48 protein-coding genes, 1 tRNA gene and 1 pseudogene (1 of these 50 running past the window's edge) are annotated in these 57,671 nt (G+C 38.4%); 23 read left to right on the forward strand and 27 right to left on the reverse strand.

What is annotated here, in order from left to right; genetic code table 11:
- Positions 1–154: 154 nt before the first annotated feature.
- Positions 155–2,194 (reverse strand): M13 family metallopeptidase, encoded by a 2,040-nt coding sequence (locus tag HS960_RS00010; RefSeq protein WP_120336360.1) that lies wholly within the window; start codon positions 2,192–2,194, stop codon positions 155–157.
- Between the two features lie 457 nt (positions 2,195–2,651).
- Between HS960_RS00010 and HS960_RS00015 the strand changes: the two genes are divergently transcribed.
- Together HS960_RS00015 and HS960_RS00020 are read left to right on the forward strand one after the other, a co-directional pair.
- Positions 2,652–5,819 carry a SusC/RagA family TonB-linked outer membrane protein gene (locus HS960_RS00015; protein WP_182330918.1) on the forward strand — a complete coding sequence of 1,056 codons (3,168 nt, stop codon included), beginning with the start codon at positions 2,652–2,654 and terminating at the stop codon, positions 5,817–5,819.
- Positions 5,820–5,842: 23 nt separating this feature from the next.
- Positions 5,843–7,330 (forward strand): SusD/RagB family nutrient-binding outer membrane lipoprotein, encoded by a 1,488-nt coding sequence (locus HS960_RS00020; protein WP_153846503.1) that lies wholly within the window; start codon positions 5,843–5,845, stop codon positions 7,328–7,330.
- Between the two features lie 91 nt (positions 7,331–7,421).
- Here HS960_RS00020 and HS960_RS00025 read toward each other — a convergent pair whose 3' ends face one another.
- Both HS960_RS00025 and folE read right to left on the reverse strand, forming a co-directional pair.
- Positions 7,422–8,432 (reverse strand): CobW family GTP-binding protein, encoded by a 1,011-nt coding sequence (locus HS960_RS00025; protein WP_153846502.1) that lies wholly within the window; start codon positions 8,430–8,432, stop codon positions 7,422–7,424.
- Between the two features lie 66 nt (positions 8,433–8,498).
- Entirely contained in the window at positions 8,499–9,170 is a 672-nt protein-coding gene (folE, locus tag HS960_RS00030) for a GTP cyclohydrolase I FolE (RefSeq protein WP_153846501.1), read from the reverse strand.
- 168 nt (positions 9,171–9,338) lie between these two features.
- On the opposite strand from folE, the gene HS960_RS00035 reads away from it, so the two are divergent.
- The gene (locus HS960_RS00035; RefSeq protein ID WP_153846500.1) at positions 9,339–9,830 is read left to right on the forward strand and encodes a hypothetical protein; all 492 of its coding nucleotides are present in this window, start codon (positions 9,339–9,341) and stop codon (positions 9,828–9,830) included.
- A 241-nt stretch (positions 9,831–10,071) separates the two neighbouring features.
- On the opposite strand, the gene HS960_RS26835 is transcribed toward HS960_RS00035, so the two are convergent.
- From HS960_RS26835 to HS960_RS26965, 3 genes and pseudogenes are all read right to left on the reverse strand, one after another.
- Positions 10,072–10,764, reverse strand: a complete 693-nt coding sequence (locus HS960_RS26835; RefSeq protein ID WP_228280358.1) for a hypothetical protein — start codon at positions 10,762–10,764, stop codon at positions 10,072–10,074.
- 63 nt (positions 10,765–10,827) lie between these two features.
- Positions 10,828–10,878, reverse strand: a pseudogene (locus HS960_RS27075) (hypothetical protein); the annotation flags it as partial.
- A complete protein-coding gene (locus tag HS960_RS26965) occupies positions 10,878–11,366 on the reverse strand; it encodes a DUF389 domain-containing protein (protein WP_262889712.1) in 489 nt (162 codons plus the stop codon). The pseudogene HS960_RS27075 and the gene HS960_RS26965, both read right to left, overlap by 1 nt.
- A gap of 257 nt (positions 11,367–11,623) precedes the next feature.
- Here HS960_RS26965 and HS960_RS00045 point away from each other — a divergent pair, with 257 nt between their 5' ends.
- Together HS960_RS00045 and HS960_RS00050 are read left to right on the forward strand one after the other, a co-directional pair.
- Positions 11,624–12,592 (forward strand): ROK family protein, encoded by a 969-nt coding sequence (locus tag HS960_RS00045; RefSeq protein ID WP_182330919.1) that lies wholly within the window; start codon positions 11,624–11,626, stop codon positions 12,590–12,592.
- 241 nt (positions 12,593–12,833) lie between these two features.
- Positions 12,834–13,217 carry a hypothetical protein gene (locus HS960_RS00050; RefSeq protein ID WP_145330466.1) on the forward strand — a complete coding sequence of 128 codons (384 nt, stop codon included), beginning with the start codon at positions 12,834–12,836 and terminating at the stop codon, positions 13,215–13,217.
- A gap of 66 nt (positions 13,218–13,283) precedes the next feature.
- Here HS960_RS00050 and HS960_RS00055 read toward each other — a convergent pair.
- The 4 genes from HS960_RS00055 to HS960_RS00070 all read right to left on the reverse strand — a co-directional run bounded on the left by HS960_RS00055 (position 13,284) and on the right by HS960_RS00070 (position 16,366).
- Positions 13,284–13,365: transfer RNA gene (locus HS960_RS00055), tRNA-Leu, on the reverse strand.
- Positions 13,366–13,559: 194 nt separating this feature from the next.
- Positions 13,560–14,618 carry a hypothetical protein gene (locus tag HS960_RS00060; protein ID WP_182330920.1) on the reverse strand — a complete coding sequence of 353 codons (1,059 nt, stop codon included), beginning with the start codon at positions 14,616–14,618 and terminating at the stop codon, positions 13,560–13,562.
- A gap of 152 nt (positions 14,619–14,770) precedes the next feature.
- Positions 14,771–15,214 (reverse strand): hypothetical protein, encoded by a 444-nt coding sequence (locus tag HS960_RS00065; RefSeq protein WP_182330921.1) that lies wholly within the window; start codon positions 15,212–15,214, stop codon positions 14,771–14,773.
- Positions 15,215–15,376: 162 nt separating this feature from the next.
- Entirely contained in the window at positions 15,377–16,366 is a 990-nt protein-coding gene (locus HS960_RS00070) for a preprotein translocase subunit SecD (RefSeq protein WP_182330922.1), read from the reverse strand.
- A 439-nt stretch (positions 16,367–16,805) separates the two neighbouring features.
- Here HS960_RS00070 and HS960_RS00075 point away from each other — a divergent pair, with 439 nt between their 5' ends.
- From HS960_RS00075 to HS960_RS00085, 3 genes are all read left to right on the forward strand, one after another.
- A complete protein-coding gene (locus HS960_RS00075; RefSeq protein ID WP_182330923.1) occupies positions 16,806–17,126 on the forward strand; it encodes a hypothetical protein in 321 nt (106 codons plus the stop codon).
- 297 nt (positions 17,127–17,423) lie between these two features.
- A complete protein-coding gene (locus HS960_RS00080; RefSeq protein ID WP_075993773.1) occupies positions 17,424–17,990 on the forward strand; it encodes an RNA polymerase sigma factor in 567 nt (188 codons plus the stop codon).
- Positions 17,991–17,992: 2 nt separating this feature from the next.
- Complete coding sequence (locus HS960_RS00085; protein ID WP_182330924.1) at positions 17,993–18,829, forward strand: anti-sigma factor; 837 nt, start codon at positions 17,993–17,995, stop codon at positions 18,827–18,829.
- 64 nt (positions 18,830–18,893) lie between these two features.
- Here HS960_RS00085 and HS960_RS00090 read toward each other — a convergent pair whose 3' ends face one another.
- The gene (locus tag HS960_RS00090) at positions 18,894–19,727 is read right to left on the reverse strand and encodes a ferritin-like domain-containing protein (protein ID WP_075993771.1); all 834 of its coding nucleotides are present in this window, start codon (positions 19,725–19,727) and stop codon (positions 18,894–18,896) included.
- Positions 19,728–19,748: 21 nt separating this feature from the next.
- Positions 19,749–20,471 (reverse strand): ferritin-like domain-containing protein, encoded by a 723-nt coding sequence (locus HS960_RS00095; protein ID WP_075993770.1) that lies wholly within the window; start codon positions 20,469–20,471, stop codon positions 19,749–19,751.
- Between the two features lie 599 nt (positions 20,472–21,070).
- Between HS960_RS00095 and HS960_RS00100 the strand changes: the two genes are divergently transcribed.
- Complete coding sequence (locus HS960_RS00100; RefSeq protein ID WP_182330925.1) at positions 21,071–23,884, forward strand: PAS domain S-box protein; 2,814 nt, start codon at positions 21,071–21,073, stop codon at positions 23,882–23,884.
- A gap of 206 nt (positions 23,885–24,090) precedes the next feature.
- On the opposite strand, the gene HS960_RS00105 is transcribed toward HS960_RS00100, so the two are convergent.
- On the reverse strand, positions 24,091–24,978 hold the full coding sequence (locus tag HS960_RS00105) for an NmrA family NAD(P)-binding protein (RefSeq protein ID WP_182330926.1): 888 nt from the start codon (positions 24,976–24,978) through the stop codon (positions 24,091–24,093).
- 103 nt (positions 24,979–25,081) lie between these two features.
- On the opposite strand from HS960_RS00105, the gene HS960_RS00110 reads away from it, so the two are divergent.
- The gene (locus HS960_RS00110; protein WP_075993765.1) at positions 25,082–25,429 is read left to right on the forward strand and encodes a winged helix-turn-helix transcriptional regulator; all 348 of its coding nucleotides are present in this window, start codon (positions 25,082–25,084) and stop codon (positions 25,427–25,429) included.
- 344 nt (positions 25,430–25,773) lie between these two features.
- On the opposite strand, the gene HS960_RS00115 is transcribed toward HS960_RS00110, so the two are convergent.
- The 9 genes from HS960_RS00115 to HS960_RS00155 form a co-directional block, all read right to left on the reverse strand.
- Positions 25,774–28,131 carry a TonB-dependent receptor domain-containing protein gene (locus tag HS960_RS00115; RefSeq protein ID WP_182330927.1) on the reverse strand — a complete coding sequence of 786 codons (2,358 nt, stop codon included), beginning with the start codon at positions 28,129–28,131 and terminating at the stop codon, positions 25,774–25,776.
- A gap of 72 nt (positions 28,132–28,203) precedes the next feature.
- The gene (locus tag HS960_RS00120; protein ID WP_182330928.1) at positions 28,204–29,559 is read right to left on the reverse strand and encodes a PepSY-associated TM helix domain-containing protein; all 1,356 of its coding nucleotides are present in this window, start codon (positions 29,557–29,559) and stop codon (positions 28,204–28,206) included.
- Between the two features lie 7 nt (positions 29,560–29,566).
- The gene (locus tag HS960_RS00125) at positions 29,567–30,265 is read right to left on the reverse strand and encodes a DUF4198 domain-containing protein (protein ID WP_182330929.1); all 699 of its coding nucleotides are present in this window, start codon (positions 30,263–30,265) and stop codon (positions 29,567–29,569) included.
- A 120-nt stretch (positions 30,266–30,385) separates the two neighbouring features.
- A complete protein-coding gene (locus HS960_RS00130; RefSeq protein WP_182330930.1) occupies positions 30,386–31,609 on the reverse strand; it encodes a DUF4374 domain-containing protein in 1,224 nt (407 codons plus the stop codon).
- Positions 31,610–31,632: 23 nt separating this feature from the next.
- Positions 31,633–34,056 (reverse strand): TonB-dependent receptor, encoded by a 2,424-nt coding sequence (locus HS960_RS00135; protein WP_182330931.1) that lies wholly within the window; start codon positions 34,054–34,056, stop codon positions 31,633–31,635.
- Between the two features lie 132 nt (positions 34,057–34,188).
- Positions 34,189–35,391: a hypothetical protein gene (locus tag HS960_RS00140; RefSeq protein ID WP_182330932.1), complete on the reverse strand. Its 1,203-nt coding sequence runs from the start codon at positions 35,389–35,391 to the stop codon at positions 34,189–34,191.
- A 9-nt stretch (positions 35,392–35,400) separates the two neighbouring features.
- Positions 35,401–36,000, reverse strand: a complete 600-nt coding sequence (locus HS960_RS00145; RefSeq protein ID WP_182330933.1) for a hypothetical protein — start codon at positions 35,998–36,000, stop codon at positions 35,401–35,403.
- A 21-nt stretch (positions 36,001–36,021) separates the two neighbouring features.
- Complete coding sequence (locus tag HS960_RS00150) at positions 36,022–36,585, reverse strand: RNA polymerase sigma-70 factor (RefSeq protein WP_228280135.1); 564 nt, start codon at positions 36,583–36,585, stop codon at positions 36,022–36,024.
- 138 nt (positions 36,586–36,723) lie between these two features.
- On the reverse strand, positions 36,724–37,803 hold the full coding sequence (locus HS960_RS00155; RefSeq protein WP_228280136.1) for a fatty acid desaturase: 1,080 nt from the start codon (positions 37,801–37,803) through the stop codon (positions 36,724–36,726).
- Positions 37,804–38,138: 335 nt separating this feature from the next.
- Between HS960_RS00155 and HS960_RS00160 the strand changes: the two genes are divergently transcribed.
- Together HS960_RS00160 and HS960_RS00165 are read left to right on the forward strand one after the other, a co-directional pair.
- A complete protein-coding gene (locus HS960_RS00160) occupies positions 38,139–38,567 on the forward strand; it encodes a PepSY-like domain-containing protein (protein WP_228280137.1) in 429 nt (142 codons plus the stop codon).
- 3 nt (positions 38,568–38,570) lie between these two features.
- Positions 38,571–40,982, forward strand: coding sequence for an outer membrane beta-barrel family protein (locus HS960_RS00165; RefSeq protein WP_182330935.1), 2,412 nt, complete (start codon positions 38,571–38,573; stop codon positions 40,980–40,982).
- 149 nt (positions 40,983–41,131) lie between these two features.
- Here HS960_RS00165 and HS960_RS00170 read toward each other — a convergent pair whose 3' ends face one another.
- Positions 41,132–42,538: a hypothetical protein gene (locus tag HS960_RS00170; RefSeq protein ID WP_182330936.1), complete on the reverse strand. Its 1,407-nt coding sequence runs from the start codon at positions 42,536–42,538 to the stop codon at positions 41,132–41,134.
- Positions 42,539–42,663: 125 nt separating this feature from the next.
- On the opposite strand from HS960_RS00170, the gene HS960_RS00175 reads away from it, so the two are divergent.
- The 5 genes from HS960_RS00175 to HS960_RS00195 all read left to right on the forward strand — a co-directional run bounded on the left by HS960_RS00175 (position 42,664) and on the right by HS960_RS00195 (position 47,299).
- Positions 42,664–43,962 carry a hypothetical protein gene (locus HS960_RS00175; protein ID WP_159728246.1) on the forward strand — a complete coding sequence of 433 codons (1,299 nt, stop codon included), beginning with the start codon at positions 42,664–42,666 and terminating at the stop codon, positions 43,960–43,962.
- A 19-nt stretch (positions 43,963–43,981) separates the two neighbouring features.
- Positions 43,982–45,079 (forward strand): TlpA family protein disulfide reductase, encoded by a 1,098-nt coding sequence (locus tag HS960_RS00180; protein ID WP_159728244.1) that lies wholly within the window; start codon positions 43,982–43,984, stop codon positions 45,077–45,079.
- Positions 45,080–45,264: 185 nt separating this feature from the next.
- The gene (locus HS960_RS00185) at positions 45,265–45,960 is read left to right on the forward strand and encodes a VIT1/CCC1 transporter family protein (protein WP_159728242.1); all 696 of its coding nucleotides are present in this window, start codon (positions 45,265–45,267) and stop codon (positions 45,958–45,960) included.
- Between the two features lie 35 nt (positions 45,961–45,995).
- Complete coding sequence (locus HS960_RS00190; protein ID WP_159728240.1) at positions 45,996–46,652, forward strand: CPBP family intramembrane glutamic endopeptidase; 657 nt, start codon at positions 45,996–45,998, stop codon at positions 46,650–46,652.
- A 215-nt stretch (positions 46,653–46,867) separates the two neighbouring features.
- The gene (locus HS960_RS00195; protein WP_159728238.1) at positions 46,868–47,299 is read left to right on the forward strand and encodes a hypothetical protein; all 432 of its coding nucleotides are present in this window, start codon (positions 46,868–46,870) and stop codon (positions 47,297–47,299) included.
- Positions 47,300–47,328: 29 nt separating this feature from the next.
- Here HS960_RS00195 and HS960_RS00200 read toward each other — a convergent pair whose 3' ends face one another.
- The gene (locus tag HS960_RS00200; RefSeq protein WP_182330937.1) at positions 47,329–48,177 is read right to left on the reverse strand and encodes an NAD-dependent epimerase/dehydratase family protein; all 849 of its coding nucleotides are present in this window, start codon (positions 48,175–48,177) and stop codon (positions 47,329–47,331) included.
- A 336-nt stretch (positions 48,178–48,513) separates the two neighbouring features.
- On the opposite strand from HS960_RS00200, the gene HS960_RS00205 reads away from it, so the two are divergent.
- Together HS960_RS00205 and HS960_RS00210 are read left to right on the forward strand one after the other, a co-directional pair.
- The gene (locus HS960_RS00205) at positions 48,514–49,725 is read left to right on the forward strand and encodes an enolase C-terminal domain-like protein (RefSeq protein WP_159728234.1); all 1,212 of its coding nucleotides are present in this window, start codon (positions 48,514–48,516) and stop codon (positions 49,723–49,725) included.
- Positions 49,726–49,934: 209 nt separating this feature from the next.
- Positions 49,935–50,315: a YidH family protein gene (locus tag HS960_RS00210; protein ID WP_153846473.1), complete on the forward strand. Its 381-nt coding sequence runs from the start codon at positions 49,935–49,937 to the stop codon at positions 50,313–50,315.
- A 98-nt stretch (positions 50,316–50,413) separates the two neighbouring features.
- Here the strand turns inward: HS960_RS00210 and HS960_RS00215 are convergent, their stop codons facing one another.
- On the reverse strand, positions 50,414–51,595 hold the full coding sequence (locus HS960_RS00215; RefSeq protein WP_182330938.1) for an MFS transporter: 1,182 nt from the start codon (positions 51,593–51,595) through the stop codon (positions 50,414–50,416).
- A 248-nt stretch (positions 51,596–51,843) separates the two neighbouring features.
- Between HS960_RS00215 and HS960_RS00220 the strand changes: the two genes are divergently transcribed.
- Complete coding sequence (locus tag HS960_RS00220; protein WP_182330939.1) at positions 51,844–52,773, forward strand: ketopantoate reductase family protein; 930 nt, start codon at positions 51,844–51,846, stop codon at positions 52,771–52,773.
- Positions 52,774–52,877: 104 nt separating this feature from the next.
- On the opposite strand, the gene HS960_RS00225 is transcribed toward HS960_RS00220, so the two are convergent.
- Both HS960_RS00225 and HS960_RS00230 read right to left on the reverse strand, forming a co-directional pair.
- A complete protein-coding gene (locus HS960_RS00225; protein ID WP_182330940.1) occupies positions 52,878–53,927 on the reverse strand; it encodes a DKNYY domain-containing protein in 1,050 nt (349 codons plus the stop codon).
- A 104-nt stretch (positions 53,928–54,031) separates the two neighbouring features.
- Positions 54,032–54,406: a nuclear transport factor 2 family protein gene (locus HS960_RS00230; protein WP_182330941.1), complete on the reverse strand. Its 375-nt coding sequence runs from the start codon at positions 54,404–54,406 to the stop codon at positions 54,032–54,034.
- An 843-nt stretch (positions 54,407–55,249) separates the two neighbouring features.
- Between HS960_RS00230 and HS960_RS00235 the strand changes: the two genes are divergently transcribed.
- The 3 genes from HS960_RS00235 to HS960_RS00245 form a co-directional block, all read left to right on the forward strand.
- Entirely contained in the window at positions 55,250–56,092 is an 843-nt protein-coding gene (locus HS960_RS00235; RefSeq protein ID WP_159728223.1) for a helix-turn-helix transcriptional regulator, read from the forward strand.
- Positions 56,093–56,425: 333 nt separating this feature from the next.
- Positions 56,426–56,656: a hypothetical protein gene (locus HS960_RS00240; protein ID WP_153846467.1), complete on the forward strand. Its 231-nt coding sequence runs from the start codon at positions 56,426–56,428 to the stop codon at positions 56,654–56,656.
- 32 nt (positions 56,657–56,688) lie between these two features.
- Positions 56,689–57,671, forward strand: the 5' portion of a protein-coding gene (locus HS960_RS00245) for a hypothetical protein (protein WP_159728221.1). The gene runs 682 nt beyond the window's last position; only the first 983 of its 1,665 coding nucleotides appear in the window; its start codon is at positions 56,689–56,691; the stop codon falls past the right edge of the window.

The following is a 57,671-nucleotide window of genomic DNA, read 5'->3' on the forward strand; positions in this document are numbered from 1 at the left end:
TTTGGTTGTTTGGTTGGTTGGTTGGTTGGTTGGTTGGTTGGTTGGTTGGTTGGTTGGTTGGTTGGTTGGTTGGTTGGTGCACAAAAGAAATAGATACTGGATTAAACAAAATTACAGGAGCTGCTTTGTTGAGACAGCTCCTGTAGAATGCCTCTTACCAGATTTTGATTCTCTCTTCTGGTGATTTATACAGTTTATCTCCTTGTTTAACATCAAAAGCTTTATAAAAAGCGTCAACATTGATCAATGGACCAAAACTTCTGAAATATCCTGGAGAGTGTGGATCAGTTTTAACTTGGTTGACCATATATTTTTCACTGGATAGGGTTCTCCACACAGTTGCCCAGCTTAGGAAAAAACGTTGATCTTGCGTGTATCCACTTATTTCACCTGGGTTTCCCTTATCTTTTAAATATAGTTGAAGTGCATCGTAAGCAATGTTTACACCTCCTAAATCCGCGATATTTTCACCGTTTGTAAATGTTCCGTTGACGAAAGTGCCTTTTACAGGTTCATATTTATCGTATTGAGCTGCGAGTGTTTTTGTTGCTTTTTCAAAATTGGCTTTATCTTCTGGTGTCCACCAGTCTACCAAGTTTCCGTCCGCATCAAATTGTGCGCCCGAATCGTCAAATCCGTGGCTCATTTCGTGGCCAATTACGGCACCTATACCACCGAAATTGACAGCAGCGTCGGCTTGTGGGTTGAAAAATGGCGGTTGAAGAATAGCGGCCGGAAACACGATCTCATTGTTTACGGGATTGTAATAGGCATTTACTGTTTGTGGAGTCATTCCCCATTCTGATTTGTCAACAGCCTTACCAATTTTAGCCAGATCCTTTTCATATCGCCATGTGGTGATATTTTGGAGGTTAGCATACAGATTACCGCCTTTATTTTCAGATAGAATATTCAATTTAGAATAATCTTTCCATTTGTCCGGATAGGCAACTTTTACAGTGAATTTGTTTAGTTTTTCAAGCGCTTTTCCTTTTGTAGCCGAAGACATCCAGCTCAAATCGTTGATATGCACTGCAAAACTTTTCTTTAAATAGTCGATCAATTCGACCATTTGTGCTTTAGCCTCAGCTGGAAAATATTTTTCGACATATAATTTTCCGAAAGCTTCACCTAATGTGGAATTGATCAGTTCAAATCCTCTTTTATTTAATGCTCTTTGTTCTTGTTGACCTCTTAAATACTTACCATAAAAAGCAAATCGCATGTCTCCTAATTTTTCGCTTAAATAAGAGGCACTACCGTTGATCATATGGAATTTTAAGTAATCTTTAATAACAGGAAGGTTTTGTGCACTGACCAATTTATCGAAGTTCTTGTAATAACCTAATTCCCCAATGATTACTTTTTCTGTATTGACACCTACTTTTTTAAGGTACTCAGGTAGATTTACATTTTTAACCAAGGCGGTTAACTCTGCCATAGTCTGTGGATTGTACTGTAACGTATTATCACGGCTTTGTTCATTGGTCAAGTAGGTCTTCGCAATGCTTTTTTCGTAGTCAACGATTCCTTTTGCGGCAGCATCAGCATTTTTATAGCCTAATTCGGTTAACATGGAAGCTACATATTTTTGATACTCGGCAATAGCTTCGGTATTTTTTTCATTTTCTTTTTGATAATAATCTCTTCCTAGTCCTAAGGAGGCATCTCCTAAGTAGACCGCGTTCATTTTGGAATCTTTTAAATCAGCGTAGACCCCCCAGCCATAGAAATTATTCTCACCTTCTTTCGTTACGGAAGTTAAATAATTCTGAAGATCTTTTAGGTTTTTAATCGCGTCGATTTTGTTTAAATTTCCCTGAATCGGCTTAATACCGTCTGCATTTCTTTTCTGTAAGTTCATGTAAGAAGCATACAGGTCCTGTATTTTTTTGCCCTCACTTCCTTCAGGAAATTTATCTTTTAAAAGTGAGTTCAGAATTTTCATCGAATTGTTGTCCGTATCTTCTGCCAATTTATTGAAGCTTCCCCAAGTGGGTTTGTCAGAAGGAATTTTAGCCGTTTTCATCCAGGTCCCGCTTACGTAGTTGTAAAAGTCATCCTGTGGACGTACAGATTTGTCCATTAAGCTCAGATCAAGTCCTTTGTCGGATCCTGTACCTGCTGTCTGTGCTTCCGCATGCTGTGTGTAAACTCCAGCCAAGAAAATTAGGGCGAGTGTTAATTTTTTCATTGTTGTTTTAATGTTGTATGATTTTCAATAATTTAATCTGGGAGTACGCACAAATTACGGGCAAAATAGCTTATGTTATTTGCTCCGGGTAATTCGATTTGTAGCAGCCATGTCAATAATTAGCGGTGATTTTTTTTAAGCTAAAAAAATCATTTACACAAATGACGGAAAATTCTAATTCAGCAGCAAGTAAATTTGATCATTATCTGTCATTTTATTAAACTAATCGGGTAGAGTAGCATGTTATTCGTTTGCTAACGAATAACATGGATATGCTTTTTAAAGAACGTCCTTTGATGTGTTGTTGAACGCTCCGCTATCTGACTTAGCTAAGCTATTTTAGGACAAAAAGAAATACTAAACTTAATATGGAAATACTAAACTTAATATGAATTTAGTTTAGTATTAATAAACGATGTTTAATATTGCTTACATTTTCATCTATAAGTAAGCGATTATGTTCAAACTATCCTATTCAATTTCACCTAAAGTTACTGGCCTAACATTGTCATTGGCCATGCTGGCTACACAGGGGTTTAGCCAGACCCGATCGTTCCAGGGGAGACTGGTCGATTCATTGAGTCAAGGCGCTATTCATGGCGCAACAATTCGTAATTCTCATTTAGCTAAGCTTGTTTCATCGGATCATTCCGGTAAGTTTGTGATCGATGCACATATCGGTGATACGCTAAGAATTGGCTACATGGGGTATCTTCCCAAGGTTTTCATTGTTGGTAATCAACCTTCATCCGTTATTTCGCTTATACCGAACCAACAATCCCTCAATGAGGTGGTTGTAACTGCGCTTGGTATCAAAAAAGAAAAGCAAGCTATTGGCTATTCAGTGCAGGAAATAAAAGGCAAAGACATGGTTAAAGCTCGGGAGCCAAATGCTATTTCTGGTTTAGCTGGACGCGTGTCTGGCTTAACAATTACACCGAGTACAAACTTATTTGGAGACCCGGGTATCACGTTACGTGGTCGGAGCAATATCCTTATTGTGGTCGATGGCATGCCGATTAATACCGATTCATGGAATCTTAGTCCGGATGATATCGAATCCTATTCTGTCTTAAAAGGGGCAAATGCTGCGGCATTATATGGGAACAGAGGTCAAAATGGAGCGATTGTGATAACGACAAAACGAGCAAAATCACAGGATAAAGGTTTCCAGGTTGAATTTAACTCAAGTACACAATTGCAGACGGGGTATAATGCGATACCAAAAATTCAAACCGAATATGGCCCGGGTTCAAATTATCAATATGCTTTTAAAGATGGTCGTGGGGGTGGAATCAATGACAACGATTACAATATTTGGGGACCCCGATTTGAAGGACAGCTTATTCCGCAATATAACAGCCCGATAGATCCAAAAACAGGACAGCTTATTCCCTTACCTTGGGAGGCCAGAGGAAAAGATAATTTGAAGAAATTTCTTCAGAATGGTCTTTTGAGTACAAACAATATTGCTATATCGACCAAAAATGATCATGGTGATCTACGCTTATCTGCGTCTCAGATGTTTCAACGGGGAACTACGCCTAACACGAAATTAGGAAGCACCAATATAAATCTTACCGGAGGCATTAACGCTGGTAGTAAGCTCCGTTTCGATGCGAGCATAAATTACAATAAGCAGTATTCACCAAATTATCCAAATATTGCTTATGGACCAAATAGTCCTATCTACATTCTTACATTGTGGGGAGCGGCAGATTATGATATTGATGATCTTCGCAACTATTGGCAGCCTGGGAAAGAAAATGTACAGCAGTACAATCGTGAATACACCATTTATGACAATCCTTGGATGACGGCTTATGAAAATTTGAGGACTTATGATAAGGATGATATCTACGGTTACGTGTCGGCTAATTACAAGCTTAATGATCAATTGTCATTAAATGCACGTACAAGTGCTAGTACCTGGAATAGGAATAGAACGATTAAAATTCCAATTTCGGCCAACTTATATAATTATAATATCGGTGGAAGCCGTGTTGGAGGTTATCAGGAAACCTATGATACTTTTTGGGAAAATAATACAGAGGTCTCCTTAAAATACCAAAACCGTATCGCCGAGGACATAGGCTTCTCAGGCTCAGTATTTGGTAATTTAAGAACCGTCAGTGTCAAATCGCTGTTTGCACGTACAGATCGTGGATTGACTGTGCCCGGTGTTTATGACTTAAGCAATTCGATCATGCCCACGGTGTCTACTAACGATCGTGCCCTGCGTCAGGTCGGAAGTGTTTATGGATTCATGGATGTAAACTATAAAAGTATGTTATTCTTAAATCTAACGGGGCGATTTGATAAATCTTCGACGATGCCGGTAAAGAATAACACCTACTTCTATCCATCGGCTTCACTAAGCGCTGTGATTTCACAGATGGTCACTTTGCCCAAGGTTATTTCCGCATTAAAAATCCGTGGAGCATATGCTAACGTTGCGAGTGATTTCGTCAATGAATCGGCCCAGTACGATATTTATAAACTTTTGCCGGCATACAGTAATTATGGTCGTTGGGCCAATTCAATGACCGGCGTAACATATACTGATGTATTACCTAACCCGGATCTCGTGGCAGAGCGTGTGAAGACGGCGGAAATAGGTTTGGAAACTCGTTTATTTAACAACCGTCTGGGTTTCGATTTTGCATTTTTTAGAAACCTGGAAGGTCCCAGGATTATTGAATTGGCTACGTCGGTTACTTCGGGTGTAAGAGCCAGACAAACCAATGGGTTGACTTTATTGCGTAAAGGTATCGAGCTGAGTATCGATGGGACTTTGATTCAACAGAAAGATTTTAGCTGGAATGTAATGGTCAATGCATCAACAAATCATGCCTGGCTACATGACATCGATGGGCATCAAACGCGTTCTGGGAATGTTCGTGTTGGTGAGCGATGGGACGGATATTACGTGAATGATTTTCAGCGTGATGAAAAAGGAATGCCAATTGTGGGTACAAACGGTTTACCAGCTTACAATCCTTATGTGAGCAGAATAGGTTATAGCGATAATAAATTTACGGCCAGTATCAGCAATAGTTTCCGATACCGTGATTTCAGTTTTAGTTTTCTTGTGGATGGCCGCTTTGGTGGTTTAATAAAAAATGTGCAGGATGCCAAACAATGGGGATCAGGAACACATCCCGAATCAGCGAATGAATATCGTCTAAAGGACTGGGAAAATAGGGATGTCAAAGATTATAAAGGAACTGTCATGACCAATGGGTTAAAAATAGTCAAGGGGCAGCTCAATACAGATCAGGATGGTAAGATAATCTCCGATACAAGAGAATTTGCCCCAAATGATATTTCTGTGTTGTGGCAAAATTGGGCCACTAATTACTATCAGTCGGGACCAATTACGGCCAAAAGCCGAACCTTTGTCAAATTGCGGGAGATCGTTTTCAGTTATAACGTACCTGCCAATTTGCTGAAAAATTCCAGATTCTTCCGCAGTGCAAGTGTTTCAGTGGTCGGTAGGAATTTGCTGTATTTCACTGGAAAAGGTACCCAAAATATGGATTTGGACCAATTCACCAGTGCTAGCTCAGACTACCAGACACCATCAGTAAAGAGCTTTGGTCTAAATCTTAATGCAACCTTCTAAAACCTTAGTCAAAATTTTTAAAAATGAAGTACTTTAAATCCACTCTCATTCTTCTCCTGTTCGGGTGCTCTTTCAGTTCCTGTAAAAAGATAACGGATCTACAAAAAGACCCTGCGGCTGTATATAATCCTGCTCCAAAACTTTTGTTTACGGGAATACTCATGCGTTCTTATGATGCGCCATGGAGTGAAGATCATCGACATAATCAGTACATGACACAAAATGAGGCCTATTATGCGGGGCAGCCTTATGGATGGACTACAGGCTCTTTCGAAACGCCCTATGGTATATTGCGTGATGTGTACCGTATGGAAATCGAAGCTGCAAAAACTCCTGAATTGAGTGCTGCTTATATGACCATGGCCAAATTTTTCAAGGCTTATTTCTTTGCCCGAACGACGGAAATGTTTGGTGATATTCCATTGACAGAGGCTCTGCAAGGTGAATCAGCGGGCAATTTTGCGCCCAAATACAATACCCAGTTGGAGGTATACCAGCAAGTGCTTAGCTGGCTTGAGGAGGCGAATAATGAACTGGCAAATCTCAAAGAAAAAGGCAATACATTAGATGGCGATTTCTTTTACAATGGCAAGCCTGAGCAGTGGCAGAAACTGGTCAACTCATTTAAGCTACGTGTTTTAATTAGCCTCAGCAAACGTGCCGATGATAGTCCCGCATTGCGGGTGAAGGAACGCTTTGCTGAAGTTTTGGCGAATCCAACCAAATACCCACTGATTCTTGAAAATCGGGATAATTTTCAACTCCTTTACAATAATATTAACACCTATCCGCTGTGGCCAACAGACGGTGTGATTATAAAAAAGGATGTGCGAAACACATTGGGAGCAACCTATCTGAATATTTTAAAGACTTTACAGGATCCAAGATTATCGATTCAGGCACTACCGGCTTCGGCGTTGCCTTCTGATCCTGCGCGCCCTTTCGACGCATACAATGGAGGGAAAACAGGCGACCTACAGAGTACCTTGCTAAAACAAGCGGCGGATGGACAGCTGTCTATGATCAATTTCGATTATTGGCTCGCTTCGCCGTCTGGGGTTCCGTCTATTCAACTTGGTGCCTCCGAAGTGCAATTTGCCCTGGCAGAAGGTATCAATCGCGGTTGGGCTAGCGGAGATGCTGCGGTAAGATTTCAGTCGGGGATAAGTCAGTCGATGCTGTTCTACGGAGTTTCTCAAGACAAGATCAATTTATTCTTACAGGCAAATCCTTACAAAGGGAACAATGCGGAAGGGTTAAAGCAGATCTTAACACAAAAGTATGTGGCATTTTTTGAAAACTCAGGAAAACAGGCGTTTTTTGAGCAGCGCCGGACAGGAGTGCCAGTTTTTGATATAGGACCTTCGAATGCCAATAATAACCAGATACCGAAACGGTGGGCATACCCTAAGACCGAATACAGTACCAACGAAACTTACTTGAAAGAAGCTTTGCAACGTCAGTTTAATGGATCAGATACCCAAAATGACATTATTTGGCTTATTAAATAAAACAAAAAACAAGGATAATTAGCCATGGAAAGACCTCTTGGATTTGTGTCCGAGAGGTCTTTTTACGTAGACAATTGTTTCTATAAATCGTTTATTGCTTCGCTTTGATGGTCAACATACGTATCAGGAGATCTTGTATGGAGAGACTATCCAGCTCTTTTCCAATAAATACCAGTGTATTCATTTTTCTTTCATCCTGTTTCCACTTGTTACCGTAGTCCATATCGACACGTGAACCGACTGTCTGTATAATGATTTTATTTTCTTCATCTTTTTTATAACCAATTCCCTTCATTCGGTAAATTTTGTTTGGATACTTGCCGACAAGTTTGCTCAAGCCGAGAAAAAGGTTTACGAAATTAAATTCTTCAGCAAAAGTATAGACGCGCGTTGCAATATCACTCAGATGTTGTTTTGTCAGACTTGATTTGCCAAGTATCATTGAACTGCTTAGATTAACATTCTTCAGAAAAGAAAAAGCTTCTATTTTTTTTGTGTACTTTATTCCTTCAATTATTTCGAAAGGAAATCCCTCCGTTACTGTTGACTGGAGAGTTTTCGCAAGTGGGTTTACATGTGCTAAGTAGTTGCTTAAATAGCTCAAATATGCTGAATGTACCGCTTCCGTTTTGTTGATGATAATGACGTCGGCGGCCGTGATTTGCCGTAACACTTCATCCCTTTCCTTGATCTGATCTTCAATAAGTGCAGCATCAACCAAACAAATAATTTTTTTTAATGGGAAGTAGTTCTTAAACATTGGATGCATTGTAAAGGGTTCTGTTATAGCATCGGGTATAGCAAGACCTGTACATTCAATAACGAGTTCATCAAAGCTGTCCTGTTTTTGATAGAGCGATTCGAGTGCGGTGTAAAGTTCATCGTTCAGCGTACAACAGAGACATCCCTCTTGGAGTGCTACCAGTTGTCCATAGTTTTCATTGAGCAAGGAGCTATCTATATTTAGTTGTCCTATCTCATTTTCAATGATAGCAAAACGTTTTTTCGGATAGGATTTCATTAGGGCATTTAGAAAAGTCGTCTTTCCTGCACCTAAAAAGCCAGTTAAAATGGTTACTGGACGAGCATGAGCTGTATTCATTTGCGATGATTATACATTTAATCTGCTTCTGTTATTATCCCAACGAAAGTTGGGGAAAGGCAGATCTTATTTCAATAAATTGAAAAATTCGTTTCGTTTACTTTCTGATAAGAATATACCGCTGTATTCCAGTGTTGTTGTACTGCTGCTAGTGTCTTTGACACCCCGAGCGGAGACACAGAGATGATCGGCATCAATCACAACAATAATATCATCTGTTGCTAAGGTACATCTGAGCTCATTGTAAATCTGTAAAGTAAGACGTTCCTGCACCTGTGGGCGATGCGCATAATAGTCTACAATGCGGTTTATTTTTGATAGTCCTATTACGCGGTCTTTGGGGATATAGCCTATATGTGCCCGCCCTACGATTGGTAAAAAATGGTGTTCACAGGCTGAATTTACCCGTATGTCTTTTTCTATCAATAGCTTATTGTAGCCATAGCGATTTTCGAAGGTGGACAGCTTGGGCTTGTTAACCGGATTAAGGCCATAAAACAATTCGTTGATATACATTTTTGCTACACGATAGGGCGTTCCGCTCAGACTGTCATCTTGGAGGTCGAGGCCAAGTTCATACATAATGCCCTTAAAAAGTTGAGATATCTTGTTGATTTTTTCTTCGTCTGTTCGATCAAATGCATCGGAGCGTAAGGGAGTATCCATTGAAGTCATCATGTGTTGGTCTCCTAAATCTTCCGGATTGGATGCCGCATCTTTTTTTAATAATGTGTTCATATATTAATTTTTATCAAATCGTGCTGATTATACCTGTTGCCTATTGTCAAATGGAGTTGTCATTTCATAGCGCTATTCGTGTTATAAATATAGTTAAAAAACAGTAAATGCAATATGGTTGCTTTTGTGTTTTTTAACTATATTTGATAGACAAATCTTTAATACGTTATGTTTAAGCAATTTATTCTAGTTTTTTTGTTTGTTATTGCAGGAAGTAAAACTAATCCAGTCTTTTCTCAAGGGGTAACGGAATCACAACATTTGGTCGATCATAAGCCTTTGATGAATGAGGTTTGGAAAACCTTTGACACTATGCTCTATAAAGTTAACAAGGTTAATGGCAAGACGGTTTACACCCCCTATTTTCCGAGTAAGCTGGTGAAACTGGATGGAACAAGTGTAGAGTTACAAGGCTATATGGTACCGTTAAAGGCCGGTCTTCGCCATAATAGGTTCCTTTTGTCGGTTTTGCCAGTGCAGCAATGTATGTTTTGCGGACAAAATGGTATTCCACCAATGGTGGAGGTTACGCTGAGCGACAACAATAAAGTGTGGTTAAAAGAGAATCCTGTTATTGTAAAAGGTTATGTTAAATTAAATGAGAAAGATCGGAGCAGGGTTGAAATCTTTATAAGAGATGCAGCTCTTCTAAAACAGTAGGGATTATCAAAAGCTAACGACTCCGCCAGGTCCACCAAAGAATGATTCCATAAATAAGCACGGCGACCGCAAGTAGTAAAAATAGTTCAAAACTTGTCTCCGGAAAACTAGTCGATTGTGAAAGAAAGGCGGATATAAGTGTTGTACGGCTAATTGTCTTAAAAGGTAGTGGATTTCAGGAAGTGAAGAAAGAGCTTGTTTAAACCGACGGATCGTCGGCATAGAACGAGCTGACTCAAGTCTATTTACGTATAATTTCCACACTATCTTTAGGAAAATGATTTTGTAGCCATTGTTGTAGCTTTTCCTGTTGTGTTTGAGGTAGCGGAGTTTTGGTAGAATAAATAAATGCGACAAGGTTGGCTAAGCTATCCTTTTTGCTGTAATGCTGTTGTATACCAATGCTATAGGAGCTTAGTTCGGGGAACAATACCAAGATATCCCGATCGAGCTGTGGATTGGCCAATTGGTATTTGGTAAGTTCATTATTGAGAGCTCTTATGGTAAGGTCTTTTTCACTTACAGCAGCGGTACGCCTATCGATTTCGCTAAGAATACTCGATTTTAGGTCTAAACTGTCCTGATGAATAACCAGCGAGGTATTGGTAATCCCAAATGTTTCCATGCTGTGTTGTAGAGACTCAACTTCTTTTTTGCTGAATTTTTTTGATAAGAAAGCCAGTTCTAATTTCTTTGGATTACCATTCATCTCCAGTTTTTCATAAATAACCGTATAACCTTTATTGCTCAATTCCTGTTGAACGAACTGATTTACTTTGTTTGTGTATTTTTTTTCTTGCAGTAGATTGTAGGCAAAATATACGCTCGGCAATACAAGTATAATTGTGATGATGGTAATACTTTGCGTAATTCTTTTTTCCCGTTGCTGATCGACATAATGTGTTTTGGGGTACCGTAAATATTTGACAATCACAAAGGTCGAAATGCAGATAAAAACACAGTTTATTATATATAGGAATAATGCGCCGGCGAAATAGCTGAAATTGCCTATTGCGAGCCCATAGCCCGCGGTACAGAGCGGAGGCATCAGGGCTGTTGCAAAATTGCTACTCCGGGAATTGGATTGCCCTTATCCACTCTTGTAATAGCAATGACACCGACCAGACCACCGAAGATTGCAATCATGACATCGTAAATATTGGGTGATGTGCGTGCTAGTAATTCAGATTGTGCCTCTTTGAAGGGACTTAAAAGAAAATAGATAAACGACACGACTAAACTGATCAATGTGGCGATCAGTAGATTTTTTAACGATTTTTTTAATAACGGAAAGTCAAAAGTCCCTAAGGCAAATCCAGCTCCTACTATTGGCCCCATTAACGGAGATATCAGCATGGCTCCTATAATGACGGCAGTAGAATTTACGTTCAATCCAACAGACGTCACTACAATCGCGCAGGCTAGAATCCAGGCATTAGCTCCGCGAAAAGAAATATTGCTGACAACATTTTCCAGAACAGCTTCCTTTTTTTCTTCACCTTGGTGTAGATCAAAAAATCGTAATATTTTATTCATAAATTTATTGTTGTACTAAAAAATATAAATATAGGGCCTAAACTATTCTTAACGTGCTAAAACTATGCCGCCTTTGGTAATTTGTTGTGCGTAGGCGGTAAAATAAAGTAGCGATGCCGGACACATCCAACTTTGATCGGATTGCTCGTGATCATAAATAGCGTTCCCTACAGATATAAAATGGCAAGAAGATTTTGTCGACTGCTCATAAAATATTATCTTTTAGTAATTTTAGAACTAAGAAACAAGAAATAGAAATGTCGTTAATAGATTTATCAAGACGCGTAGCGGTGGGAATAGATATCGGAGGGACCAATACGAAATTTGGCGTGGTCAATCATCGCGGTGAAGTACTTGAAAAGGGAAGCATAAAAACAGATGATTATGAGACAGTAGAGGATTTTATCGATGCGTTGTATGAAAAAGCATCTCCTTTAATTGAAAATTTTGGAGGTAAAGATAGCTTTGATGGAATTGGCGTTGGTGCTCCGGATGCGAATTATTATACTGGAACCATAGACCATGCGCCAAATCTTCCTTGGAAGGGTGTCATTCGATTCAGTGATTTAATGACCGCTAAGTTTAACATTCCCTGTACCATAACCAACGATGCCAATGCTGCAGCCTATGGTGAAATGCTTTTTGGTGCAGCGCGGGGAATGAAAGATTTTATTATGATTACCCTAGGGACAGGTGTCGGCAGCGGTATCGTCGCCGGCGGAAAGCTTATCTATGGTCATGACGGATTTGCTGGAGAATTAGGCCATACCATTGTTAAACCTGGAGGAAGGAAGCATTGGAGCACAGGTTCTGAAGGAAGTTTAGAAGCTTATGCATCCGCGACAGGAATAACGATCACGGCAAAGAAAATGAGAGCTGAATTTCCTGAGTCGATGTTAAATCAGTATCCAGAAGATGCTATAAATTCGAAGACTGTTCATGAATGTGCTTTGAAAGGGGATGCGATTGCCATCGAAGTATTTAGATATACGGGACAGAAGCTGGGTGAGGCCCTGGCCAATTTTGTGATGTTTTCATCTCCTGAAGCAATTCTCCTATTTGGTGGGGTAATTAAAGCCGGTGATTTTATCTTAAAACCTGCGAAGCTGCACATGGAAAGAAATCTTTTTCCTTTGTTTAGGAATAAAGTGAAACTTGTCTTTAGTGAATTGGAAGAAGCTGATGCTGCTATTCTTGGCGCAAGTGCATTGGTTTGGGAAAAATAAAATATTAATTTGTTCTCAAGATACTAACGCCATCTATTAGGGACACCGTTTGTATCTTGAGAACAGGTTTTTTAAGTTGTTAATTTATAAGGCCTTTCTGTTAGGGTAAATCCAATACGCTGCCCAGAATTAGCGAAGAAATAACCGACTATTTCATTCCTAAGGAAAGCTGCTGTTATTTTTCGTGCATCTACAGGCATAGTCTTTGCTGATGAATTCTTTTAAACTTAAAACTATTTGTATGAAAAAGACCGTTTTTCTTCTTTTGTTGTTATGCACAGCCTTATTCTCAAAAGCAGACCAACTCCAGGCCCTAACACAAAAACAAGCGGAAACCGCAGTTGCATATCTTAAGAAAGAACCCATTGTTATTTTATGGTGTAGCTGCTGCGACAATCAAGCACCGAAAAAGATTACTGTAAACGAAGTATTTTTCAAGCAATATCCTGATGGGAAATATTATTCTGTTATCGTAAAAGGTAGAGACGAAAGCGGAGTGGAAGTGGAAGAATATGTAGATTTAGCGTATGTATTTGTGAAAAAAGGGAAAAAAGCCAAAAGTCTAGGCAAGGTTTTAAAATTTGAATGTGATCCTTGTACAAAACCATTTGACTGGTCGGTTTAAATCGTGTAGCTAAGAACTAATTTCTAAAAAAAAACTCCCGAACTTATGAGCTCGGGAGTTTTTTTGTGCGGAAGAAGGGACTCGAACCCCCACGCCTCGCGGCGCCAGATCCTAAGTCTGGTGCGGCTACCAATTACGCCACTTCCGCATTAGGATTTCTTATGATGTCGCAAATATATAAACCAAAGTGATATCTTGCAAGTCGATAAGCTAGATTCCTTCTTTTAAATACGGATCATCCTGTTTATGAATGGAATATTTTTCATTAGGATGCTTGTCTCTTTGATCACATGATCTACAGACGGCCTGTTTACCCGATTTTTCGATGAAATGCTTGCTGTCCTAATCAAGTTTTGTTAAGGCCTTTGAATTTCGCAACAAAAATACATATTGAAAAAAATCAGTTGTATGAGTCTTCTCAGCGGGTATGATATTCTCGCCAAAAAGCCGTGATTTTACAGTTATTAAATTTTGAGAAGTAGCATAGGGTGAATGTGCTGCATTGAGTTTAAACAATGATATACTATTTGGTCGACTTAATTCTTTTAGATCCTGAATGCCTTTCACGAGCATAAGTGGGCCATCTGCATTTACCCAATCTACTTTTTCATCTGCAGGGGTTGGAAATTGAGGATGCTTTGGGAGATACATTTCACTAGCAATGGTATAACTAACAAAGCTAGAGACCTTATATCCTTTATTTTTCAGGCGTGTAGCAAAAGGATCGTTGGTTGCATCCTTTCCTTTTTGTAAAACATGAAAGAAACCAAATAATCCATATAGTTTTTGACCATCAATATGACGATTTTTAATATAATTTTCCAAATTTAATAGCATAGCTGAATCCCTGGACACGTCAGATTTATCCGCTGTAAAGCTTTTGTCTATGCCAATAACAGTGATTTTTGCCGAATCGGCAAGGGTGCGGTTATAATCATAAATTTCACCCCATTTTTGATATAGCTCTAAACTAGACTGTTGCGGAATACGTTTGCGAATGGAGCTAACCACATCTTTCAGTAGGGCGTTATCTTTTAGGGGCTTGGATAAAAAGCTGTTTAGTTTATTGGCATTTGTACTATCCATCTCAGCAATGTAATATTTAACACCGAGTTTTTTGTTCAAATAGAATAGCAGCTCTTTGTCCAACTTTTGATTGTCTGCGTAGCCATGAATTTCCCCAAGTAAAAAAATATCCGAATTATAGAAGCTATTGTCGAATAGAGAATCTACAATACGATCCTTAATCTCCGTTTTATGGAGCTTGAGATACGCTATATTTTCCGCATTGGTATTTCCTATAAATATCCGATTGGAAATGAAAAAATAGAGGAATAATAGCCCAATAATGGCCAGTATAGAAAAAAATGTGATCTTAATAAATTTAAAAAACTTTTTCATAAATGAGGTTTTGGCAAAGGTATTATTTTTCAAGGAATGAACCAATAAGTATCCAAGCATATAATTAAAATATATGTATTGGTATTTTAAAAAATTGAGTCATTCTTCAATGACTATTGCCATAGGACGATTGCTAGCAAACTGCTAAGGGCTTATTTTACAGTTTTTTGTACGATAACAGAGATTTTGTAGTTACCCCGTAGCGTTTGTGTCCCTTGTTCCTTGTTCGGATAAGGGGCGATATCTTGTAATGAAATGGTATATCCGTTGGTATTGGCAGTTCTTTGATAGCCTCTATCCTGTAAATCTATTGTAGCGAGCTTTATAATCGTGGGTTCGGTTGCTTTTTCTGCGATCTCAATTTCTGCTACCGCAACTCCAGACCAAATACAGTTGACGCCTTCAGGGCAACGGCTATCTTCTGAAATACCTTTAAATTTGATCTTGATCGGATATTCTCGCAATGATATTCTTTGTCCCTCAGCTAAGGATACACTTTCTGTCTCTTTTCTATTTGCAATACTTTCCTTTTGAGTTGCACAACTTGCCAGTGAGCAAATTCCCAGTCCAATAATAATCGTTATATAATTCATCATCTTTGCCGAAATAAAACTAGTGTATATGTTATCCGGTTATTACTACCAAAATTAAGCCATATTTAAGAGGTCACGCTAGTATTAATTGCCGTTTATGCCACTGTTTGTTACTCTTATTAGTGCTAAAATCCTATTTGAATCATTGCTGTGGCTTTTGAGCGATTATTGCTGTGATCCATTTTCATAATGATATGATTTTTCAGGTTCGTCACAGCTCGTAAAGAATAAGCTGGTCTTAGCTAGTTTTGATTTATCGAATCTTTCATCTTGCAGAAAGGACAGACCCTGCCGGATGTACTTATTTAAATACCGATCGTCTTGCTCAGGATTTCCCGCAAAAAATGCTTCATTGTCTGATGCAAACTTGCTGATATATCTTTTGGTGACAGGATCTAAAATGTACTGTTCGAGGTCAGGGTAAAATATTGTGTAATGTGCATTGCTAAATATTTCTGTGGGGTCGGTATAGTTTGACTGATCATAATCCTTCCTCATGGCCAATATTTCGTTCCAATGCTCTTGATTTGAACCGTCTTGATTTTCTCTTAAAAAACCTCTTTCTCCACCATAATTGGAAAGCCTGATCGCTAATTTATTACCTTCAGCTAAATATAGATAAGCACTAAAATTTTGACGCGCACGTTGGGGTTTGTTATAAGCAGCTATAAAATCATTGAATTTTCCTGCATTGGTATACTGAAAGACTTGATAAGTGCTATCATCTTCCATATACTGACTTTGTACAATAAACTTAAGCGATTGAACCGGTTTGGATTCCTGATGAACAAAAGGGGGGCTGAAACAGTTTGCCTTGTCATTGAAAACCCGATGTGTGCTGTCATTATCAAATTGTACATAAGTTTTCCCGCCTTCAAAACCTGCCAAATTGAAACGAGTACTGTCTTTGAAGTTAGCATTGTGACGCCCATACAGTTGAAATAAAGGGGCTTCATCCGGATAGAAAAGCAGGTAATCTTTTTCAAAAATATAGGACCCGAAAACAGATGTAGCATAACCATATAACAGAAATTTGCCATCTTCAAAAAGACAAATTCCGCTATTATCACCATACTGTCCACTGATTGTCTTTGCCTTATCTTTTCCGCTTGGAAAGTAGTGCGTGATTTGCTGTGCTTTACTATTTGTCACCATAAGGATAAGACTAATTAAGCCTAGAATTTTTTTAATAAATGACCTGCTTTTACTGTCTTTTCGCATATCTTTTGTTGTTTATCAAATTTAAACCATTGCAACATTGGTTCAATGGTGGTATTTACAATCCGTGCAGGCATTTTACGATTCGCCGAAACCTGTAAGGCGGCAAACTAACACATATCCTTTCGCTTGGTAAATTAGTGGTTTTATCCGTCGTATTTTCAACTTACATTAACATTTTTTTCCACCTATTAGAACAAAATATACCCCCACTTAGACCGCTGGTTCGAATATCTTTGATTCTCGTCTGATGAACACTTCGCCTGCTTTGAATGTTCATGGAAATTTATGACGATTTTATTATAGCCAATAAGATAAATAGATGTCAACACTAACCCGTATAAATGCATATATGCATCTCAAAAAACATATTCGAATGAATGTAATTGCAGATCTTGATATAAGCATTTTCTATTTTAAGAAAAGACCTTTCATCGTGATGGATTTGTCAAATGAAAAGATATATTTCAATGATAGTGGATTAGAATGGTTGCGTTCAGAAAAACAAATAGAACAGCCTGTTCAATGGACCCGAAGTAAATATCTTCCCTCAAAAAATTGGGTGGGACTAGCTATTAATAACGAAAGAGATGATTTGATTATCCAGCTAATTGATGAATTTTATCTGGCAACATGTGATATGCTGTTGATAAATCCAATTTCCAAGGGTAATTCTTCTTGTAAATTAAGCTATTAGATGAATTTTAGTAAATCTAACTGTGTATACCAGGTTAGCCGAAAATGAAAACTACAAGCTGATTATCTGGCCTAATTAAGTTAAATTGATCCGTTCTAATTGGACAACTAGTAGAATTAAATAACCCAAAACAGGAATTGAACAATGTAAAAACACGAATAACAAGTGCCATCCGCATATATGCTATGGTATAGTAGGTATTTTAACCTTTTTTATAGGTACTTTAACTTATTTTATTTTAGTTGCTTTTTTTTCTGATTTTTAATATCCATCTTTAGATCATTATAAACGTGAAATTTGAGTCCATTACACAACCTTTCTGAAGAAACATTGATTCTTTTGTTGAAAAAGAAGAATCAGCAGGCTTTTAGTTATCTTTACGATCACTATGCCAATGCGCTCTTTGGTGTGGTTTGTCGTATAGTGGCTTCAACTGAGCATGCGGAAGAAGTCATACAAGACGTATTTGTCAAAATTTGGAGACACATCGATGTTTTCGATGCCGAAAAAGGCCGTCTTTATACCTGGATGATCAACATTGCCCGTAATACAGCCCTCGATCATCGAAAATCAAAAGCGATCGTAAACGAACAGAAAAACCAACCGCTTTCAAATATCGTAAATAGGGAGGAAGAACAAGATCAAAGTCAGGACGAACTACATACGAAAGCAGATTTTATTGGATTCAGAAATATTTTAGATAAATTGAAGCCTGAATGGCGTATCTTGATTGAGATGGCCTACTATGAAGGATATACACAACAAGAAATAGCTGAACAACTTGATGTCCCGCTGGGAACGGTAAAAACTCGTACCAGAGCGGCATTTATACAGTTACAACAATTACTAAAGGAGTATCGTTAATTTTGGATATTAGAGCATACATATCGTCGGGGATTATTGAATCGTACGTTTTGGGGCTGGCTTCTGAAGAGGAAGTGAGCATCTTGAATTGTATTCGAAAAAATAATGTCGAAGTGGAACAAGCCATCATCGAAGCAGAAATTGCACTCGAAGAGTTGGCTGATAGCCAAGCGATGGAGATGCCTATGCAGTTCAAACAAGATATATGGAATAAACTCATAGCGGAAAATCTTGTGCCAAGCGAAGATCAGGAAGTCAACGAAGTACTCGCGCCCGCTTCGACAGGCCATAGCGAAGTAATTGCTATCGGTGCCGACAAGAAAACGCTCGGTGCTCGGTCGTATACGTGGATGGTTGCAGCGAGTCTATTGTTAGCTGTTAGTATTGGTGCTAATATTTTCTTATATCAACGCAAACAGGATACAGCAAATAAGTTAAATCAGACGACGTCCTTACTTGATGCTGAACAAGAAAAAGTAGCGACATTACAGAACAAATGGGCACTCGTTCAAAACCCAGCGATCAAAACAATCCCTCTTAAGGGCGTAGAAAGTAAACCCGATTACCGTGCTTTGGTATTTTGGGATCAGACATCAAAGGCAGTTTATCTGAGTATTGAACATATGCCTGTTGCACCTAAAGGAAAGCAATATCAGTTGTGGGCAATGGTTGACGGTAAACCTGTTAATGCAGGTGTTTTTCCATTGGACTCAAAAGGAGACACGGCAAGTAAGATGCTCGATATTCCCCAAGCTCAGGCTTTTGCCATTACACTGGAAGATGAAGGCGGAAAAGATGCGCCAACGCTCAGTGCATTATGTGTGATGGGGAGTATATAAAAAAAATGCCCTGATGGGATAAACCGATCAGGACATGCTAAAAACAGGTAAACTACGTCTTTTGTTAGGATTTTATAAATAAACCTGCAATATTAAGTACAGCTTCTGCAGTTAGAGGTTCGTCGAATGACTGGGTTGCCGCATTGGTCGAAATTTTCCCCGAGGCGCCTGGCAAAGTCGTAATATCCACTCCCGCTTGTGTCACATTATTTTCGCCTGCATATACCGGATCGACAACTGCTCCTATACCACTGTCATTGCCTCCCGTAATCCAAGGTTTTTGATTGGCGGCTCCACCTCCGCGGGCACGGCGCATTTGACGGATATGGGAGGCATGTCTTGCCTCAACCGAATGGATCTGCAGCGCAGCAGTCAGTACAACGCGATTGCCAAGTAAAATTCCCGCCTGGCCTTTATAAGCTCTTACACCAGTATCTTCAAATGCTTGTGCGACAGCTAAAAATGTGTCATAGTCACTGAAAACATTGCCAAAAGTGCCACCAGCAGTAAAATCAAAGGTTGGTTTTGAAACAGCTTTACTTCCCAGTACCTGTTTAAGAAAATTCACATGTGCAACTTCATGGTCACGAATGGTGGTTATCGCACCAAGTGGTTTACCTGTGGGGATAAGACCTGCTTTGGCAACACCCATTGTATAATATTCTGCTTCGAGATATTCCAATGTCAAGGCATAGTTGAGTACTCCATTTACATCTGTGGGCGCAGTGGCACCGTAGGCTTTTTTAAAGAGTTCACCTATCATAAAGGGCAGGGCAGCCAAGGTTACTTTTTTACTCATGGAAGCCAAACTTTTGATTGCTTCACGGCGAGGGCTGATGCGATCGCTGAATTCAGGATCTACAGCATTTATTTGTTCAAAAACGTTTAAGAGATTCATGATAATCAGATTTTGGGTGAATTAATAGGTTGGTAGATCACTAACATCAATCTTGGACTTAATAAATGGTGCAGCGGCACTAAGCACCACGCTTGGACTCTTTGCGAGATCAAGACCATTTGAATCCACTACTTCTTGATTGGCAAAACTGCCGTTGTCGATCATATCCCTGACCCAAGCAGCATGTCGTGCTTCAACGGAAACAATCTTACCTGCCAATAGTAAATAATTGACATCTTTGATTAGCCAACCAGCACCATTGTAGGCCGAAACACCAAGGTCTTCAAATGTTTTTGCTGTTGCCAGTACTGTTTCACGGCTACTGAAATTGACGCCAGCTAGGTTAAATTCGAGACTTGAAATGGCTTTTGCACCCAAGGCCACTTTGAAAAACTCACGGTGTGCAATTTCATGATCACGGATATCGGTGAAAAAAGATTTTTCCATATCCGTCATACCGCTATAAGGATTATTGACTAACTGGATGTAGAATGCGGCTTCAAGTTGTTCAAGTGCATAGGCATAATTTAGGATAGCAATGTCGCCGCTGCCAAAATACATGCCCTTGCCGCCGTTATCCATACCATCGTCGTGGTCTTTTTTACAGCTCGACATACCGAGTATGGCTAATGTCGCTGCGCTGGCTCCTGCATATTTTAAAAAGTCTCTTCGTCTGAGATCTCTTTTGTCCATGTCACTATTGGAGTTCAATAGTGTTTCGTTGTGGGAGGTTATCTTTTCCATAACAAAAGTCTTTTAGTTTATAATTTTTTCTCTGTACTTATACCCATTTACGACTTTTTGGAAAGCTTGGATTTCACAAGTTCAATTTTTTTTAAAATATTTTTTTCGCATTGAAAAACTGATATAATCTTCTCCTTTATGGGCGCCAAAGACAGAACAGTCCTAAAAGATTTTGATGATTTCTATTTTCAATCGACTCAGGTATATATTATTCGTTACATTTATTGCATGTTCGTTTCATATGGCGTGTTATTAGGAAAGGATAACAGTTGGCTTTGGATAATTTTAAGCGCAAAAGGTAGGCGGGAGTGGAGTACTTATTGTTGGTAGACTTTTAATCTAATAGTTTGTTTTTTTATTTAAAACTATTTTAACGTAGCGGTGTTCATGTTTATATTTATCATGCTATTAGCGCTGGTTTTCGATGTTTTACCATAGAATCAGGAGTGTTAATACAAAATATATTTTAGTTGGGCGTGGGAATGATTAAATCAATCATTGGAAGATTAGTGAAATATTATTTATACGCTAGAGCAAGCTAGATATTAGAACCTATAAAGATTTCGAAGATAAAACTAATAACGAATACAGGCTTTTGTATGAATGCTAAATTGTCGCCTACAAATGAATCGGATCGAATACGCGTGTTGCATGAGTACGAAATTTTAAATACTGCAACAGAGGAAGAATTCGATCGCATTACAAAAATTGCATCGCTTGTATGCGGTACACCTATTTCATTGATCTCGTTGGTGGATAAAGACAGGCAGTGGTTTAAGTCGCGCGTTGGTTTGGAGACTGAAGAAACCAGACGGGATGTATCTTTCTGCCAGTATACCCTAAAAGAAGATCAACTGATGGAAGTTGAAGATGCTGAAAAAGACGAACGTTTCAAATCCAATGAGCTTGTTACCCGAGAACCAAATATCCGTTATTATGCTGGTTTACCTTTAATCGATCCCAATGGCTATGCCTTAGGTGCGCTATGTGTTATCGATCGTGTTCCAAGGCAACTCGACCAGCATCAAAGAGAAATTCTAACCCTTCTCCGGGATGAAGTTGTTACGCTTATTGTCAACAGAAAGGAGAAAGAAAAATACAAGGAAAGTGAACAAAAGCTGAAAGCATTTTTCGATAATTCTCAGGGGCTTATGTGTACCCATGATCTGAAAGGGAATTTCATCAGCGTCAATGATGCTGGAGCCAGGATCTTAGGCTATACGAGAGATGAGATTCAGACTTTATCTCTTTTTGATATTGTTCCATCGGAGGGGCACAAGAATTTACAGGACTACCTGGATGCGATTGTTCGGCATGGAACAATCAAAGGAGAAATGCGTACCATGACTCGTTCGGGTGACATGCGTATCTGGATGTTTAACAATATTCTCCAGGCCAGTGAAAAAAAAATACCTTATGTGATTGGTAATGCAGTAGATATTACAGAACAACATTTTCTAGAAAAGAAGCTTAAGCATGCACAGGCGACATTGATGCGGACTGGAAGGGTAGCTAGAATTGGAGGCTGGGAATATACGCCTGCTGATGGGAAGATTGTTTGGTCCGAAATTACGAGAGAAATTCATGAGGTACCCGAAGACTATGAACCAGAGCTGACAACTGCGTTACGGTTCTATAAAGCGGGAGCAAGTAGAAATAAAATACGGACTGCAATTGAACAGGCACTCGCTACGGGAGAAGCTTGGGACTTGGAACTAGAGATTGTCACCTTCGCTGGTCATGAACTGTGGATACGTGCATTGGGAAATGCTGATTTTGAAAATGGTCATTGTGTACGTTTATACGGTACCTTTCAGGATATTGATAAGCGTAAACGTATCGAAGCAGAGTCTTCAAATTCAAAAAAACTACTTGCAGAAGTGTTGGATGCAACTTCTGCTGTCGGTATTATTGCGACCGACAACGCAGGTGTAATTACATTGTTTAATACAGGGGCTGAAAACCTCTTGGGATATCGTAGTGAAGAAGTGATTGGTAAATTTGGTCTTGCACACTTTCATTTAGAAGAGGAGCTCGTGTTGAGGACGAAAGAACTGGAGGTCGAATTGGGACGTTCGGTAGATAAACTTCGTTTCTTTGTAGATATGGCAGAGCTACACGGTGCTGAGCAGAGAGAGTGGACCTATTGTCGAAAAGATGGATCTCAATTATATGTTTCCTTAGCAGTTACTCATATTAGGGATATTAACGACAATGTCATCGGTTATCTTGCGATTGCGACAGATATTAGTCGGATTATTCATCAACGCGAGGAGCTGGAAAAGGCAAAATTAGTAGCCGAGCAGGCAAATGCAGCGAAATCACAATTTTTGGCAAATATGAGCCACGAACTTCGTACACCGCTGAATGGAATCGTCGGCTTTACCGATTTATTGCTTGGAACAGCATTGGAGGATACGCAACGGGAATACCTTACGATCGTTGATCAATCCGCTAATTTATTGCTTGGCATCGTAAATGACATTTTGGACTTCTCTAAAATTGAAGCCGGAAAGTTAGAACTGGAAATTGAACAGACCGATCTCCACGACCTGGTTATTCAGTTGACGAACTTTCTTAATCTGCAGATCAAAACCAAAAATCTAGCGTTTTATCTGAATATCGCTGCCGATGTACCGCATTATATCTGGGTTGACGCTCTTCGCATCAAGCAAGTATTGATGAATTTATTAAGTAATGCCACAAAATTTACCGAGAAAGGAACCATTGAGCTAAGCATTACAGTAGAATCACATGATACAGACCAGGCTGTTCTGTGCTTTAGTGTCAAAGACACAGGCATAGGTATCAAAGCGGACAAATTGGAGCGGATATTTGATGCATTTACGCAAGAAGATAACTCGATGACTAAACGTTATGGCGGCACTGGTTTAGGACTGACGATATCGAATAAATTGCTTAAAATGATGGACAGTGAATTGAAGTTGGAGAGTACTTTTGGTGTAGGAAGCCGTTTCTTTTTCAACATTCATGTGCGTTCTATTTGGGAAATAAATGAGTGGGAGGGATTGAAAAAAATAAAGGGTGTACTCGTTGTTGCAGAAGAAGAATCTGAACGAAATGCTTTGGCTCGGATGTTATCTTTAAAGAATATTGATAGCGTACAGGCAAAAACTGGATTTGAAGTATTACAGATGTTAAAAGGGGGACGCTGTTTTGACGCTATCTTGATCGACAATCAATTGCCTATTATCAGTGGTATCGAAACAATAAAGAATATTCGCGAAAAAAAATTTAATAACAATTTTGAGCACAACATAATTCCCATTTTTAGTGCTGAAGAGCAAGACATAGAACCGCTTTGTCATTCTCTGGCTATAAATTGCTGGTTAATCAAACCTGTCAAGCCTGAAGACCTGTATTCTGTTTTAATAAAGAGTATTTCCGTTTAACTTTAGGCACATGGATAATTTTAATGGTATGATACGAAGGAAGTTCAAGCTTTTCATAACCTATTCAGAGAGCTGCGCAGGATGTTTAGTTCAATAGATTTAATAGGGATGAGTCCGAGTGAATATCGTGCTCATCTCTATTAAATTTAATAAAAAAGGGCCGATCTTATTAGTTATTACAACTTAAAATACCCTTTTTTATTGATCTATAGTTTTTGGAATCGTTTAGCAAAATCAATGGCAAAATGATTTAATTGGATCTTACCATAGATAGGCTGACCCTGAATTTCAAAATCTTGTTGTAATTTTCCTGCAAGGATTGCCTGCCCCATCTCTACATAGAGTGATGCAATTTCTGTTGGAAGTCCCGCCTTTAACATACCGTCCAAAGCTTGTTCGTCGGTAAATTCAATCCATGGCAGGTTTGGATTACCAATAGCAGCTCCCAATGTGTGGGCAATTTCTGCTCCTGAAACATAATCGCTAACAATATAACGCACGTGATGTCCGACTTCTGAATTTTGGAGCGCATCGGCTGCGGCAGTAGCAATATCTAAGGGATCAACCAATGGAATTTTTATTTCTGAAGGGAAGTTTGATCCTTCAATACCTGCGTTTTTGATTAATGGAATATCGTTATAAAAATTCGTGTAGAAATATCCGGCACGCAAAAAGGTGATATGAACATCGCGTAGTGTTTTGTATATCTCTTCAATTTGGTGCAAACCGCGAATTGGTCCTGTTCCAGCATCAAAATCAGCACCAACGCTGCTTAACATCACTATTTTTTTTAAGCCAGCCAACTTTATGGCTGTCGCGTAGGCTTTTCCTGCATTTGCGGTATTCTCAACAATATGTTGGCCACCTAAATTGGGAGGAGTCATCAGAAAAGCAGCATCTGCACCTGAAAAACTCGCTGTTAAAAAAGGAACATCAAAGATAGAACCAATAAGCGCTTTAGCGCCCAAATGTTCAATTTCGCTCGCTCTTTCAGGAGAACTGCTGATTACACTTACCTCATGACCTTGTTTGATAAGAATATCGACTAAATGTCTGCCTATATTTCCTAAAGAACCTGTTATTGTAATTTTCATCGTTTAATTTTTTATATGTGATAATACAAAAGTACATTTGTACTTTCTTTTAAGGAAGTACTTACCCTATAGTAAGTATGCTAAACGCATAAACAAGACAATCATGACAGCAATTAAGGAGACATCGACGATTCAGGAAAACAAAAAAATTGCAGCGGAATTATGCCCTGTAACTTTCACAATGGATAAGATCGGCGGATATTGGAAACCAATTATTATCTATCATCTGTCTACGGATTGTAAGAGATATAGTGAACTTAAAAAATGTATCCCTGCAATTACAGAAAAAATGCTCATTCAGAGTTTAAAACAATTGGAAGCGGATGGATTGATCTTAAGGGAGGCAAAACCCGTTGTTCCGCCTTTTGTGATCTATCGCTTAAGTCCGGCAGGGGTAGGTTTATTTCCTGTTATTCAGGCAATGGCCAATTGGGCACTTGAAAATCAATAATCATTTACCGTTTTCCTATCTCTATTAAAGATAAGATTGTTTGACAAATGCAGATGATTTTCGCCAGGATATAGGTTTAATATAATGTGATTTTTGTAATGTGTTTCCATTTTTCAGGTTTTATTATTTCCCCGCTTGGAAGATACAAGGTAGACTGGTGGCAATGGCGAATACCGATGAAGGTCTCCTAGACCCTATAAGCTAATTTTTAGGAACAAAAAACGCTTGAATCGGGGAAATTCAAGCGTTTTAACTAACCAATTATAAACCTAAATTATGAATCTATAGTATTACATTTTTTATGCCAGTCTAATTAATATGACAAAATTGCAGTTCCAACTTCTTTAGTCTCCAAATCGGTAGCTCAGTGACAATAAGACTTTTCTGTTGTCCGGAAAGTCAGCATAAAATACCTTAAGGTCTCCATATTCACTAACCAACTGCGGGTTCGCATTTCTGAGCAGGCCATTTGCGGTCAGCTTGATCATGCCGCGATCTCCAAACATTTTTTTCTCCGTGGCGACATCTATACCATACCTTTTATCCGTTCGGGAAGGTCCAGTAGTAATTCCCGATCGATAATAAAATGCAATTTCGCTGCGAAATCCATATTTAAATTGCAGCGTATGCCGGCTGTTTGCTGTCCAGCTTGAGCCTTTAGAATCTAAGTTCACATTTCCAATTTCTCCGGAGTAGTTGTTGTAAAATGCATTGACATAGTGGCTTGCTGTCCACCATGATCGTAACGTTTGGTTATACATTACACTTGCGCTATAGTTCATATAGCGCCCGATGTTCTCTGGTTTCGACAAGTTTTCACCAACTTTATCGCCTTGGCGGATAATCCAATTGATCATGTCACGCCCGTATGAAATACCTAATGTGGTGAACAATTTGTTCCTATAGCCATGACCGATTTCTGTAATATAACTTTTTTCGGGTTTCAGATCAGGATTTCCCTCATTGTAGCTATAGGCATCTTCGTAAATTCGAAATACGTTGATGTCATGATCACCCGGTCTTTCGATACGGCTGCTAAAGGATGTTCTCAGTGTATTTTTCTCATTTAGATGATATAACAATGATCCACTTGGAAACAGATCAAAATAGCGCTGGTCATTTTTTTTGTTCAACGTGACCTGATTGGCGTTTATAAATGTATATTCTCCCCGCAGGCCAGCCTGATATTCTATTCGTTTGTATTTGCCGGAGTAGATGGCATATAGCGCTTCGATATGCTGCGTGTATTGAAAGCGGTTGGAGGTGGCATCGTCCTGTATCCATTTGCCATTATCCAATAGCGTATTTATGACATCGTTGTTGATAAAGAAATACGTTCCTTTCCAGCCGAGCTCAATTTTGCTTGAATCTGTTAACGGTTTACTGTAGTCAAGCCTTCCGGAATAGGTCGTATTGCTCAAGTCCTGAATATTTGTTCTCCCTGTTGAAGATTGCGTGTTTGTTTGCAAATTAAACTGATCGGTTTCAAACCGGTTATTATAGTCGTTTCCGTGTGGAGCAAAGTCAAAGTTGAATTTTAAAAAGTGATCTTCTCCTTCATATTTATTAATATAATTGATATTAAATGTCCAGTTTTTAAACGACTCGTCAAAACGGTTGTTACTGATTGCATGCGCTGTCTGAATATTGGCTGGATAATCCCAGGTATCCATCTCGATAGATGCATAGGGTTTATAATTGCCCGTCATCCAATGTACACTTCCATCCAAAACTCCACCATCCGAGAATTCATATTTTGCCCCAGCACGAACACTATGAAAACTGGCATCATCTAATTTCTTACGTTCGTGTTGTCTCTGAAAAGAGGTTAAATTACCCTGGTTTAAAAAACTTCTTTCTGTAAGATTATGACTATTGCTCCGATCAAAGCTCTTATTTCCCTGCAAGTACATATCTAGCCCATTTACTTTGTAGTGTAATCCACCGCCCAAACCACCATAAAATTGTCGGCCCTGTCCAGCTCGGATGAAGGCATCGCCCCCAAAGCCGGCCTTTGCATTTCGCTTGGTCACAATATTAATTATGCCGGCAGTTCCTGCGGCATCTTCACGTGCCGAAGGATTACTGATCAGTTCCAATTTGGAGACTTCGGATGCTTGCAGTCCGCGTAAAATACTGGCAAGCTGTTCACCGGAAACATACATATCACGGCCATTAATGCGTACGTTAGCACCTGCGCGACCCTGAATTGAAAAATTTCCTTTCCCGTCCGAAACAAGCCCCGGTGTTTTCTCCAATAATTCGAGGACATTGTTGCCTTCAGCTAATACACTTCCTTCGACATCAACTACCATTTTATCGGCATACTGGCGCACACTAGCTTGCTGTCCAACAACATGTACGGTTTCCATCAGATGTTCAACTGGTTGTAAAAAAATGGGCGGTGCTGAGTGTTCGGCTCCAGCTAACTGATATGCTCGACTATGTACTGTTGTGTAGCCGATTGAGCTATAGCGTATAAGGTAACTTCCATTTTTAGGCGCATGTAGTAGAAATGAACCATCCTTAGCTGCATCTGCCTGCATGATCAGGGAAGAATCAGCTAAATGTAAAAGACTGGCTGTGGCACCTTTGATGGGATGCCCATCTTTGTCGAATATTTTTCCAGATAACTTCGTTTGTGCGACAAGTCCAGTGGCAGCGCCTGATAGTAATATAGATAATAATGTAGATTTCGTCATAATAATCGTGTCCTTGTCTTCTTCGAGAAAGAACCGGTTTAAGCATAAATTAAATAGTAGTGATTCGAAAACCTAAAGGTTTGTGGATTTTGGACGGAAACGGATCGGTGGTTTTCGTATTGTTGTTTGTATGTTCGTATTTGATACGTTCATTTCTTCCCCGGTATGCGATTCCCTGCCCAATTTATTGCGGCCTTTTTTCTTTCCCCATTTGCGATTGTACCATATAATGAAGCCTGTAATAGGAAGTGTACCTGCAATAAAGGTGAGTACAAAAGCCAGCATTTTTGTGGGGAATCCCCAAATTGATCCTACATGAATATCGTAATTGAGCCTTCTGAATTTTTCACCTGCACTTAATTCTTCAAAATCCTTGTTGAATAGGGAAATGTTATTGGGTAGAAATGCCCCGGTATACTGATCGAATGAATAATAGCGATTGTTATACTGTCGATCCATGTCATTACGAATATACACCGAAATGGTGGCGTCTTTTTTTTCCTTGTCTGGATAGGTGATTGTCAAGTAGTGTGGATCTTTATATTGGGTTAAAATCGTCTCAATCTCGCGATCAAAAGCTGTCGAGAAAAGGGCTATTTGACCAATTTTCGTAGAATCGGATTGGACAGAAGTTCTTTCGGCTAGTGGCGTTCCCCAGTTTGTTGACCAATACAAGGCTCTGTTAAACCACTCGATACCATAATACATTCCAGTTATGGCCAATAATAGAATCAAAATAAAAGAATAAAAGCCAACCACATTATGCAGATCCAAATTAATTCTTTTCCAACCAGCTTTCCATTTGATCCGAAAGCTTTTTTCCCGAGTTGATTTTGTCCATTTTTTTGGATACCACCAGATCAATCCTGTGATTAAGGTAATACTGAAGACCAAGGTCGAATAGTTTACAATGGGGCGTCCAATTTCTCTGGGAAGCCACAGAAAACGGTGTCCACTCAGCGTCCATGCAAAAAAGCTGTTCAATTTTTCTCTTAACAGCGCTTCCTTGGAATTGTCTTCTGTTTGCAAACCTAGATATTGGCCTGTATATGGGTGTAATAGATGCACCTGTGCGTTTGCTTTTGAATTAGCTTCTTTGCCTTTGTCCTCTTGCTCCTTTTTTTTGAGGGTAAGGGAAATGGGGTGATCCCGGGTATAGGTAATGCCCCTTACTACAGCATTAGGATAGAGTGAGTCCGCTATTCGCACGATCCTTGACGGCGAAATCAAGGACTGGCTGGAAGCAAGGATATATTGCCTTTCTTTTTTCGGGATAACAAGATCGATAATCTCATGGTTGAAAACCCAAAGGCAGGCCATCAGGCAGATCACAAATACAACACTACCTGAAATTAATCCCAGCCAAAGGTGCAACCAATTATTGATCTGCCTGAACAGCGAATTATTTTTCTTCTTTCTTACAGCCATGTCCACATTAGTTTACGGCAAAGCTCATTGAGCTTGCGCGGCTATACTCTTCAAAGTCTTGTCCTGTAGCTTTTTCCCTTTTCGATACTTCCGCAAAGTATTTACCAGTCCATTCTGGTGTGAATTTGATTATACCCTGGTCATTTGTCTGCAGCCATTTAATCCATCCGCTGGGTGCAATGATCTGAACAGCTGTATTTGCTGCAGGTTTACCTTTTTCGAATAAAGTCAACGACAGCTCTTTTTTATTTTTAGAAACTATGTTGTTCGTAAAGACAAACAATTCATTATCGATAGTGGTTGCTGTATTTCCAATAGTGGAATTTCCGACTTGGATCGTCGCTATCGCATTGATCTGATACTGTGTTTTGACTCCTTCTTTCCGATCTGTATCTTTTTTTAGGGTAATGTGGTATACGCCCTCTTGGTCAGGAATGAATGAGGCCGATAGATGATTATCTTGTGCGGCAGTCGTTAACGATGAGGTGCTTCCATCAGGTTTAATTAATGTCAACGTAATCTGTGTACCATCTTTATACCACCACCATTTTGAGATAAGTTCATGTTCATCGGGTTCACCATAAACGATTTTTACCGTATGGAGCTTTCCTTTGGTTCCTTTCAGCGAAGTTTCAATAAAGACAGCATGTGCCGAAGCTGACAGCATAATAAAAAATGTGAAGAGGTTAATGAGTATTGTTTTCATTTGATTTAAACTAGGAGTTATATTTTAGAAATACCTAGATTCGATTTTACACGTTTCATCATCGAGTACTCGAGTTTTGAAAGTGTCATCGACTAGGTATTTCTTTAACTTAAAGGTGTTTTATTTAAGCTTATTCAAGTGATAAACTTGTGTAATTCCCGGATCGATCTCGGCACCGCGTTTTACCGAATTTTTTGCTGGATCGTATTCATATACATACCATTTAGACTCATCTGTCTTGAATACATCGTACAATTTGCCATTTTCCATAAAGTTCATCGTTGTTTTAGATTCTCCACCACCAACTAAAATCCGAAGATCTGCAACAATCTTTTTATTTGCTGGATCGACCACAAATGGACTGATGTAAACCTTGCCATCGCCTAGTTTTTGAACTTGTGAAATGTTGTTGCTGAAAACGTTATAGTCTTTCAAGTCGAAGAAGTAATCTGGATCGAACGTAGTCTGGCCTGCCTTGATACGCAGTAAACCATAGGTAGCAGCATCAGTCTTTTTGGTTACGATATATAAATCATTGTTATCATCTGTAAAAGTAAGTGTCTGTACTTCCCAGTGTCCCGCAGCAAAGCCTCCTCTGCCATCTTTTATAATTTTCCCATTCGCTAAACTCGGATAATCACACACATACATGTAGGCTGTGTCTATGATATCTTTACGAGTTTCATTGCTTCTGTATTTGTGTCCGACAAATAATTTGTCGCCTCTTTGTGTGAAGCTCGTCGGTACGATATATGGATTATGATCTTTTCCTTCCGGAGTTTTGGGATTAAAAGTGATCATTGGAATTTCTATACCAATTGTTTTATTGATTGTCATATTGTTGATGTTCATAAAATAGATCGGTTGTTCCAGTACATTTTTCACTTTATTGGTCGTGCCAGCTGTTTTAGTCATGACCATTTCATCTTTTGTACTAATATCTTTTAGGACTTTTCCCAGATAGAAATTTCCAGGGAAAGCGTAATTGTTCGTTTCTTTCCAAGATTTACTATTGACTACTTCAAATTGACTAAATCTTGTTCCATCATTTGACAGGTAATATTTACCCTCATAGGCATAAGCGTAAATAGCATAGAATGCTGCTGGTAGGTGGGAGGTAATATCGATTCCTTGATTGTTGTTCGGAGTGAGTAGGGTATCTTTCATCAAATTATCTGCAGTGAGCAGGTAAGATGAACCCGCTGCGGTCGTTACCCATACACTATATAAGCTGTTTGAAGTCGGCGTAGTTTCATCAGGTGAAGTGGTGTCAGGTGATTTCTTGCAGGAAGAAAATAACACAGTCGCAGCAAATATTGCGATGGCGAATTTATTGATTTTCATAAAAATATATATTTATTTATTTTTTACATTATGGATAATCTCAGCTTGACGTAGAATGCACGTCCAGGTCGTTGCAGTCGAAAATTGTCGTATGCTCGTTCATCTGTTAGATTTCTAGCCTCAAAGGATATATTATATTTGTTGCGGTCCCAAGCGTAACTAAGTACCGCAGAATGGATATTTTGGGAAGGGATAAGATCTTTGGATTCAAGTGATCCCAAGTACGATTCTGTCAGATAAAACCAGTGCGTGTATTGATATAAGTAGGAGAGTTGCACTCTGCTTCCTTGCTGAAACCAGTTATTCTGGATAAGGCTTATATCAGCGTTTCCATAGATCCAAGGACGATTAGGAAGTTGATTTCCGTAATTCACGCTGATCTGATTGTTACCGGAGTCATCCGTGTATTTTGCATTATCAATAGCTTTATCATAAGAGCCATTGAGGGTGACAGCTAAAAGGTCTTTAAATCCATATTTGATTTCAGCTTCGAAGCCATAGAGCTTTACGCCGGGAACATTATAATATTGAAAATTGGCATTCCCATTCTGTGTAACTGCGCGTGTATTTATATAGTTATCTGCCAATCGGTAGAATCCAAAGACATCGACATTGAAAAAATGATTGTCGTTGATAAATGTATTGTAGTAAAACCCCGTGTTGATATTATCGCTACGTTCGGGTTTTAATTCCCAATTCGGTGTGATATTTTGTCCATCCCCAAAAAGACCAGTCATTGTCGGTAGATTATATGCCCTTTCATAAGATAGTTTCCAACCACCATCTTTCGTTATTCTATACCGTGAAGCAATGCTCATGCTATAGTAATTCCCTTTTTTCTGCTGATGAATGATCTGTCTACTGATTGAATTGGTGTTGTTATCGGAACTGACTACTTCAATATCTTTGGATGCATCTAATCGATAATATTTTACTGCTAAAACATTTGATAGGCGCTTGTCAAACCATTGGTTTTGCCACGACAGGCCAAGAATATGTTTCCCTAGATAGGAGGGCAATCCAGATCTGTCATAGTTGCCGATTAGATCGTATTCTTTTTGATTGTTGGTGTTAAAATTGTAATTGAAATTTAAACTTTGATTGCGTGCTTCATCAAAGTCATAGTTTAGATTTACGCGCGCTAGGTAATTTGATAAATTATACTTTGTATCTTTTTGGGGATTCGGGCTTGAGCCAATCTGATTTGAAATCCAGCTTCCCGACCAGTCATAATTGTATAAGGCTGTATCTCTTACGTACCTCGTATCGTAACTATAACTGCTGAATAAATCTGCATATAGGCGTTTGACCAGAAAATTGCTCTTTTTGTAGTTTAAAGTTGGCATCAGGTATTTGCTCTCCGACCATGCCCCGCCATAAACCTTATTGATGTTAGCTCCGAGCTGGTTTTCTTTGTGGTTTTGAGAATAGGTTAGGCCGACATAAAATTGGTCCGCCCAGGACACATCTCTGTAACCCACTTCAAGTTGTCCCATAGCGGATGTATAGGCATCGTTAAAGCGTTTGACTTTAGGAACAGTGACATATCTATTATCGACAGTTTTCTCTAAAATAACGTTGTACTTTTCGTTGGTATACACGTTATAATCATTGTCGGAATGATTGTAAAATGCATTCATCCGGAAGGATAGTTTGTTTTTGGGATTGGTGAATGTGCCGACGACGGCCGCCTGATGTGTATTGAATGAGCCGTAGGAATAACTCAGATCCAGATAAGGTCTTGCTCGCCGCTTTGTAATAATATTGACAGCACCTCCGAGCGCATCGGAACCCAAAAAAGCAGGAACAACACCTTTGTAAACTTCGACGCGATCAATCAGATTGACAGGAATATTATTTAAAGACATCGATGACCCAAAGTTTTCCATGGGAACACCATCAATGTAGATCTTTGCATCGAGCCCGTTGATACGGAATACAAAGTTGGAGCCCAATCCACCATCTTCACGAATAGTAACTCCTGTGGCACGCTTTAAAACCTGTGTTAAATTGGCAGCTTCGTTGGCATGTTTATTCATGTCAATGACACTGACATTAAAGCCCGATCGTTTTATTTCGGCGACTTTTTGTTCATTTTCGGTTTTACTATGCGCTGTTACGGTTACCTCGTCGATATAATTGCGATCCTCGATAAGTTGAAAGTCCTGAATATTTTTCCCGTTTAGAGGTCGCTCTTCGAAGTTATATCCCACCGCAGTGACAAGTATGATGGCCTTGTTTGGGATATTCGTATGTAGCTTATAATATCCGTCTACATCGGATGACGTACCATTGACCTGATCTTTTAGAAGTATTGTTGCACCTGGGATTGGTCTTCCAAAATTATCTTTGACAAAACCTGAAATAACGTTCTTTTGAGAGGTCTGGGCCTGTGTAAATACGGTAAAAATTAATAAGAGTACAAAAGTAGATGTTGACTTCAACATTTTTATTTAGATTAAGTATATACAAGAAGGTTGCCTATACCGATCGCTTACCGAATGTTGATTTCAGCTATTTTTTTAAAAAATATGCAAATAGTTGATTATGAGCTTTGTTTTTTTTGAAGAAACTATGGATTATTTTTTCAAATAATCCATACGTACAATAAAGTTTGTACTATTGGGGAGTTGTATCCCCTTGGAGATTTCTTTTGTCTGCAAATTATACTTCCATACACGATGCTCATCATTTGCATCATCTATCGCTATATAAACATCCTTTTTGTCACTCCAGACATTCTCTTTTTGGGTACCTTTATCCAATGGGAGGGGCATTCTTTCGATGGAACCAGATTTTAAATCCACCAGTCTATATTCGAACTGATAAACTGCGTGATAATTGGAAAAATCGGTGTATAAATTCTTCTGTTCATTGCGAACAATCGCCTTTCCGTTGCCCACATACCAGATCCCATAGGCATGATTACCAATTGACTTGGAAACATTGATCATAAAGTGCTGATCGACTAGCTGCTGCCCTTTCTTTTTTCTAAAAATTGCTGTTGGAAGCTTTAAATTATTGCCCAGCGCTATGCCAGGATTGGTCATAAAATAATAGTCCCCTAATTCGTCTTTAAAACTATAGGATTGTATGATGTTGAAGCCACCGGGATAGGTCGAACGAGTTTCTTTCTGAATTTGTTGCAGTGTAAAGCTAGGATATTTTATTGTGGCGTAATAGGTCGTATCAGATGTGGTATGTCCATATTTCCCGTGTGATTTGAAGAAGGAATAGGCTAGCCAAAGGTTATTGTTTTCAATATCAACAAGTCCGAGGTGTAGTGCGTTATATTCTTTTGTTGCAAAGGGAAGTGTGATGGTATCTTCCTTAATAATTTTCATCTCTGCAACATTAATCTGATAGAGTCGGGCCTGGGCTTTTTTTGCAATAAGATCCTCTCGGCATAGCGCAATTAAATTGTTGTCATCTTTCCAGGTGATGGTTTCAAAGTCGCGATTCTTTAATTGTATACTGTCAATAAGGACTAAGGACGCCCCCTGTAATCGGTGTTTCGTAAATACACTGGTTTGGCTTGACAACCGATAAAAGAAGCCATTTTTATAGATATATTCCCGTTCCTGAATTCGTGAGCTGGACAAAGGAATTTGTAGCGAAGGTTGTCGGGTGTCCTCCAAACTTTCGGAGAAAAACAAACTGGTTGGGCTTTCATCTTTGTTAAACAAACAAAAAACAAAATCAGGATCTATGTTTTTTTTGGAAATTTGTTGACAGGAAAAAATAAAAGTTGCAAGGAAAGACAACAATACTAATCGCTTCATGTTTGTCTATTAAATGCTTTGAAATTGTTCTCTAATTTTAATCTGCATATTGGACGGGAGGAATGCCAAATCGCTTTTTTGAAAAGCAACGATTTTACCAAAATCCGGAGAATCAGAAACAAAGTATTCTCGCCCAGCCTTAAATACAAGAATATTATGGTTACTATCCACAAGCTCAAAGTCCCGTTTGGGCGTGATCATAAAGTCTCCGCTGAAGGTTAGTTTTTTATTGACCAGATCAATATTGGCCGTGCTATTTTTACTTAACTGTAAATCATAATGATCCTCGGTAAAGAGCTTGCTATTCTCAATTGATGTATTGGTAAAGGTATGACTATCCAGAGCAGGGGGAGATAGATAGAAAACAGAAAAACCGATTACAAGAACTGCGGCGGCGGCAGTAATTTTGGCCCAATGGAATTTTCTATATTGATATACATCGGCATTAATTTTATTCCACATGTCAGATCCCACTAGTTCATCGACATGGTTATTTTCCGCAATACTATCCCATGAATTATTATCCAACCATTTTTCAACCGCATGCTTTTCAGCTTCAGAGCATTGACCTGAAGCATATTTTTTAAGTATTTCTTGGTTGATTTCCATCTTTTGATAATCCACGTATATTCAAAAGTACAAAAAAGTAATTAATAGGAATCTCGCAATATTGATATTGCAATACTTTTTAAGTCTTATTTTGATAACTGACAATGCTTTACTGATATGATATTCGACTGCTCGTTCTGAAATAAGTAGATTTGTTGCAATCTCTTTGTTAGTTAACCCTTCGTCGCGACTCAGTTTATAGACATTTTTGCATTGTTTGGGTAAAGAATCAACGGCTTGATCCAAGTGATTTTTGAGTTCTTTGTAATAAATATAATTGTCTTCGTAAGATGCTGCTTTGCTATTTAAGATCAGCTCATGATGTCTCTCTTTATTTCCTTTATTCCGAAGAAATTCTAGTGATTTTAATTTAACCGAACGCAATAGATAACGCTCCGCATCCTGAAGTTCTAGCTGATATCTTCTTTCCCACAGAGATTTGAAGACATCTTGAACAATTTCTTTTGCATCATCTTCATTTTCTACACTTTTAAGCGCAAATGAAAACATTCTCTTCCAATACAGTTGAAAGAACTCTTCAAATTGTTGTTTGTTGATCTCTATTTTACGTACGGAGGTTTTCAAAGCACCCAAATATACACTCTATTTAGACTTGTTCCAAATAAAATGCGGTAATCTAATATCGCGCTACGTTGACTTAGTTGTTCTCGTGCTAGCCAGCTGAAGCCGGTAACAGGTTAAAATTATAATAAGAGCGATTGATTATCCCTTAGATTTTAGGTAGGGGATACGATATTGTTCGTCAAATCTTTTCTTGTCATCACGATAACTACTGACTGCGCCGAGTTTATGCATCATTTTGATATAACACCAAGCGAGATCAATCTGATAAGGTTTAAAACCACTTCGTGCACTCTTAGGATATAAATGATGGTTGTTGTGCCATTCACCCGCTACAATTCCGGGCCATAACTGATTTATCGATTTGTCTTTCTCATTGAAATCAATACCTTCACGTTGCTTGTCTTCACCTTTTGCATGGCCTTCATAGTTGAATGTCCGTACACCGATTGCCCAGAAACCGGCCGCACCAAAGAGTGTACAGGCAAGTGCGTGGCCACCGATCAAATAGAAAATGGCATACCAAAAAGCCCAGTTTAGTATCCAGGATCCAATAGCATGAGAAGGATTTACGTACGACCCCCATTTTCGATATTGTGCATAACTATTGGCGGTTACACCTGTATGTCGCATCAGTAATTTGACACGGTTATATGAGTTTTCCGTAAGGTCCTTAGCAATAGGCTGATGATTTACATCGGCTAAAAAACAGTATAGAAAGCCAGCTTGTGCATTATAAGGGTCACCAGGAGTGTCAGATTTTGCGTGATGAACATGATGTGAAATCACATATATTTCTTCTGGAATTACATTAATAGTCAGATTCTGTGTGAAAAAACGCCAGAATCCGTTCCGGAATTTAAATGCGCCGTGTGTTGCAAATCGATGGTGCCATATCGTACCATGAGTCCCCATAACGATCATACTATAGATAAATGCTGCCAAGACAGTCCACCAACTGAAGTGGTACACCAAAAAGATGATAAAAAAGGGGATGAGGCAAGCTACTTTTAGCCAGCTAAAAAAGGGTAACCAATTTCTTTTATCTTTAAAAATATTGAGGCGTTTGAAGAATTCGCTGAAAATTTCTTTTTTGCTTGGCTTTACGAGGTTTCCATCGTTGTCTTTCCATCCGTAGGTAGGAACTTGCAGAACATGGTCTAAAAAGGGCATTTGTGGTTGATGTAAATTATAATATTTGCTAAAGCTACCATTTAACATCGTTAAAAAGTGTTAATACGAAAAGTTTAACATATCCTTAAGATGTATCAGGCTATTTGGAAAAATAAAATACTGTAGGGAAAGCGAATCCCATACGCGGTAAGTTTAATCTTATATAGTTTTCGATATTCACTCATACAATCGACGTTTTTTCCTCGGAGCTTAGTCGCTATTTATTCGCTCCCAACCGAAGAAGCACCGAACAAGTACCGAGTAATCTCCGAAGATAATAGCTATTCATTAGCTCTCAATTTCCATTATCCTGGGTAGGTATTGAGTTCTAAATTTCTCCTAAATTGTTTTTGAATTTTATGAAATCATTAATAAAAAAGAACATGAAAAGATTAATTTTTATTTTGGCTCTGATGGTAAGTGTATCATTGGTCAAAGCTCAAGAAGTCTCAGTAAAGAAAGTTCCATCAGTAATTAGGCTGGCGTTTCAACAGAAATACCCGAATGTAAAGTCTGTAAAATGGGAAAAAGAAAAGGGAAATTATGAAGCTGGATTTAAGGATGGGAAAATTAATAATTCCGTTCTTATAAATGCCGCAGGACATATCATTGAAACCGAGGTTGGAATTCCTGCCGGAGAGCTTCCTGCAGACGCTAAAGCTTATGTAATCAAAAACTATCCACATAAAAATATCAAAGAAGCAGCTAAAATTACTGATGCTAGAAATAATGTTAGCTATGAGGCTGAAGTCGATGGTAGGGACTTAATTTTTGATGATAAGGGTAAATTTCTAAAGGAGGTTAGGGATTAGATTATGGTTCAATTACGGTTATTTTTTATTTTTATTTTAGTCATAGCTTCTTCGGTTGTTTCTGCACAGGTATCGTCTGTTACCCTTTCAGGTATTATAAAAAATAAGACGGATAAATTGGCTATTCAATACGTTAATGTTGTGGTCAAATCTGATAAAGACGGGGCTTTTATCGCCGGAACGATGACAAACGATGAAGGCCGGTTTACCATTTCCAAAATTAAGCCAGGAAATTACCAATTAAACATTTCATTTACAGGGTTTGAGGATAAGAATCACTCCCTATTTGTTGGTAGTCTTTCGGAGTTTTTGGATATCCCAACGATCGAGTTGGAGGAGCGTTCTATCGCATTAGAAGGGGTTACCGTGACTGCTCAGGCAGGTCATGTAAGTAATAAACTGGATAAGAAAATCTATTCCGTTGCCGATAATATAAGTCAGACCGGCGGTTCTGTTTTGCAGACGATGCAAAATTTGCCCGGAATCACGGTTCAGGATGGCAAAGTTCAACTGAGAGGCAATGACAAAGTCACCGTGCTTATCGATGGAAAACAAACCGCCTTGACAGGTTTTGGTAGCCAATCTGGGTTGGATAATCTTCCGTCATCAGTGATAGATAAAATAGAGATCATCAATAATCCTTCTTCAAAGTATGATGCCAACGGGAATGCAGGTATTATTAATATCATCATGAAGAAAAGTAATCAAAATGGATTTAATGGTAAAGTAGGTTTCAGTTCCGGATTGGGCTCATTATGGATACGGAAGGAGAATCTACCAACCATAAGACCACAATATACTTTAACACCTAAAATCAATCCCAGTGTATCATTAAATTACAGAAAAGATAAGGTCAACATTTTCATACAGGCCGATAATCTCTATACACAGACACTGAACAAGAATGAATTTGTAACTCGTAAATATGAAGATGGTACAATTATTAACTCACAGCTGAAACGAAATCGGAATACGAATTTTCTAACGACGAAAGCGGGGATAGATTGGCATATTGACGAACAGAATAATCTGACTATTTCGGGGATGTATGGTAGTGAGAAGATTATTGACCGGGGCGATCAACCTTTTTTCGATGCTGATATTTCAACACGCTTGCGTCTTTGGCAATTTTTGGAAGATGAATTGAAGACAACAGCCATGGCGACCACTTCTTATCAGCACAAATTTAAAGATGCCGGGCATTTGCTCAATGTTGGTTTTAATTATACATTTCATCGAGAAGACGAAAAGTACTTCTATGACAATTATCTACCTTCTTCGAAGGGAACAGACTCTTTTAAGCTGCTATCTGACGAACAGGTTTATGATGTTAATGTAGATTATATCAAACCGCTGAAATATGGACGTATTGAAACCGGAATAAAGGTGAGAAACCGGAATATTCCAACTAATATGGAGTTTAAACCGGGCGCCAACTCGGTTCTTGATATGGATGCTGGCGGCTGGGCAAATTACAAGGAATTAATACAAGCAGTGTATGGGAATTATGTTTTCGAAAATGAAAAATGGGAGGCTGAATTAGGCTTGCGTCTAGAATATGTGAAAATTCAATATGATGTAAATCCAAATCATAACACCTATAAAAGCGATGGGTACAATTATACGCAACCCTTTCCCAATATGAGATTGGCCTACAAACTTAACGACAATAACAAGCTTTCGGCTTTTTATAATCGGCGAGTGGACCGACCTAATGAAGTTGACATTCGTATTTTTCCAAAGTATGATGATGCTGAAATTATCAAGGTTGGAAATCCAGGCTTGCGTCCTCAGTTCACCAATTCTGTCGAATTGGGATATAAGAACACCTGGAGCAAGGGTTACTTTTACGCCGCAATGTATCACCGTTTCGCTGATGGAACTTTTACACGGATATCGAGTACTCTTCCGGACAGTAAATTAATTTATGCTGTATTCCAAAATGCAGGAAAGAGCTTCAATACGGGGATTGAAACAATCTTGAATCAAAAAGTATCTTCAATTTACTCCTTTAATATTAATGGTAATCTCTATCGAAACCAAATCAATGCCTTTACAGTAGAAAATCTTTATCCCGAACTCAATACTTTTTCAGCAGATCGGCAGACTGCACTTTCAGGGAACTTGAAGTTTAACAATATGTTTCGTTTTGCAAGAGGATGGGACGGGCAGATTACAGCAATCTATTTGGCACCGGATATTATACCGCAGGGAAAAATCCAATCGAGGTTTTCAATAGATGCAGGACTAAAAAAATCCGTTCAAAAAGGAAAAGGCGAGCTTTTCTTTAATGCAACGGATTTATTAAATACGATGGTTATTAAGCGAAAAATAGATGGTATTGGTTTTAATTATACAAGCCATGATTATTACGAAACGCAGGTGCTGAGATTAGGATATAATTATAAATTTTAAAGAGCGTAACGTTCTGAAGGAAAAACACAAACACGGGTGCGAAAGTTGCCGCGAGATGGATGATAGGAGAACCAAGCAGCTCAGTCCTAATTGAAATTGGACTGAGCTGTTGAGGCAAGGTATATACTGCGCTATGAAGTGATTTTATTTTATCGTTCCCTAATAAATTTCATCTCAAATCCATTCTCTTTTCTCACCACCTGTTGTAAATCGGGCGTAAATTGCAATTCTATACCGAGGCCCATTTTAAACAAGTTATTTCCGAGATAATCGAGTGCTACATTTTCTTGATTAGGGGCCTCTAAAATTAACATACCATCCTTTTCTACAAAGGTTAACTTAGATGTGGGAGCTGTCTCATCCGCATAGGTACCCAAATAGCTATCGATATGTTCGATGGAATGTTTTCTTTCCTGATATGGTTCTATAGCGGTAATATTTTCCATATTTTCCAAACGGGCCATTAATCCCCAGCCATAAAAATCATTGGATACTCCTACGAGTAATTGGTTTTCACCTTTTTTAAGCTTTAATCGAGCATTTCCATTCTGTACAGATATTCTTCCGTCAGGATATTTTTTCATATTCTGACGGAAGATATTTTTGTCAGTGTAGGTGATCTGATCATTTAGATAAAGCCATATTTCATCCGAGAATCCGAGCTGGAGATTGACGAACGTAGGCTCCTTCACGGTAATAACGGCTTTTAGCCAAACTATCCTGCGTTTTTCTGCAGCACCAAAGCGTCTTGTCAGGTTTATCAATCCATATCGCTCAGCGGCTATTTTTTCTGTAAAGGCTTCGTCTTTAGGTAGGTCACGAAAAGTAGTTGGCTCCCTTCCTTCCTCCAAAGTCGTGGACTGGGTTATAGACCAATTTCGGATATAATTTGCTTCATGGCGGGTCAGGTCTACACCTTCAACCTGTGGTAATTCTTCCGTTTCGTTGGGTTTGATCTCGATATTGCTGATGTAGGAGTCGCCGTCAAATGCAATGTATCCGCTATGTTCGCGCCCCTCAAGTTTTGGCACCGTCAATCTGAGGCTATTGTTGACAAAAACCTGCATTTGCATTCCGGAAATGACGAGTTTAATATGGTTCCATTCATCTGCTTTGGCCGCTGCAGCAGCCTGATATTGGGGATACATGTCCCACATGTTGACACCGTGTAAGATAGGACAGTACTGAATACCTTCATTGGCAAAAGGGTCGGTCATTTTAGGCACTCGCAGATAGACAATCTCTTGTTCTCTTTCATCTTTTCGATGGAAATAAATGGCGCTGGCAAATTCTGTTTTCGCAGGTATCACATCATACTGGATGGTTCCATCTTTGAAAATTAAGTCTCTAATCATTACCGGACCAGATGCTGGAGCGATTTTTATTGCTCTACGGCCCTTAAAATTTAGAAAATCCACTTTTCCGTTCTGAAAGACCCATTTTTCTGCGCTTAGTGTAATATTTGTGCCTGCTGATGTCTTAATTTTCTTTTCTTGAGCGTCACTTTGGAATAAAGCGACCAATATTAAGACTAGTATCAAGAATGTTTTTTTCATGTTAATAAAGTTTTTGATAAATTTAGCGTGTAGGCATTATTTTAACGCGTTCAACCTTGCATCAAGTTTATTCAAGTTTGTTCAAGATGATTGTTTGTTTTTAAAATTCTGATATGTAGTAAATTATGATTAAGTCGAGTCATCCTGAATTATTTCAGCATCTTAAGAATTCCATTGAAAATAAACTTGAATGGGGTGAAACTTCCAATTGGAGTACCGCCGATTTCGAAAAACTTTCGGAAAAGATTCAGGAAAAAACGGGGGTTATACTTAGCATTTCTACATTGAAGCGGATTTTTGGTAGGATTGATTACCAAAGTAAACCTGCCCTGACGACATTAAATACATTGGCACAGTATCTTGGTTATGAAGACTGGCGAGCTTTCCGCAATGCTTATGTACAGAAAGAGATAACGCAGAATCAGCTATATAGTAAATCCGCTGTTGAGCCACAAGTGAGCGTACGAAAAAAGTATGGTTCTATATTGATTATAGCTATTTCATCTGTCATTGTCCTTGTCGTGGTCCTACTATTTGGTAATAGCTTTGTCCAAAAAAAGAAGCATTTTAATGGTAACGCTTTCCACTTTTCGTCCAAGACAATGCTGACACAGGGGTTACCCAATTCAGTTGTATTTGATTATGATGCTTCGGCAGCAAATGAAGACGATTCGGTATTCATTGCACAAAGCTGGGACACTAGCCGCAAGACGCAGGTGGATAGAAACGACAAACATCACTCCGCTATTTATTACTATCCAGGTTACTTCAGGGCCAAGCTGATTATTGGGGACAAAATTGTTCGAGAACATGATATACAGATTAAAACAGATGGCTGGTTAGGATTGGTAGAAGCAGCGTGGGGAAAAGAACCGTTATATTTCAAAAAAACTGAAATCACATTGCCACATGAAATTGCCGTTACGCAGGAGCTGCTGAAAAGTTATAAGGTCGATCTCCTCCCTGAAGCTCCACCGGTTAGATTTTACAATCAAAAGAATATGACAGGAGTTATGACCAATAATTTTAGTTTTGAAACGGACATAAAAACAGGGATAGTCAATAGTGGCAATATTTGCCAACGTGTGGAAGTACTCTTACAGTCTAAAAACGATATATTTATTATACCTTTAGTAAACACAGCCTGTATCGGTGACATAGCCCTTACAGCTGGTGGTTTTTATACGGATAGTAAACAAGATGACCTCAGTGGATTTGGCTGTGATCTTTCCGAATGGACTAAGCTTAAAATAGTCTGTAAAAACCAGCAGATTAGATTTTGGATTAATGATAAACCTGTATATGCAACTACGATTAAAAATGCACCAACTGAAATAGTCGGTCTTCAATATCGTTTTAAGGGGGCAGGTTTTATTAGAAATACTCGTTTAAGTGGATCGGAGATGAAGGAAATTATTTTTTGATAAGGAAACTAATACGCATATGATGATAGTAAAAAAAATACTTCTTTTTTTATTTTTCTTACCTCTCGCTTGCCTGGCTCAGCAAAAAAAAGGAAAGCTTTTCGAAATTCAATTTGATCTTTCAGGATTTTCTAATGGTTCAAAGTTTGAACTGAGCAGTTTTCAGAATGACAGTCAGTCTTATTCAGGTGTACTTACGGATGGAAAATGTACGATAAAAGGAACTTTGCTGGAACCAACCTTATATATACTAACTGCAAAGCCCAATTTGAGAACCGTGATTTGGATAGAGCCTGCACGGATGAAGATTTTGGGCGATAGCCTGAATTTTTCAAATATCGAAGTGCTGAATTCTAGATCACAAGCTGAGGCCATTCCGATCAATAAACAGCTGGATCCCATGTGGAAAAAAGCCGCTGCACTTGATAAGGAGATAGAAGTTGAAACTGATTCAGTCAAACAGACTGAGTTGAGAATTGCATCGGATCACTATTATTGGTCCATAAGACAATTAAGAATCGATAATATTTTTAATAAAAAACCTTCTTATCCGCTTATGCAGGAACTCTATTTCCTAAGAACATCATTAACAAGAGATTCCTTACAGTTAGCTTATGGTAGATTTCCGGAGAATATAAAAAATAGTAGGACTGGACGCTTTTTAAAGGAATTTATTCAAGCAAAAGAACTTAGAAAGGGAGACTTGGCTCCATCCTTTATTGCACAAGATGTTAATAATAATGATCTAAAACTAGTTGATTTTAGAGGAAAGATTGTTGTGCTCGATTTTTGGGCTGCCTGGTGCGTTCCATGCAGACAAAGTAACAAAAAGCTACCGATGCTGTATGCTAAATATAAAAAACTAGGATTAGAGATTATATCCTTTAATCTAGATACGAATAGGGAGATCTGGAAAAAAGCTGCCGTTGAAGATAACATATCCTGGATTAATGTTGGCGATCAGCAAGCACTACACAGTAAAACGGCCATCACCTATCGGGTACAGGGGTTACCAAAAGTTTATATCATTGACCGAAATGGGATTATCCTTGAAACTGGAGGATCTGGAGTTGACCTTGAACGTGTCTTAAAAGAAAACCTAACACCTTCTCTTTAAGCCCCTGAGTAGAATAAAGTTTGCGAAATGTTGAAAGGTAATGGTTAAAAGGGATAACCACAATTGAAAAAAATCAGGATGGCACTGTAGGTAATTTGATAGGTTGTTGACTTACAGCGATATCAGTGTGGCTTTAAATAAATATAATTGCTAAATTTAAGTATCTTTCACAAACACATACTGATATGCACCATCCATTAGAAAAACACTATGTCAACCGGGTTGGGTGGCTTCGCGCTGCTGTTTTAGGTGCCAACGATGGCTTATTATCGACGACGAGTATTGTAATTGGAGTTGCAGCGGCAAGTCCTGAACGCAATACCATTGTCTTGGCAGCATTAGCGGGCATGATTGCGGGAGCAATGTCTATGGCAGCAGGAGAATATGTTTCCGTAAGCTCACAGGAAGATACCGAAAAGGCCGATCTCCTACGTGAGAAAAAGGAACTTGAAGAAATGCCTGAAATCGAGCTACAGGAATTAGCCAACGTTTATGAAAGAAGAGGCGTCAGTCAAGAAACCGCCTTACAGGTTGCACGTGAACTAACGGCACATGATGCATTGGGCGCCCATGCACATGACGAATTGGGTATCAATGAGATTACACAAGCTAAACCTCTACAAGCTGCACTGGCATCTCTGGGCTCATTTGCGTTAGGAGCGCTACTTCCATTTATGGTTTCATTGCTTGCACCAATTAAGCAGATGGTCTATCTGCAGTATGGTTTTACGATTATTTTTTTAATGGTTCTTGGAGCGATTGCGGCCAAGACTGGAGGCTCGAGTATCGGAGTTGCAGTAGGCAGAATATGTTTCTGGGGGACAATAGCAATGGGAGTGACAGCGTTAATAGGACACTTTTTTGGTGTTACAGTTGCTTAAATTTTTGAAATAATACGCACTTCATAACTGCACCTATGAAAAGGAAAGCATTTTCAATAATTCAGGATATCGGGTTCATCCTATTTCTTGTCGTATTTCCACATGCTGTGCCATTACCTTTTTATTCCTATGCAGTCATTTGTTTTCTAGCAATTTTTCTTGTTTTAAGAAGAAAAGGCAGGACATTGAGGGATTTGGGATTAGATAAGAAAAACCTTTCTTCGCGTGCTATTCTTTTAGGAATTCTCTCTGCATTAGCCTGGGTAATATTTATGCAGATAATATATATTCCAGTTATCAAACATCTATTTAATGTTCCCGATTATACGGAGTATAATTTTATTAGGAGTAGTATAGCGAGATTGATTATGACAATTGTTGCAGCATGGATTATTGGTGGATTTTATGAGGAAGTTGTGTTTCGGGGCTATATCCAGAATATACTCGAAAAAAGATTGTTTAAAGGAATTGGACGTTGGTTGCCTATCGTGATAACCAGTATTCTTTTCGGTCTCTATCATCTGCAGCAAGATATATTTGCTGTTATAGCTGCTTGTTTGGGAGGATTGTACTGGGGTATTTTATATAAAAAATGGAATAATAATCTTTGGGTTTCAATCATTTCACATGCGCTATTCGATATGATTACCCTTATCCTAATCTATACTGGGAAATTTGGAAAACTTATATAGATTTTGTTGTTTTTTGAGACTTGTTTCATATGCTTTGTAAGCTCAGACAAGAATCTGGCGATAGAAAAACAGCCGACTAAATATGGCAAAAGTATTACCCTTATTTATTGATAGTGGACGAATATTAAGGAGATCAAAGCGATAATTATATTATGTGGGAGATTCCTTTTGCTTTTAACTATTTTGGTGTATTAAATCAATTTTTTATAATTAGTATGAAAATCAATCTATCACAGCGTACACTTATTTTTTATGGTGTCTTGGCGCCCTTTATTATTTTCGGATCAATCTATAATCTTTTGGGAATTATTTCAGGTACAAGTACGGTTATTTCTTTTGGAGCCTTTGCTCTCTTTGGATTTGTTCTTTTACCAGCCTTACTTGTTTCCACCTATCGGCAAAACCGTTGTACGCTATTCAGTGACCGGATAAGCATTGGAAAAAAAGAATATGTTTTCGATAGTTACGCAGTTTCTATTGTTGAAAAGTATCTACCGCTAAAGGATAGGCCACTTTTTTCATTATTTAGAACACAATATGCTAATTTAATTATTCGGGAAAAATCAAGTGGACAAATCGTGCTCAACAAAGATTTAGCTATTTCCTTGCAATCAATAAATAAAATGAAGGCGTTTTTATCGGTGTAGATCAATAACTAAAGTGCCGTCTTGCTGTTTTATGGAAGTTGATTGAGAAGAAATTCGAAAGTATACTGCGGAGTGTAACCAAGTAATTGCATTGCTTTATCACTTCGGTACACTCTATCTATCGATGTTGGAAAACTCCAGCTTCTCTGTCGGTATATTTCAACGGCATTTGGGATACGCTTAGCGATGATATGGGAAGGGTTAGATTTTAGTTCAATTAAATCCTCAATTTCAAAAGGCGAACCGCTAGAAACATTAAAAATCTGAAACGACGTAAAGTTGGTCTCAACACCTAGTCGAAGAGCCTCAGCTCCATCTCTTTCATCTAATCCCCGATACAAACGATGATTTAGCATAAGGTTATCGGGTTCTGGAAGAAATCGGCCAACGCGATAGACGCTGGTCATTAGCTGTTCTTTTTCGAAAAAGTCTCTACAGAGCTCTTCACAAGCCTGTTTGGTAATATCATAAATATCACGGGGTTGGGCTATAAGTTCCTCTGTAACCCACACCGCTTTTTCCGCATCAACAAGTGCATTGCCATATATGGAGGTTGTAGAGGTAAAAAGAAAACGCTTTATTCCGTTCTTTACACAGGCATTTAACAGATTTAATGTTCCTGTTATATTGGTATCTATAAAACTTTGCCGGCTATAATTCAAATCCATATGTCTACCATGCAGCGCTGCAGCATGGATAATGGCTTCATAACCACTTGTGAATTCATTAACTGACCCGGCTCGTTTTACATCTAATAATTGATCAGTGGTATCGCTTTCCAATAAATCAACTCCCGTAACATCGTGTCCAGCCCGACGTAGATTCCGAACTGTTACACTTCCTAATTTTCCCGAAGATCCTGTTACCAATATGCGCATATATACAAAATAAAGGAAAATTTAAGACATAGGTATTTATATGCAATTTTTTTCTGCGGTATTGGTATGAGGTAATAAGGCTGCTCGAAGCAGTAAAGATAGTCATACGGTAATTGTACACAACAGAGACATTTATAAAAAAAAATGATACAAATTGTACAGCAATTGATACGGCTTGTCAATAAATACAAACGCGTATGCAGTATCTTTCATATGGATATTTATAAACTAATTATAAAGCTTTGGTTAGATGGCTAGTTATGCCTACGCTGTGTAAAGGAAAAAACTAGAAACAAGTCTTTCCTGACGGTTTCGGATAATCGAAATAAATCAACTATGAAAAGAAGAACATTTATTCAGGCGCTGAATTTTGGCATTGCCTCAGCTACGTTGTATAAAGGTTACGCAAATGAAATTTTATTTTCCTCTGATGCTGAACCAGGAAACAAGGTCCTGTCCTATCACAAGATAAAAGATATCAGATTTTTTACCGTAAAGATGAATTATCCGAGGCTTGTGGGGAAAAATGCCCGTCTCGACCTACATGGTTATGGACCTGATGTGGAAATATGTGTTATAAGGACAGATCAGGGAGCAATGGGCTGGGCCTCACTCCGTGGCTCAAGACGTGAAGCTGAAAAAATTTCGGGAGAATTGATAGGCAAGAAAATGTCAGATCTTTTTTCTCCCAAAGTCGGTACACTGCTGCAGACACATATTCCCTTTGATATGGCTCTTCATGATCTCGCAGGAGTCATTTTAAATAAACCTGTTTATGAAATACTTGGTCGAAAAGATCCGATCATAACAGATTATTATAGTGGTATGATCTATTTCGATGACTTAGAACCAGCGGATAGGCCATCAGGAATTGACCGTATTCTTGAGGAATGCCAATATGATTATGGAGTGGGGTACAGGCAATTTAAGTTAAAAATTGGAAGGGGGCATAAATGGATGCCTTTTTCCAAAGGACTTCAACGGGATATTGAGGTTACAAAAGCAGTGGCAGACGCATTTCCTGACTGCAGAATTTTAGTTGATGGAAATAACGGTTTTACATCAGACCAATTTATTCAGTATTTAAAAGGTATCCCAATGGTAAATCTCTTTTGGATAGAAGAACCTTTTCATGAAACGGTGATGGATTATCAAAAGCTTAGCGGCTTTTTAAAATCGGAAGGCATAAATACTTTGCTGGCGGATGGCGAAGCAGATCCTGATCAGAACTTGCTGAGAACCTTATTTGAAAAGAAACTGCTGGATGTTCACCTTACGGATATTGAAGGCCTTGGATTTACGAATTGGAGGAACTTAATGCCAAAGTTAATACAACTCGGAGCACAAGCATCTCCACATGCCTGGGGATCGCTTCTCAAGAGCTACTATACAGCGCATTTAGCCGGAGGGCTCGGAAATACCGTAACCATTGAAGGGGTTACAAGTACATCTGATGATGTGGATTTGTCGGGATATCTCGTCAAAGATGGGAAACTTATTCCTTCCTCATCTGCAGGGTTCGGTATTCCATTAATAAAAAAGATCTGAAAGAAGAAACATTAAAATATTTTTCAAACTTTTCAACGTTTTGCAGCGTTTAATGAAGAACAAACAAAATGACTTCTTAACCTTAAAAAATTGACTAACCTGTGAACGAAATGAGCTAAAGCATAGTCACAGCTGTAAAACGTTGTTTAAGGGCCAAGGAATGGGTTTTATAATTCTTTTAACTTAGTTGTTGATCAAAATTATTTCGAATGTCTAAAAATGCTCCACAAAAGGTAAATGACCATCTTGCTAATGAACGAACTTTCCTTGCTTGGATCCGGACAAGCCTAGGGATTATGGGATTCGGTTTTGTGGTTGTTAAGTTTTCACTATTTATTCGTCAGATTGAGCTCATTTTAAAAAAAGATGTAGTTGCAGGCTCCCAGCATGAACATTCAGGTGCTGTTGGCGTTTCCATTGTGGTCATTGGTGCATTGACGGTTATTGTCGCTTTCTTTAAATATCGTAAAACGAACAAACAAATCGAAGAAGAAAACTTTACTCAAACTTCAAATAGCATCACAATTGTGGCCGTATTAATTTTTGTCATAGGTATTATTCTGAGTTGGTATCTTATCGATGGTCTTTAAGGAGAAAGCGTTAGATCTAGTTCGCGCTGGAATGATTATCCAAGCTAACTAGATCTAAATTGTCGTGCATTGGCTATTTATAATACCGGCAAAATATATTATTGCTGTGTACACTGTACCGCGGTGATTTGATTTGTTGTGCCACGTTTTTCTAAAAACTGTCGTAGGGCGATCATCAGAAAGGCGAGAAAACCAAAAGCCATCGTAAGCCAGGACGAAAATTCTATACCTTTCGAAACGATAATCCAGCCACCTATGGTAGTTCCCAAAGTTACCCCGAGATTGCCAAATGAAGTCGCTAGACTATTGGCAAATTCTAGCGCCTCGGGAGCGGAAGAAATCATATAGGTAGATGCGTTTAAGAAGCTAGGAGAATAAAGAAATCCCCATAAGGCAATCGTACAGACCGTAGCGAACATATTGCCATCTGAAAAATACAGTAATAAAGGAATAATAAGTGTACCCGATAAGAAGAATGCTGTGGTAAACGTAATATTTCGGTTGAGCATTTTCCCTGCCACCCAGTTTGCGATGACTCCAATAATACCAAATACAAATAGCATATAACTAACCATGGTGCTGTCCATATTCTTTGCTTTGTTTAAATATTCGGCGAAGTAACTATAGGTAGAAAACCAAGCTGATACCATAAAGAAATTCATTGCGGTACTGACCATAAAAATGGGTTTGGTTAATATTTTCATCTGACTGCCGTAGGATTTTTTTTCTTTTATGGGCAAAGGAGGAATGGCAAAATAGATTGCCAGCAGTGCTATAATACTGACAATAGCCTGTATCGTGAAAGAATATGTCCAGGAGTAGAGACTGGCAATGTAGGTGGCGAAGGGGACTGTTGTCACCATAGCAATTGCAACACCGCTAAAAACAATGCTCATAAGTTCATTTTCATTTTTCTTCCCCCCTTTTAAAATGGCGACAGACAATGCTGTCGCAATATAGACAGGTTGGAGAAAGGCAGGAAGAATTCTTACAGTAAGTAATAACCAAAAAGGAGGAGATAATGAAGAGACAATCGCCGTGACTAAGAAAATAGCGATGGCAGTTAACATGACTTTCTTGCGGTCGAATCCCGAAGCCAACAATGTCATAAATGGCCCAGTTAAGGCGATGATCAAGGCAAAAGCACTTAATAAATAACCTGCTTTGTCGATACTGATATGATAATGATCGGCTATTTGGGGCAAGATGCCAATAATGCCAAACTCGGTTGTGATTACTGCGAGAAAACCCAAAGCTCCGATGTATGCGTATTTTTTCATAAATAAAAACTTGTTGTACATGATTAATTATACGAGCAAATGTAAAGGCAAATACTTGCTTCTGGATGTAAAGCAGCTATTTGTGTGTTACTAACAAATTTGTAAGTAATGGTAAAAGAAAAGTTGTTCCTGAATAATTGATCTCCGCCTGACATTGATAAGTTGTGTGTTGTCAAAAGTTCCTTTATATTCACTTTAGATTTATTTTAAGGTTGAATACAGATAAGGAATACGAAATAAAAAAACTAATGGAACAGCATATATTAATTGTGGGCCTGGGGGGAGTGGGCGGATATTTTGGCGGTATGTTAGCGCGCAAGTATGAAAACACTGATATTCATGTCAATTTTTTGGCGCGAGGTAACCATCTTGAGGAGATTAACCAACATGGTTTAAAGCTGTTATTAGAAAAGGGAAGTTTTACAGCGAAGCCCTATAAGGCTTCCAGTGAGGCTGAAAACTTCACAAAAATGGATTACATTTTTCTTTGTACTAAATCTTATGATCTAGAAGATACTATGGCCTTATTAGGACCGTGTGTGAGCGCAGATACAGTATTCATACCCTTACAGAATGGAGTGGACAGCAAAGAACGTATCAACAGATATTATCCGAATAATTTGGTTGTGGATGGTTGCGCCTATATTGTGTCCCGGTTAAAGGCTGCCGGAGTAATTGAAGTGACAGGAAAATGGGGTACAATGAGTTTCGGATTGAATGGAGAACATGATGAAAGACTGGATAGGTTATATCATCTTGTGCAACAGGCTGATATCCATGTGAATTATTCCGATGAAATTGAGAAAATAATATGGGACAAATTTATTTTTATTTCCGCTATGGCCACAGCTACTTCTTATTTTGATTGTTCTATTGGTCAGATAATGGAAGATCCAAAGAAGAAAGATGCGGTTATTAAACTTATTCAGGAGGTTACAACATTAGCTCAGGAAAAAGGAATTGTTATTGCTGATCATATTGTACATAGGACCTTGGACAAAATGGAACAAATGCCTTACGATGCGACTTCATCCATGCATACGGATTATCTTAATAAACGACCGAAAACAGAGTTGGCATCTTTGACAGCTTACGTTATTCGTGAATCTAAAAAGTATAATCTCGAGACACCTGAATATCAACTAATGTTTGATGTATTACGCCTAAAATCTGACTAGCTGTATTAAAATAGTTTGCGAGTTGGAAATTTCAATCGATAAATTCCTCTGGACAAGCTTTTTTTGAATACAAAAAGTAGGTTTAGCTGTCAAAAGAAAGCTGATTAGATTTTATTTCCTGTAAGGCCGCTGAATTTATTGCCTCGATTGTCTTTATAAAAATCACCGTCCTTCTTAAAACTATTTGCATCTACTCCTTCAAGCAGCTGTTTTTGATAAAAGACATTTTTTGCATCTTTTCCGAAATCGTGACCTAAAGGTATAAACGTTTTAATATCGGCACCCGGAATTATTTCCTGATTATAGTACACATTATTCTTGTCTTTTGAATAGGAGTTGCTTCCGTACACATCATTCTTTTCATCAATCGGGAATAACGCAAAGGAAGGAGCATCTACCTGTTCATATCTGAAGCTTTTCCCCCTGAATAGGATCGTTTTGTTGTCAACACTAATATGATCATGATCAAGTACACGAATTTTATCAATGGTCTTAAAAGACCTCGTTATGACATCTGATCCCTGCTGAAATGGTGGGTAATAAATAGTATTGCCAATTCTCATGTAATATTTGTTTATGGCTTCAATGTTTCCGGAGTTAGCAACAACTGCTTTAAAGGCACCTATATTCGGAGAGACATAAACTGAATCTTTATCCATTAAAAAATAGTCATTGACGAACGAAAAGGTTTTCCGATCTGCCTTTATCATGTCATTACTGTAGAAGTAATGGTCCTTGTCGCGTGCCCAGTTTATATGGTCCTTTACGAGCTCATATGTTTTTGGATCTGCTCCTTGGATGATATTAAAGCCTAGGGCCTGATCGATATAATAGACATGAAAACGATCTTTTGGAATCTGATTATCGACGTAAAAGGAATTCTTGTCCACAAGTTTTTGAGTCGTGCCACGAAAATATACCGCATTTTTGTCTTTAGCTATATCTTCTGACAAAACCTCAAATGACTTTGTATCAGCCTGCATTTGTGAAATGCCCAAACTAAACCAATTTCCATTCTGACAATAAGCTATCTGCCCTTTTGAATCGATGAAGTAAGAACCGGATTTTTGTTTATCAACAGGTTTGCCAATATTTCGACAAGAAATAAAAAAGCAAAGTAAAATACAAGCCAGAAAAAAAGTATATTTTTTCATTTTTGCATTGCATATAATCCTAAATTTATTATTTATCATACCCATCTATATAAATTTACAACGACAAAATTAAAAAACCGAATTTTCAGTTTTCCGTTCCCTTATTAAGGCAATTGCATAAAACTGGCACCAATGACTTTTAGCGTGTTGTCAATGCGTTTCCATACCCTAAAATATCTAAATTTTCCTTCTAATGGTGTTCCCATTACCTTGCCTTTTGCCGTCATCGTAGTAACGGAAAGCGCGGTATCCCCAATTATTCTGATCTCATCAATTTCTGTTGAAGCATTTTCAATAATCATAGCTTTTGATCGGTGTGCATTTAGATCCATTTCTTTGGTTAACATTTGACCATCAGGTGCTACAGCAACAAGGTCGTCATATAGGAGGAGATCAAGACCATCTACATTACTGGCTAGCTGTGCCAAGAAAAGTTGGTTCTCTGCTTCTGCAATTTCTTTTTTCGTGATTTTATCCATATCCCTATCAGATTGTTAATTTTTTTTGTGCTTATTACTTTAAAAATAGTAAATCATTGTCGTTCTGTTTCGGTTTTAATTTTTTTGAGACACCTGCTAGCAGAATGATAAATTTAATTACCGTAAAAAAAATAGAGCTAGTTCACGACTATTTCTTCTGATTTACTATTTCTTTTTGCTAAAAAAGCTTTTGAATCACACTATTTTTACTAATCCTCACGCTATCAAGAATGAAAACAACATCCTGATAATAGACGCAATATGACAGGAACAGGTACGAGCTCTAGTCGAATGATTTTAGGGGATATAGTTGTAGTTGTTTAGCTACAAGAGTGATTGGTTATGGCATTATTTCTGTCTTCGAAATTTTGAGAAAATGGGAGAGTGCTATTGAAGTAAGGACCGAAAATATTTTAATTAACGATGTTCTTGTACAGCGCGTGTTATGTTGCAATTGATTGTTTTATATTCTGAGTTACGAATTTGTAGCATGTTGTAGTCGATTTGTTGTCGTTCTGGTATGTTTTTGTGGTCAAATTGAAGCCTTTTAACCCTTGATTAAGTTTTGAATTTTTGGCTTATTTGTTAGAGAAAGATTTCAGCCATAAATCAACCGCCAATGAAAGGTGCCTACCGAAAAGTAACACGATACACATGCTCAATTTGTTGTTGTACACCATTTATCGGTCGTTTACATGGATCAAAAGCTGTTTATGCGAATCTTATTTGAAATCAAGAAACTTAATAATGAAAGGTCTTATCATGGTAAAGGGTTTATTTTTTAATCAAAAAATTTCTAGAGATATTACAAGGTCTGGATATATTCCAGTATATGCCATAAAGATGAAAAAAAAGCTCTTTTATTCGTTGGAAAGAACATATTTAGGTAAAGCATATGTTACGCCGTTATTGCATGTGACTTATCAATGGAGAACGAAAGGATTGTTAGGGAGCGGGACTAAGGATATTCAATTAAGTCAAAATGGACAGGGAACGGAAATTGTTGAAGTGTTGAACACAATTGAGAGAGATCTTAAACATCGACAATATCATAGTATATTTTGGGGAAGTATGAGTGTCATCCTATTTCTTATGATTCTTACGTTAAGTTTTTTCTTCAGAATAAAACATAAAGCGCAGACAGATGAATGTATAAAACTAAGAATGCGGAATGAAGATTTAGAAAACCGTCTGAATGGTGAACTCGACTATCAAAAAGATGATCGGATGAAATTGCTTTCTCAAATACAAGTACTACAATCACAGAATGAACAGATGCAAAAGGCAGCTCTATTTGATGCATTACAGATCGAACGTAAAAATAAACTACTTGATCATTTGAAGGTCGTACTTGTAGAAACAGAAGGCAATGAAAATGCGGGGGTATTTGAACGGATGATAAAAGATGAACTGCGATTTGATGAAGTGACGGGACAACCTATTCGCGAATTTCAAGCCATCAACCCTGATTTTTTTCTAAAACTAAGACTGTTGTCTGAAAACAAGATCACTGCACTCGAATTAAAGCATTGCGCATATATGTACCTCCAGCACAGTACACTTGATATTGCGACTGCATTTCATATTGAACCCAAAAGTGTTCGTGTGACGAAGTATCGAATAAAGCAAAAGTTGAAATTAGAAAAAGAGGTGGATCTCGAGGCCTATTTACAAAGTCTGGTTTAGACCGAGATGATACGCAGCCATCCATTTTTTAGAGTACATTTTTTATTGCTTTCCGCTAGAATCAATGTGTTGTTTGTTTGGGTTAATTTGTTTGATTTTTTGTTTCTTTATTTTTCCTTTGTTGTTTATTGGTCTGTTTTTTAGGGTTTTATTTTATTGTTTTGGACTTGGTTTGTGTCGAATCATATCGATTTTTGATGTTATTATCTGTTTGGTTGTTAGGTTTTTATGTTTTGTGTGGTCAAATTGTAGTCATGTTTGTGGTCAAAATGTAATCTTTGTTTTTAAATATTTTTCTTTTTCATATATAAGTTTGCGTAAATATTATTGGTAATGTTGTTTAGGTCATTTTTAGGCTTAATTCAATTAAGTATCGATGTAATTAAACCAAATTTTAAAAAAATGAAAAAAGAAAAGAAAATCTACGAAGCGCCTACTATGGAGGTGCAAACAATTGAGCTGGAACAAGGGATTGCTGCCGGTTCGGGCGGTACAGGAACTCCAAATCCTGGTGTTGGCGATTGGGGAGATGGTTCTGGAGGCGAAGGTAACGGCGATTTATAAACTAACATCTATTTATTTAAATTAACAATTTTATGAAAATATCACGTTTAAAGCGTTTAAGTTGGACCGTTACATCTATTGCCCTATTGTTGGGAAGTACGGTTACATTCTCTGGATGTTCTAAGGAAGATGGTCGTATTGATCAGACTGAAGAAGGAACAAAACTGGATGGAACGAAGCTGGTTCTCAAAGTATCGGGTATAGATGAGACGCAGCAGACAGCATCTGTCAAAGGTAAAGCTAGTACAAATTCGACCAGTTTGAATGGTCCAAAACTATTGGAGTTTCCAGAATTTGATGCATTGATTGAAATTGATAATAATGTTCCATTTAAGGCGGCCCAGTTTACCACTAAGGCTGCAGCAACATCTGCACATGGGGCACGTGCCGCCGCGATGGACAATGGCATTACTTATCGTTTATTCTTGTTTTCACAAGACGGCAGCCAACTGGTATCTTCTACGCAATTTACAACAGGGAGCCAAGGAGCAATTGATGTGACGCAGGGCCAAACCTACAAATGGGTAGCTTTATCTTACAATAATGGTGAAGATATCCCTAACATCAATACGGGCAATACAACGATTGCGCTTCCAGCTGGAAAAGATGTGTTGTATGCAACGGGTGAGGTTGCAGTGCCCACGGGAGGAGCAAATTTAAATGTTCCGATCAACATTTTATTTAAACATAAATTTGCCCGTTTGGCGGTAGAACTGAACTCGATGGGGATGTTCGCTAATATGACCGGCGCTAAGGTAGAGATCGCAGGAATAAAAACTGCCACAATTGATGTTGGTAACGGTACACTTTCTAACCTAATTTCTGCTGATCAAGAAATAGCCTTTTCAAGTTTTGCGGATATTGACCCATCTTACCAAGATGCAAAAATCGCTTATGTGTATACTGCAGACCCTGCAGCGGTATCTGGTGGGATAAAAGTAAATGTCTCAAATTTGGCATTGAAAATAGATGATAATTCAACGCGCCAATTCTCATCGACTCCAGCGAATTTTAC

It is taken from the genome of Sphingobacterium paramultivorum (assembly GCF_014109745.1).
GTDB lineage: Bacteria > Bacteroidota > Bacteroidia > Sphingobacteriales > Sphingobacteriaceae > Sphingobacterium > Sphingobacterium paramultivorum.

Bases quoted from the DNA above. Each gene is read 5' to 3' on its own strand.
- HS960_RS00010 (WP_120336360.1), bottom strand. From the start codon at position 2,194: ATGAAAAAATTAACACTCGCCCTAATTTTCTTGGCTGGAGTTTACACA.
- HS960_RS00015 (WP_182330918.1), top strand. From the start codon at position 2,652: ATGTTCAAACTATCCTATTCAATTTCACCTAAAGTTACTGGCCTAACA.
- HS960_RS00020 (WP_153846503.1), top strand. From the start codon at position 5,843: ATGAAGTACTTTAAATCCACTCTCATTCTTCTCCTGTTCGGGTGCTCT.
- HS960_RS00025 (WP_153846502.1), bottom strand. From the start codon at position 8,432: ATGAATACAGCTCATGCTCGTCCAGTAACCATTTTAACTGGCTTTTTA.
- folE (WP_153846501.1), bottom strand. From the start codon at position 9,170: ATGAACACATTATTAAAAAAAGATGCGGCATCCAATCCGGAAGATTTA.
- HS960_RS00035 (WP_153846500.1), top strand. From the start codon at position 9,339: ATGTTTAAGCAATTTATTCTAGTTTTTTTGTTTGTTATTGCAGGAAGT.
- HS960_RS26965 (WP_262889712.1), bottom strand. From the start codon at position 11,366: ATGAATAAAATATTACGATTTTTTGATCTACACCAAGGTGAAGAAAAA.
- HS960_RS00045 (WP_182330919.1), top strand. From the start codon at position 11,624: ATGTCGTTAATAGATTTATCAAGACGCGTAGCGGTGGGAATAGATATC.
- HS960_RS00050 (WP_145330466.1), top strand. From the start codon at position 12,834: ATGAAAAAGACCGTTTTTCTTCTTTTGTTGTTATGCACAGCCTTATTC.
- HS960_RS00060 (WP_182330920.1), bottom strand. From the start codon at position 14,618: ATGAAAAAGTTTTTTAAATTTATTAAGATCACATTTTTTTCTATACTG.
- HS960_RS00065 (WP_182330921.1), bottom strand. From the start codon at position 15,214: ATGATGAATTATATAACGATTATTATTGGACTGGGAATTTGCTCACTG.
- HS960_RS00070 (WP_182330922.1), bottom strand. From the start codon at position 16,366: ATGGTGACAAATAGTAAAGCACAGCAAATCACGCACTACTTTCCAAGC.
- HS960_RS00075 (WP_182330923.1), top strand. From the start codon at position 16,806: ATGAATGTAATTGCAGATCTTGATATAAGCATTTTCTATTTTAAGAAA.
- HS960_RS00090 (WP_075993771.1), bottom strand. From the start codon at position 19,727: ATGAATCTCTTAAACGTTTTTGAACAAATAAATGCTGTAGATCCTGAA.
- HS960_RS00095 (WP_075993770.1), bottom strand. From the start codon at position 20,471: ATGGAAAAGATAACCTCCCACAACGAAACACTATTGAACTCCAATAGT.
- HS960_RS00100 (WP_182330925.1), top strand. From the start codon at position 21,071: ATGAATGCTAAATTGTCGCCTACAAATGAATCGGATCGAATACGCGTG.
- HS960_RS00105 (WP_182330926.1), bottom strand. From the start codon at position 24,978: ATGAAAATTACAATAACAGGTTCTTTAGGAAATATAGGCAGACATTTA.
- HS960_RS00110 (WP_075993765.1), top strand. From the start codon at position 25,082: ATGACAGCAATTAAGGAGACATCGACGATTCAGGAAAACAAAAAAATT.
- HS960_RS00115 (WP_182330927.1), bottom strand. From the start codon at position 28,131: ATGACGAAATCTACATTATTATCTATATTACTATCAGGCGCTGCCACT.
- HS960_RS00120 (WP_182330928.1), bottom strand. From the start codon at position 29,559: ATGGCTGTAAGAAAGAAGAAAAATAATTCGCTGTTCAGGCAGATCAAT.
- HS960_RS00125 (WP_182330929.1), bottom strand. From the start codon at position 30,265: ATGAAAACAATACTCATTAACCTCTTCACATTTTTTATTATGCTGTCA.
- HS960_RS00130 (WP_182330930.1), bottom strand. From the start codon at position 31,609: ATGAAAATCAATAAATTCGCCATCGCAATATTTGCTGCGACTGTGTTA.
- HS960_RS00135 (WP_182330931.1), bottom strand. From the start codon at position 34,056: ATGTTGAAGTCAACATCTACTTTTGTACTCTTATTAATTTTTACCGTA.
- HS960_RS00140 (WP_182330932.1), bottom strand. From the start codon at position 35,391: ATGAAGCGATTAGTATTGTTGTCTTTCCTTGCAACTTTTATTTTTTCC.
- HS960_RS00145 (WP_182330933.1), bottom strand. From the start codon at position 36,000: ATGGAAATCAACCAAGAAATACTTAAAAAATATGCTTCAGGTCAATGC.
- HS960_RS00155 (WP_228280136.1), bottom strand. From the start codon at position 37,803: ATGTTAAATGGTAGCTTTAGCAAATATTATAATTTACATCAACCACAA.
- HS960_RS00160 (WP_228280137.1), top strand. From the start codon at position 38,139: ATGAAAAGATTAATTTTTATTTTGGCTCTGATGGTAAGTGTATCATTG.
- HS960_RS00165 (WP_182330935.1), top strand. From the start codon at position 38,571: ATGGTTCAATTACGGTTATTTTTTATTTTTATTTTAGTCATAGCTTCT.
- HS960_RS00170 (WP_182330936.1), bottom strand. From the start codon at position 42,538: ATGAAAAAAACATTCTTGATACTAGTCTTAATATTGGTCGCTTTATTC.
- HS960_RS00175 (WP_159728246.1), top strand. From the start codon at position 42,664: ATGATTAAGTCGAGTCATCCTGAATTATTTCAGCATCTTAAGAATTCC.
- HS960_RS00180 (WP_159728244.1), top strand. From the start codon at position 43,982: ATGATGATAGTAAAAAAAATACTTCTTTTTTTATTTTTCTTACCTCTC.
- HS960_RS00185 (WP_159728242.1), top strand. From the start codon at position 45,265: ATGCACCATCCATTAGAAAAACACTATGTCAACCGGGTTGGGTGGCTT.
- HS960_RS00190 (WP_159728240.1), top strand. From the start codon at position 45,996: ATGAAAAGGAAAGCATTTTCAATAATTCAGGATATCGGGTTCATCCTA.
- HS960_RS00195 (WP_159728238.1), top strand. From the start codon at position 46,868: ATGAAAATCAATCTATCACAGCGTACACTTATTTTTTATGGTGTCTTG.
- HS960_RS00200 (WP_182330937.1), bottom strand. From the start codon at position 48,177: ATGCGCATATTGGTAACAGGATCTTCGGGAAAATTAGGAAGTGTAACA.
- HS960_RS00205 (WP_159728234.1), top strand. From the start codon at position 48,514: ATGAAAAGAAGAACATTTATTCAGGCGCTGAATTTTGGCATTGCCTCA.
- HS960_RS00210 (WP_153846473.1), top strand. From the start codon at position 49,935: ATGTCTAAAAATGCTCCACAAAAGGTAAATGACCATCTTGCTAATGAA.
- HS960_RS00215 (WP_182330938.1), bottom strand. From the start codon at position 51,595: ATGAAAAAATACGCATACATCGGAGCTTTGGGTTTTCTCGCAGTAATC.
- HS960_RS00220 (WP_182330939.1), top strand. From the start codon at position 51,844: ATGGAACAGCATATATTAATTGTGGGCCTGGGGGGAGTGGGCGGATAT.
- HS960_RS00225 (WP_182330940.1), bottom strand. From the start codon at position 53,927: ATGAAAAAATATACTTTTTTTCTGGCTTGTATTTTACTTTGCTTTTTT.
- HS960_RS00230 (WP_182330941.1), bottom strand. From the start codon at position 54,406: ATGGATAAAATCACGAAAAAAGAAATTGCAGAAGCAGAGAACCAACTT.
- HS960_RS00235 (WP_159728223.1), top strand. From the start codon at position 55,250: ATGAAAAAAAAGCTCTTTTATTCGTTGGAAAGAACATATTTAGGTAAA.
- HS960_RS00240 (WP_153846467.1), top strand. From the start codon at position 56,426: ATGTTGTTTAGGTCATTTTTAGGCTTAATTCAATTAAGTATCGATGTA.